At 60.3% G+C, this 56,087-nt stretch carries 50 protein-coding genes and 2 pseudogenes (2 of these 52 cut by a window edge); 24 read left to right on the top strand and 28 right to left on the bottom strand.

Annotation, left to right across the window (positions count from 1 at the left end; all coding sequences use genetic code 11):
• Both hisH and hisB read right to left on the bottom strand, forming a co-directional pair.
• Positions 1-238, bottom strand: partial view of an imidazole glycerol phosphate synthase subunit HisH gene (gene hisH / locus ACP7AP_RS01130; RefSeq protein WP_426031368.1) — the 5' portion only. Its footprint begins 401 nt before the window's first position; 238 of the gene's 639 nt are visible here — the first part of the coding sequence; its start codon is at positions 236-238; its stop codon lies beyond the left edge, outside the window.
• Between the two features lie 90 nt (positions 239-328).
• Entirely contained in the window at positions 329-916 is a 588-nt protein-coding gene (gene hisB, locus ACP7AP_RS01125; protein ID WP_426031366.1) for an imidazoleglycerol-phosphate dehydratase HisB, read from the bottom strand.
• A 127-nt stretch (positions 917-1,043) separates the two neighbouring features.
• Here hisB and ACP7AP_RS01120 point away from each other — a divergent pair, with 127 nt between their 5' ends.
• The gene (locus ACP7AP_RS01120) at positions 1,044-2,417 is read left to right on the top strand and encodes a phosphomannomutase (RefSeq protein ID WP_426031364.1); all 1,374 of its coding nucleotides are present in this window, start codon (positions 1,044-1,046) and stop codon (positions 2,415-2,417) included.
• 121 nt (positions 2,418-2,538) lie between these two features.
• Here the strand turns inward: ACP7AP_RS01120 and ACP7AP_RS01115 are convergent, their stop codons facing one another.
• Positions 2,539-4,062, bottom strand: coding sequence for a UxaA family hydrolase (locus tag ACP7AP_RS01115; RefSeq protein WP_426031362.1), 1,524 nt, complete (start codon positions 4,060-4,062; stop codon positions 2,539-2,541).
• Between the two features lie 52 nt (positions 4,063-4,114).
• Here ACP7AP_RS01115 and ACP7AP_RS01110 point away from each other — a divergent pair, with 52 nt between their 5' ends.
• Positions 4,115-4,846 (top strand): GntR family transcriptional regulator, encoded by a 732-nt coding sequence (locus ACP7AP_RS01110; protein WP_426031360.1) that lies wholly within the window; start codon positions 4,115-4,117, stop codon positions 4,844-4,846.
• A 151-nt stretch (positions 4,847-4,997) separates the two neighbouring features.
• Here ACP7AP_RS01110 and ACP7AP_RS01105 read toward each other — a convergent pair whose 3' ends face one another.
• Positions 4,998-6,017: an aldo/keto reductase gene (locus ACP7AP_RS01105; RefSeq protein ID WP_426031358.1), complete on the bottom strand. Its 1,020-nt coding sequence runs from the start codon at positions 6,015-6,017 to the stop codon at positions 4,998-5,000.
• A gap of 93 nt (positions 6,018-6,110) precedes the next feature.
• On the opposite strand from ACP7AP_RS01105, the gene ACP7AP_RS01100 reads away from it, so the two are divergent.
• Genes ACP7AP_RS01100 through ACP7AP_RS01085 form a run of 4 tightly spaced genes read left to right on the top strand, consistent with a single transcriptional unit; the run spans position 6,111 to position 10,055 of the window.
• A complete protein-coding gene (locus ACP7AP_RS01100) occupies positions 6,111-6,920 on the top strand; it encodes a BtpA/SgcQ family protein (protein WP_426031356.1) in 810 nt (269 codons plus the stop codon).
• Positions 6,920-8,005 (top strand): M42 family metallopeptidase, encoded by a 1,086-nt coding sequence (locus ACP7AP_RS01095; protein ID WP_426031354.1) that lies wholly within the window; start codon positions 6,920-6,922, stop codon positions 8,003-8,005. The genes ACP7AP_RS01100 and ACP7AP_RS01095 overlap by 1 nt, the downstream gene beginning before the upstream one ends.
• Positions 8,002-9,495, top strand: a complete 1,494-nt coding sequence (locus ACP7AP_RS01090) for an FGGY-family carbohydrate kinase (RefSeq protein ID WP_426031352.1) — start codon at positions 8,002-8,004, stop codon at positions 9,493-9,495. The genes ACP7AP_RS01095 and ACP7AP_RS01090 overlap by 4 nt, the downstream gene beginning before the upstream one ends.
• 8 nt (positions 9,496-9,503) lie before the next feature.
• Complete coding sequence (locus ACP7AP_RS01085; protein ID WP_426031350.1) at positions 9,504-10,055, top strand: 6-phospho-3-hexuloisomerase; 552 nt, start codon at positions 9,504-9,506, stop codon at positions 10,053-10,055.
• Between the two features lie 223 nt (positions 10,056-10,278).
• Here the strand turns inward: ACP7AP_RS01085 and rbsK are convergent, their stop codons facing one another.
• From rbsK to ACP7AP_RS01070, 3 genes are read right to left on the bottom strand one after another with little or no spacing between them, the layout of a single operon-like run.
• A complete protein-coding gene (rbsK, locus tag ACP7AP_RS01080; RefSeq protein WP_426031348.1) occupies positions 10,279-11,214 on the bottom strand; it encodes a ribokinase in 936 nt (311 codons plus the stop codon).
• 1 nt (position 11,215) lies between these two features.
• On the bottom strand, positions 11,216-11,671 hold the full coding sequence (locus ACP7AP_RS01075) for an RbsD/FucU family protein (RefSeq protein WP_426031346.1): 456 nt from the start codon (positions 11,669-11,671) through the stop codon (positions 11,216-11,218).
• 60 nt (positions 11,672-11,731) lie between these two features.
• A complete protein-coding gene (locus tag ACP7AP_RS01070) occupies positions 11,732-12,784 on the bottom strand; it encodes an ABC transporter ATP-binding protein (protein WP_426031344.1) in 1,053 nt (350 codons plus the stop codon).
• A 268-nt stretch (positions 12,785-13,052) separates the two neighbouring features.
• Between ACP7AP_RS01070 and ACP7AP_RS01065 the strand changes: the two genes are divergently transcribed.
• The 4 genes from ACP7AP_RS01065 (at position 13,053) to ACP7AP_RS01050 (ending at position 17,415) form a co-directional block, all read left to right on the top strand.
• Positions 13,053-14,690, top strand: coding sequence for an extracellular solute-binding protein (locus ACP7AP_RS01065; protein ID WP_426031342.1), 1,638 nt, complete (start codon positions 13,053-13,055; stop codon positions 14,688-14,690).
• A 212-nt stretch (positions 14,691-14,902) separates the two neighbouring features.
• Positions 14,903-16,009, top strand: coding sequence for a carbohydrate ABC transporter permease (locus tag ACP7AP_RS01060; protein WP_426031340.1), 1,107 nt, complete (start codon positions 14,903-14,905; stop codon positions 16,007-16,009).
• Positions 16,006-16,938: a carbohydrate ABC transporter permease gene (locus ACP7AP_RS01055; RefSeq protein ID WP_426031338.1), complete on the top strand. Its 933-nt coding sequence runs from the start codon at positions 16,006-16,008 to the stop codon at positions 16,936-16,938. The genes ACP7AP_RS01060 and ACP7AP_RS01055 overlap by 4 nt, the downstream gene beginning before the upstream one ends.
• Positions 16,939-16,953: 15 nt before the next feature.
• Positions 16,954-17,415, top strand: coding sequence for an RbsD/FucU family protein (locus ACP7AP_RS01050; RefSeq protein WP_426031336.1), 462 nt, complete (start codon positions 16,954-16,956; stop codon positions 17,413-17,415).
• A 62-nt stretch (positions 17,416-17,477) separates the two neighbouring features.
• Here ACP7AP_RS01050 and ACP7AP_RS01045 read toward each other — a convergent pair whose 3' ends face one another.
• From ACP7AP_RS01045 to ACP7AP_RS01020, 6 genes are all read right to left on the bottom strand, one after another.
• Complete coding sequence (locus ACP7AP_RS01045; protein WP_426031334.1) at positions 17,478-18,293, bottom strand: ATP-binding cassette domain-containing protein; 816 nt, start codon at positions 18,291-18,293, stop codon at positions 17,478-17,480.
• On the bottom strand, positions 18,286-19,155 hold the full coding sequence (locus tag ACP7AP_RS01040) for an ABC transporter ATP-binding protein (protein ID WP_426031332.1): 870 nt from the start codon (positions 19,153-19,155) through the stop codon (positions 18,286-18,288). The genes ACP7AP_RS01045 and ACP7AP_RS01040 overlap by 8 nt, the downstream gene beginning before the upstream one ends.
• Positions 19,152-19,964, bottom strand: coding sequence for an ABC transporter permease (locus ACP7AP_RS01035; protein WP_426031330.1), 813 nt, complete (start codon positions 19,962-19,964; stop codon positions 19,152-19,154). Before ACP7AP_RS01035 ends, ACP7AP_RS01040 begins: the two co-directional genes overlap by 4 nt.
• Before the next feature lie 31 nt (positions 19,965-19,995).
• Positions 19,996-21,006 carry an ABC transporter permease gene (locus ACP7AP_RS01030; protein ID WP_426031328.1) on the bottom strand — a complete coding sequence of 337 codons (1,011 nt, stop codon included), beginning with the start codon at positions 21,004-21,006 and terminating at the stop codon, positions 19,996-19,998.
• Between the two features lie 137 nt (positions 21,007-21,143).
• On the bottom strand, positions 21,144-22,664 hold the full coding sequence (locus ACP7AP_RS01025) for an ABC transporter substrate-binding protein (RefSeq protein ID WP_426031326.1): 1,521 nt from the start codon (positions 22,662-22,664) through the stop codon (positions 21,144-21,146).
• Between the two features lie 33 nt (positions 22,665-22,697).
• Complete coding sequence (locus ACP7AP_RS01020) at positions 22,698-24,263, bottom strand: phytoene desaturase family protein (protein WP_426031324.1); 1,566 nt, start codon at positions 24,261-24,263, stop codon at positions 22,698-22,700.
• A gap of 99 nt (positions 24,264-24,362) precedes the next feature.
• Here ACP7AP_RS01020 and ACP7AP_RS01015 point away from each other — a divergent pair, with 99 nt between their 5' ends.
• From ACP7AP_RS01015 to ACP7AP_RS00965, 11 genes are all read left to right on the top strand, one after another.
• Entirely contained in the window at positions 24,363-25,151 is a 789-nt protein-coding gene (locus ACP7AP_RS01015; protein ID WP_426031322.1) for a cyclase family protein, read from the top strand.
• Positions 25,152-25,154: 3 nt separating this feature from the next.
• Complete coding sequence (locus tag ACP7AP_RS01010; RefSeq protein WP_426031320.1) at positions 25,155-26,726, top strand: phytoene desaturase family protein; 1,572 nt, start codon at positions 25,155-25,157, stop codon at positions 26,724-26,726.
• Positions 26,723-27,193 (top strand): MarR family winged helix-turn-helix transcriptional regulator, encoded by a 471-nt coding sequence (locus tag ACP7AP_RS01005; RefSeq protein ID WP_426031318.1) that lies wholly within the window; start codon positions 26,723-26,725, stop codon positions 27,191-27,193. Before ACP7AP_RS01010 ends, ACP7AP_RS01005 begins: the two co-directional genes overlap by 4 nt.
• Positions 27,194-29,338, top strand: coding sequence for a thiamine pyrophosphate-dependent enzyme (locus ACP7AP_RS01000; protein ID WP_426031316.1), 2,145 nt, complete (start codon positions 27,194-27,196; stop codon positions 29,336-29,338).
• The gene (locus tag ACP7AP_RS00995) at positions 29,335-30,861 is read left to right on the top strand and encodes an indolepyruvate oxidoreductase subunit beta family protein (RefSeq protein WP_426031314.1); all 1,527 of its coding nucleotides are present in this window, start codon (positions 29,335-29,337) and stop codon (positions 30,859-30,861) included. The genes ACP7AP_RS01000 and ACP7AP_RS00995 overlap by 4 nt, the downstream gene beginning before the upstream one ends.
• A gap of 512 nt (positions 30,862-31,373) precedes the next feature.
• Positions 31,374-32,342, top strand: a complete 969-nt coding sequence (gene ytfQ / locus ACP7AP_RS00990) for a galactofuranose ABC transporter, galactofuranose-binding protein YtfQ (RefSeq protein ID WP_426031312.1) — start codon at positions 31,374-31,376, stop codon at positions 32,340-32,342.
• 107 nt (positions 32,343-32,449) lie between these two features.
• A complete protein-coding gene (locus ACP7AP_RS00985; RefSeq protein WP_426031310.1) occupies positions 32,450-33,985 on the top strand; it encodes a sugar ABC transporter ATP-binding protein in 1,536 nt (511 codons plus the stop codon).
• Entirely contained in the window at positions 33,982-34,980 is a 999-nt protein-coding gene (locus ACP7AP_RS00980; RefSeq protein WP_426031308.1) for an ABC transporter permease, read from the top strand. Before ACP7AP_RS00985 ends, ACP7AP_RS00980 begins: the two co-directional genes overlap by 4 nt.
• Complete coding sequence (gene yjfF / locus ACP7AP_RS00975) at positions 34,977-35,954, top strand: galactofuranose ABC transporter, permease protein YjfF (protein WP_426031306.1); 978 nt, start codon at positions 34,977-34,979, stop codon at positions 35,952-35,954. Before ACP7AP_RS00980 ends, yjfF begins: the two co-directional genes overlap by 4 nt.
• Position 35,955: 1 nt before the next feature.
• Positions 35,956-36,690 (top strand): FadR/GntR family transcriptional regulator, encoded by a 735-nt coding sequence (locus tag ACP7AP_RS00970; RefSeq protein WP_426031304.1) that lies wholly within the window; start codon positions 35,956-35,958, stop codon positions 36,688-36,690.
• A gap of 3 nt (positions 36,691-36,693) precedes the next feature.
• A complete protein-coding gene (locus tag ACP7AP_RS00965; protein ID WP_426031302.1) occupies positions 36,694-37,674 on the top strand; it encodes an aldose epimerase family protein in 981 nt (326 codons plus the stop codon).
• Here the strand turns inward: ACP7AP_RS00965 and ACP7AP_RS00960 are convergent.
• The 5 genes from ACP7AP_RS00960 to ACP7AP_RS00940 form a co-directional block, all read right to left on the bottom strand.
• The gene (locus tag ACP7AP_RS00960; RefSeq protein WP_426031300.1) at positions 37,671-39,242 is read right to left on the bottom strand and encodes a CRTAC1 family protein; all 1,572 of its coding nucleotides are present in this window, start codon (positions 39,240-39,242) and stop codon (positions 37,671-37,673) included. The two genes, ACP7AP_RS00965 and ACP7AP_RS00960, sit on opposite strands and share 4 nt — an antisense overlap.
• A gap of 3 nt (positions 39,243-39,245) precedes the next feature.
• A complete protein-coding gene (locus ACP7AP_RS00955; RefSeq protein ID WP_426031298.1) occupies positions 39,246-40,544 on the bottom strand; it encodes a vanadium-dependent haloperoxidase in 1,299 nt (432 codons plus the stop codon).
• 73 nt (positions 40,545-40,617) lie between these two features.
• Complete coding sequence (locus ACP7AP_RS00950; protein ID WP_054008715.1) at positions 40,618-41,376, bottom strand: ATP-binding cassette domain-containing protein; 759 nt, start codon at positions 41,374-41,376, stop codon at positions 40,618-40,620.
• Positions 41,377-41,387: 11 nt separating this feature from the next.
• Positions 41,388-42,743 (bottom strand): sugar ABC transporter permease, encoded by a 1,356-nt coding sequence (locus ACP7AP_RS00945; RefSeq protein WP_426031295.1) that lies wholly within the window; start codon positions 42,741-42,743, stop codon positions 41,388-41,390.
• Positions 42,744-42,935: 192 nt separating this feature from the next.
• On the bottom strand, positions 42,936-43,961 hold the full coding sequence (locus ACP7AP_RS00940) for a substrate-binding domain-containing protein (RefSeq protein WP_426031293.1): 1,026 nt from the start codon (positions 43,959-43,961) through the stop codon (positions 42,936-42,938).
• 213 nt (positions 43,962-44,174) lie between these two features.
• On the opposite strand from ACP7AP_RS00940, the gene ACP7AP_RS00935 reads away from it, so the two are divergent.
• Positions 44,175-45,452 (top strand): ROK family protein, encoded by a 1,278-nt coding sequence (locus tag ACP7AP_RS00935; RefSeq protein ID WP_426031291.1) that lies wholly within the window; start codon positions 44,175-44,177, stop codon positions 45,450-45,452.
• A 132-nt stretch (positions 45,453-45,584) separates the two neighbouring features.
• Here ACP7AP_RS00935 and ACP7AP_RS00930 read toward each other — a convergent pair whose 3' ends face one another.
• Both ACP7AP_RS00930 and ACP7AP_RS00925 read right to left on the bottom strand, forming a co-directional pair.
• Positions 45,585-46,484 carry an NAD(P)-dependent oxidoreductase gene (locus ACP7AP_RS00930; protein WP_426031289.1) on the bottom strand — a complete coding sequence of 300 codons (900 nt, stop codon included), beginning with the start codon at positions 46,482-46,484 and terminating at the stop codon, positions 45,585-45,587.
• 124 nt (positions 46,485-46,608) lie between these two features.
• The gene (locus ACP7AP_RS00925) at positions 46,609-46,767 is read right to left on the bottom strand and encodes a hypothetical protein (protein WP_426031287.1); all 159 of its coding nucleotides are present in this window, start codon (positions 46,765-46,767) and stop codon (positions 46,609-46,611) included.
• A gap of 300 nt (positions 46,768-47,067) precedes the next feature.
• On the opposite strand from ACP7AP_RS00925, the gene ACP7AP_RS00920 reads away from it, so the two are divergent.
• A complete protein-coding gene (locus ACP7AP_RS00920; RefSeq protein ID WP_426031285.1) occupies positions 47,068-47,532 on the top strand; it encodes an RrF2 family transcriptional regulator in 465 nt (154 codons plus the stop codon).
• Positions 47,533-47,618: 86 nt separating this feature from the next.
• Here ACP7AP_RS00920 and ACP7AP_RS00915 read toward each other — a convergent pair whose 3' ends face one another.
• The 5 genes from ACP7AP_RS00915 to ACP7AP_RS00895 form a co-directional block, all read right to left on the bottom strand.
• Positions 47,619-49,682, bottom strand: coding sequence for an FAD-dependent oxidoreductase (locus ACP7AP_RS00915; protein WP_426031283.1), 2,064 nt, complete (start codon positions 49,680-49,682; stop codon positions 47,619-47,621).
• Between the two features lie 90 nt (positions 49,683-49,772).
• Positions 49,773-50,717, bottom strand: coding sequence for a LysR substrate-binding domain-containing protein (locus tag ACP7AP_RS00910; RefSeq protein ID WP_426031281.1), 945 nt, complete (start codon positions 50,715-50,717; stop codon positions 49,773-49,775).
• Positions 50,718-50,780: 63 nt separating this feature from the next.
• Positions 50,781-51,452 (bottom strand): DUF1028 domain-containing protein, encoded by a 672-nt coding sequence (locus tag ACP7AP_RS00905; RefSeq protein WP_426031279.1) that lies wholly within the window; start codon positions 51,450-51,452, stop codon positions 50,781-50,783.
• 72 nt (positions 51,453-51,524) lie between these two features.
• On the bottom strand, positions 51,525-51,941 hold the full coding sequence (locus ACP7AP_RS00900; RefSeq protein ID WP_426031277.1) for a RidA family protein: 417 nt from the start codon (positions 51,939-51,941) through the stop codon (positions 51,525-51,527).
• Between the two features lie 61 nt (positions 51,942-52,002).
• Positions 52,003-53,136 carry an aromatic ring-hydroxylating oxygenase subunit alpha gene (locus ACP7AP_RS00895; RefSeq protein WP_426031275.1) on the bottom strand — a complete coding sequence of 378 codons (1,134 nt, stop codon included), beginning with the start codon at positions 53,134-53,136 and terminating at the stop codon, positions 52,003-52,005.
• Between the two features lie 227 nt (positions 53,137-53,363).
• Between ACP7AP_RS00895 and ACP7AP_RS00890 the strand changes: the two genes are divergently transcribed.
• On the top strand, positions 53,364-54,581 hold the full coding sequence (locus ACP7AP_RS00890; protein ID WP_426031273.1) for a flavin-containing monooxygenase: 1,218 nt from the start codon (positions 53,364-53,366) through the stop codon (positions 54,579-54,581).
• 57 nt (positions 54,582-54,638) lie between these two features.
• Here the strand turns inward: ACP7AP_RS00890 and ACP7AP_RS00885 are convergent, their stop codons facing one another.
• The 3 genes and pseudogenes from ACP7AP_RS00885 to ACP7AP_RS00875 all read right to left on the bottom strand — a co-directional run.
• The gene (locus tag ACP7AP_RS00885) at positions 54,639-54,845 is read right to left on the bottom strand and encodes a hypothetical protein (RefSeq protein WP_426031271.1); all 207 of its coding nucleotides are present in this window, start codon (positions 54,843-54,845) and stop codon (positions 54,639-54,641) included.
• An 85-nt stretch (positions 54,846-54,930) separates the two neighbouring features.
• Positions 54,931-55,959, bottom strand: a pseudogene (locus ACP7AP_RS00880) (ACP S-malonyltransferase).
• Positions 55,956-56,087, bottom strand: a pseudogene (locus ACP7AP_RS00875) (thiamine pyrophosphate-dependent enzyme) (it continues 2,051 nt past the right edge of the window). Before ACP7AP_RS00875 ends, ACP7AP_RS00880 begins: the two co-directional pseudogenes overlap by 4 nt.

Raw genomic sequence — 56,087 nt, 5'->3', positions numbered from 1 at the left:
CGCGGGCAGTGACGGCTTCTTCAATGGCCTCAAACAGCCCGCCGTAAGTACCCAAAGCACGGCGGCAGGACGGGAAAGCGCCGTCGCCGGGCAGCACGATGCGGTCTGCGCGAGCGACATCCTCGGGGCGGGAGGAGACCAGAACTTCGCCTGCGTCTGCCTCGACGGCCATGCGCTGGAAGGCTTTTTCAGCCGAATGCAGGTTGCCGGAATCGTAGTCTACGAGGACGGTGAGCATATTTTTACCTATCGCGCGGCTGGGGCGTGGGATGCCTCCGGCGGGGATATTTGACCAGAGAGGATGACCTAAGGGGCGGAAAAGATTGGGTTAGAGCGCGCCTTTGGTGGAGGGCAGCACGCCCGCCATGCGGGGGTCGGGCTCTACCGCTTCGCGCAGGGCGCGGGCGACAGATTTGAAGGCGGCCTCGGCGATGTGGTGGCTGTTGATGCCGTGGATCAGATCGACATGCAGGGTGATGCCGCCATGCGTGGCCAGCGCCTGGAAGAATTCGCGCACCAGTTCGGTGTCGAACGTACCGATTTTGGCGGCGGTGAAGGCGACATTCCAGACCAAGTAGGGGCGCGCGGAGAGGTCTAGCGCAGTGGCTATTTGGGTATCATCCATCGCCAGCCGGAAATGGCCGTAGCGGCGGATGCCTTTTTTGTCGCCCAAGGCGCGGGTCAGGGCTTGGCCAAGCGCGATGCCGGTATCCTCAACCGTGTGGTGATCGTCGATGTGCAGATCGCCCTGCGCCTGTACGGTGAGGTCGATCAGCGAATGGCGGGCGAGTTGATCGAGCATGTGGTCGAAGAAGCCAACGCCTGTGCTGATGTCGCTGCGACCGCTGCCGTCAAGGTTGATGGCGACGGCGATCTTGGTCTCGTTGGTGTTGCGGGTGATCTCGGCTGTGCGCATCGGCGGCTCCGGTGTCAGGGTTGCGGCCTTATAGGGCGGGGGGGGCGGTTTGGAAAGGCTTTGGCTGCTGGACCTTTGCCGCAGGCTGCCTATTGTGGCGCGAGATTTTCTGGGGATGGCGTGAGAGATGACAAGTTATACCTGCTTCAAGGCCTATGATATTCGCGGCAAACTGGGGGTTGAGCTGAACGCCGATATTGCACGGCGCATCGGGCGGGCGTTTGCCGAAGGCTTGACGGCCAAGCGGGTGGTGTTGGGGCAGGATTGCCGGGCATCCTCGGCGGAACTGGCGCAGGCGGTGGCCGAGGGGCTGGTTGCGGCGGGTGTCGAGGTGATGGACCTTGGGCTGTGCGGCACCGAGGAGATGTATTTTGCCACCACGGCGCTGGATGCCGATGGCGGCATCGAGGTGACGGCCTCGCATAATCCGATGGATTACAATGGTATGAAGATGGTGCGGCGGGGGTCGGCTCCGTTGGATGCAGGCACGGGGCTGGCGCGGATCAAGGCTTTGGCGGAGAGCGGGGCGTTTGCTGCGGATCAGGCGGGCGGCTCGGTGGTGGATGCGTCGGCGGTGCGGGCGGGGTTTGTCGCGCGGGTGCTGTCGTTTGTCGATGTGGCTGCGCTGCGACCTTTGAAGATCGTGGTGAATGCGGGCAATGGCGCGGCGGGGCCGACCTTTGACGCGATTGCCGAGGCTTTGGCTGCGGCGGGGGCTCCGCTGGAGTTCGTGCGGATGCATCATCAGCCGGATGGCAGTTTTCCGAATGGCATCCCCAACCCATTGCTGCCAGAGAACCAACCAGTGACGGCGGCGGCGGTGCTGGCGACTGGCGCGGATATGGGCGTGGCTTGGGATGGCGATTTCGACCGTTGTTTCTTGTTCGATGCGAGCGGTGATTTTGTGGCCGGGGAATATCTGGTCGGGCTGTTGGCGGAGGTGTTTCTGGCGAAAGAGCCGGGGGCTGTGATTGTGCATGATCCACGGGTGATCTGGAACACGCAGGATGTGGTGGCAAAGGCGGGCGGGCGGACAGTGGCGGCCCCCACGGGCCATGCGTTTTTGAAGCAGGCGTTGCGCGATACCGGGGCGATTTACGGCGGCGAGATGTCAGCGCATCATTATTTCCGCGATTTCATGGCCTGCGACTCCGGCATGATCCCGTGGCTGTTGGTGGCGGAATTGATGGGGCGGACGCGGCTTTCCTTGGCCGATCTGCTGGCGGCGCGGCGGGCGGCGTTTCCGTCTTCGGGCGAGATCAACTTTCGGGTCAAGCATGCCAAGGTCACGGTGGCGCGGATCGAAGCGTTTTATGCGCCACAGGCGGTCGGGCGGCAGGATATAGACGGGCTGTCGCTCGAGTTTGGCGATTGGCGGTTCAATTTACGCGCGTCGAATACCGAGCCGTTGCTGCGGCTGAATGTGGAATCGCGTGGGCGGGTGGATTTGGTTGAGACGGCTGTGGCGGAGATTTCGGCTTTGATCGGGTCGGCGGGTTGAGAGGTTGGATGCCTCCGGCGGGGATATTTGAGCCAAGATGAAAGCCCCGAAGGGATTTGCTCTTTTTGAAATACTCCCGCCGGAGGCTTCCGGCATTTGCGGCTTAGGCTGGGTTGGATGCTTACATCACCGCACCAATTTGCCAGGGCACAAACTCGGCACCGCCGAAGCCGAGCTCTTCCGAGAAGGTGCGTGCACCGGAAGCGACGGCGATAACTTTCTCAAGTATTTCAGCACCTTTCGCGGCGATGCTCACACCGTTAGTGAGGATGTCGCCGCAGTTGATGTCCATGTCTTCGGCCATCCGGGCATACATTTCGCTGTTGGTGGCCAGCTTAATGCACGGGCTGGGTTTGTAGCCCGAGACTGATCCGCGTCCGGTGGTGAAGATGATCATCGTCGCCCCCGAGGCGATTTGGCCGGTGACGGAGCAGGGGTCGTAGCCGGGGCTGTCCATATAGGTGAAGCCGGGGGTGGTGATCGGTTCGGCGAATTTGTAGACGCCGACCAAGGGGGCGGTGCCGCCCTTCGCGACCGCCCCGAGGGATTTTTCGAGGATCGTCGTCAACCCACCCTTTTTGTTGCCGGGCGATGGGTTGTTGTCCATCTCGCCGCCGTTGCGGGCGGTGTAGTCTTCCCACCACTGGATGCGCTCCAGCAGTTTGTCGCCGACTTCTTTCGACACCGCGCGGCGTGTGAGCAGGTGCTCTGCACCGTATATTTCGGGGGTTTCCGACAGGATCGTGGTGCCACCCATCTGCACCAGCAAATCGGACATATGTCCAAGTGCCGGATTGGCGGTGATGCCGGAATATCCATCCGAGCCGCCGCATTGCAGCCCGATCATCAGCTTGGAGACAGGCGCGGGCGCGCGGGCAGTGTGCGAGGCCACCTCGGCCATCTCGTGCAGAACCTTCAGGCCAGCGGCAATCGTCGCCCGGGTGCCGCCGGTTTGCTGGATCGTCATGTAGCGGAAATTTCCATCCGGGCGCAACCGACCTTGGCCGACCAGATCGGGCACCTGCATGACTTCGCAGCCCAGACCGACCAGCAAAATCCCGCCGAAATTGGCGTTGCGGGCGTAGCCTTTCAGGGTGCGCATCAGGGTGTCGTAACCCTCATTCACACCCGACATGCCGCAGCCAGTGTTGTGCACGATCGCCACAAAGCCATCAATATTGGGCATCGTCGACAGCACCGGGTCTTTCTCGGCAGCCTCGGCGATGAAGCGGGCGACGGAACCCGAGCAGTTCACGCTTGTCAGTATGCCGATGTAGTTGCGGGTGCCGACCTGGCCGTCGGCGCGGTGGTAGCCCAAGAATTCACGCGGCGGCAAAGCGGGCAAGGCATGGCTTTCCGAGCCTATGGCGTAGTCGTCGGTGTGCGGTCCCATGCCGAGATTGTGGCTGTGGATATGCGCGCCGGGGGGGATATTGACCAAGGCCTGACCGATGATCTGGCCGTAGCGGATCACCTGTTCGCCCGCAGCAATCGGCCGGGTTGCGATCTTGTGGCCACGGGGAATCGGTTGGGTGGTGGCAATCTCCAGACCGCCCGGTTGCGCCCCTGCAGGCAGATCGACCAAGGCGATCACCAGATTATCGGCTGGATTCAACCGTATCACACTTTGATTGCTTTGTAACATTTTGCTGTCGCCTTTGCTTGATCCCGAGGCGCGGCTCGGCTAACATGTTAGCATGTTACAGTCCGGTGATGCCTTCCCACAAGACCCGATCGCGGATAATCCCCGCCTACAACCGCTTGAGGCGTTCGCGGGGTCGCTGGGCGCGAAGGTGTACCAGACGCTGCGGCAGGCGATCTTGTCGCTGGCCTACCGGCCCGGTGAAATCCTGCGCAAGCCCGAGATTTGTGCCGAATTGGGCGTCTCGCGCAGCCCGGTGTCGGATGCGGTGGCGCGGCTGGCGGGCGAGGGGCTGGTGGATGTGGTGCCGCAAGCCGGCACCTATGTGGCGCGATTCTCGATGGCCGAAATTAGCGAAGGCGCGTTTCTGCGCGAGGCGATTGAGTTGCAGGCGATTGAGATGGTCGCGGGCAGCATCAGCGACGATCAGTTGGTGACGCTGCGGCGCAATATCACCGTGCAGGCGGCACTGCTGGCGGATGGCGATTTTCCGGGATTTTACCAGCTGGACGGCGAGATGCACGAGTTGATCCGCAGTTTTACCGGTTATCGCAAGCTGTCGGCGGTGGCGGAAACCGCTTGGGTGCATGTCGAGCGGGCGCGGCGGTTGGTGCTGCCGGTCGATGGCCGGGTGCAGGCGACTTTGGACGAGCATCGCGCGATTCTGGCAAGTCTGGAGGCGCGTGATCCGGTGGCAGCTCGGGCGGCGATGCGGCTGCATTTGCGCAAATTGGTGACCTATCTGGAGCCGCTGGAACGCAGCCACCCGGAGTTGTTTAATCCATAAATCACCTCGTACCGCCCCAAACGCCATGTTTCCACACAACATGTTGTGGAAAACAACATGAAATTGATCGAAAACCACAAACCTCTTCCAGCTGGGAAGAAGTTTGGCGGCAACAAGCACCACGCCTTGGCGCGAATTCTATGTGGCTTTCTCAGGTTGGTGCATCTGGGTGCAGCAGGCCTTGGGCTTTCAGATCGGCCCAAAGTTCGGGCGGTATCTCGGTCTGCGCGGCGGTCACGTTGCTGTCCATCTCGGTCACGCCCTGACCGCCGGGAATCATGGAGACCACCGCCGGATGGCGCAAAGGGAACTGGAACGCGGCATCGACGAGGCGGACGCCATGGGCTGCACAGGCGGTTTGCAGGGCGGTGACGCGGGCGACGATGTGGTCTGGGGCGGGGTCGTAGTTGTAGAATGCGCCGGGTTTCGGCCCGGTGGCGAGGATGCCGGAATTGTAGGGGCCGCCAATGACGATACCTGTGCCGCGTTTTTCGGCAAGCGGCAGGAAGCTGGTCAGCGGCGCTTGCTCCAGCAGGGTGTAGCGGCCTGCCAGCAGGAACAGGTCGAAATCGCCACGCTCCAGCAGCCATTGGCAGGGCTGCCATTCGTTCACTCCGGCACCGAAGGCCTTGATCACGCCTTGGTCGCGCAATTCGTTCAAAGCGCGGTAGCCACCGGACATGAACTCGGACAGTTTGGCATCTAAGCCGGACTGCGAGCGGTGGTTGGCGACGTCGAGATCATGGGCGTAGAGGATGTCGATGCGGTCCAGCCCCGTGCGTTCGAGGGAAGATTCCAGCGCGCGCATCACGCCGTCATAGCTGTAATCGTAGACCTCGCGCCGGGCGGGCACCTCGAACCATTTACCGACGCCGTCGCGCTGATCAGGCGGGCAGGGGCGCAGATGGCGACCGATTTTGGTCGAGAGGATGTATGCGTCGCGGGGCTTGCCGCGCAGGAAATGGTTCAGCCGGGTCTCGGAAAGGCCCAGCCCATAAAGCGGTGCGGTGTCGAAATAGCGCACGCCTGCGTCCCAGGCGCGGCTCAGCACCGCTTGCGCATCGGCTTCGGAAATCGCGCGGTAGAGGTTGCCGATCGGGGCGGCGCCAAAGCCCAGTTCGGTGAAATCCAAGCCGCCATTTCCCAAGCGATCCCAGTGTCTGATCCGCATCTTCGTCTCCTCAACTTTCACTGACATGCTAGTATGTTCTGCCTTCCCGGCCAATGGCTTTCGCGCTAGCCTTTGCAAAACGGGAGGGTTTTTATGACACGCTTTGCGCAGGTGTTTAGGGCGAAGAAGCCGGTGATTGCGATGGTGCATTTGGGGGCGATGCCGGGGACGCCGCTGCATGATCCGCAGGCTGGGGTCGAGGGGATCATCGACGGGGCTTTGGCGGATTTGGCGGCACTACAGGCGGCGGGTTTTGATGCGGTGATGTTCGGCAATGAGAACGACCGGCCCTATGAGTTGCGCGTGGACCCCGCCAGCACGGTGACGATGGGCTATGTGATTGGCCGGCTGCGCAGCCAGATCACCGTGCCGTTTGGGGTGAATGTGTTGTGGGACCCGATGGCGACGATGGCCTTGGCGGCGGCGACAGGGGCGGCTTTCGTGCGCGAGATTTTCACCGGCACCTATGCCAGCGACATGGGGGTTTGGGCCCCGGATGCAGGCGCAGCCTTGCGCTATGGTCAGCGGATCGGCGCGGGTGGCGTGGCGAAATTGTATAACGTTTCTGCTGAGTTCGCGGGCTCGCTTGATCCTCGGTCTTTGCCGGATCGGGCACGCTCGGCGGTGTTTTCCTCGATCCCCGATGCGGTGCTGGTGTCGGGGGCGATCACCGGGGAAGCCGCGAAGATGGTGGATCTGGAGGCGGTGAAGCGGGTGCTGCCGAACACCCCCGTGCTGGCGAATACCGGGGTGAAACATGACACGGTTGTAGAAGTTTTGCGGGTGGCGGATGGCTGTATCGTCGGCTCGGCTTTGAAGCAGGGCGGCGATACTTGGGCGGCGGTTGACCCCGCGCGGGCGCGCGATTTCATGGACCGCGTGCGCGCAGTGCGGGGGGCGTGATGCGCGCGCTTTTGACCGAATTGATGCTGATACCGGGCCTGTCGGGCTATGAGGAACGGGTGGCGGGCTGCATCGCGCGGCATCTCGACGGCTTGGGCCTTGCGCATCGCAGCGACCGTCTGGGCAATCTGATTGCGACCTTGCCGGGTGATCCGGCGGCCCCTTCGGTGATGGTGTTCACCCATATGGATCAGCTGGGCTTTGTCATCCGCAAGGTCGAAGACTCGGGCCTGATCCGGCTGGAGCGGCTGGGCGGGGTGCCCGAGCGGGCATTGGCGGCGCAGGCGGTGCTGATCTGCACCGAACAGGGTGATCTGCCGGGGCTGATCGCCAACAAAAGCCACCACGCCACCACGCCGGAGGAGAAATACCGTGTGGTGCCCTATGCCGAGCTTTACGTCGATGCGGGGTTTGCCAACCGTGCCGAGGCCGAGGCGGCTGGGGTGAAAATTGGCTGCCCGGTGGTCTATCTCCCGCGCGTGATAGATCTCGCCGGGGATCGGTTGGCGGGTACTTCGGTGGATGATCGGGCGGGTTGTGCGGCGCTGATTAAGCTGGCGCAGCGGCTGATGGGGCGGCAGACTGGCCCAACCGTGCATCTGGTCTGGTCGGTGCAAGAGGAATACAACCTGCGCGGCGTGCTGCCTGCGGCCATGTCCTGCGCGCCGGATATTGCCTTGCAGATTGACCTGCTGCTGGCCTGCGACACGCCGGATATGACCCATCGTGGCGATGTGACATTAGGCGGCGGGCCGGGGATTTCGCTGTATTCCTTTCACGGACGCGGCACGTTGAACGGGGTTATTCCGAATCCTGCACTGGTGAAGCTGTTTGAGGCTGCTGCCGAGGCGCGCGGGCTGCCGCTGCAACGTTCCGCCCATACCGGGGCACTGACCGATCTGTCTTATATCCAGTTCATGGGAACAGAAGGGGTTGCGTGCTTGGACGTGGGCTTCCCGATGCGCTACAGTCACTCCGCTCTGGAAGTAATTGATATAGCTGATCTTTCGGGGATGGTCGATTTGTTGGAACAAGCTTTGTCGCAGATTGGTCTGGGCTTTGACCTCAGCCGGAAACCACGATGAGTTACACTCTGGGCGTCGATATTGGCACGTTCGAGACCAAGGGCGTGCTGGTGGATGCCTCGGGTGCCATCATCGCCCAAGCCACACGGTCACATAAGATGCTGGTGCCACAACCGGGCTGGGCAGAGCATTGCGCCGAGACAGACTGGTGGGGTGATTTTGTATATGTTACCAAGGCCTTGCTGTGCGATTCTCAAGTAAACTCTGAGGAGATTGCAGCCGTTGCCTGCTCGGCCATTGGCCCCTGTATGCTGCCCGTGAATGCTGCGGGCAAACCGCTGATGAACGGCGTGCTGTATGGCGTGGACACGCGGGCGGCGGCGCAGATCACCGAGCTGACCGAACGGATTGGTGCTGATCTGATCATGGCGCGCTGCGGCAATGCGCTGACTTCGCAATCGGTGGGGCCGAAGATTTTGTGGTTGAAACAGCAGCGCCCCGAGATTTACGCACTGACAGCCAAGGTCTTGTCAGCCACGCCTTACCTGACGTGGAAGCTGACCGGGGACTATGTGATCGACCATTATACGGCGGCGAATTTCTCGCCGCTCTATGATGTGAATAAGCTGGCTTGGACGGACGACCTGGCCGCCGATATCCTGCCGCTGGACCGTCTGCCTCGGCTGGCTTGGAGCACGGAAATCGCGGGCCATGTGACGGCGCAAGCGGCGCAGGAGACTGGGCTGGCGGTGGGCACTCCGGTGACGGTTGGCACGATTGATGCGGCGGCAGAGGCGGTTTCGGTGGGGGTGAAAGATCCCGGCGAGATGATGATGATGTATGGCTCGACAATCTTCATGATCCAACTTACGGCGCTTCCGGTGCGTGATGCGCGAATGTGGTATGCGCCTTGGCTTTATCCCGGTCAACATGCCTCGATGGCGGGGCTGGCGACTTCGGGGACACTCACGCATTGGTTCCGCGATCAATTTGCGCGCGAATTGGGCGAAGGCGCGTTTGGGGTTTTGGCGCGGGAGGCGGCTGACAGCCCGAAGGGGGCGAAGGGGCTGCTGTGCCTGCCGTATTTCTCGGGGGAACGCACGCCGATCCATGATCCGCAGGCGGTGGGGGCGTTCTTTGGGCTGAACCTGACGCATAGCCGGGGCGATCTGTTCCGTGCGGTTCTGGAGGGGATCGCCTCGGGCACGGCGCATGTGATGGAGGTCTGCCGCGCATTGGGGACCGAGCCTGTGCGGGTGCTGGCGGTGGGCGGTGGCACGAAGAACGCGGTGTGGATGCAGGCGACCTCGGATATCGGCGCAGTGCCGCAGATTGTGGCGGAAAACACCATCGGCGCGAGCTATGGCGACGCATTTCTGGCGGCGGTGGCGGTCGGGCGGGTGCTGCCGGACGAGATCAGCGTTTGGAATCCGGTGGCGCGGGTGGTGCAGCCGGTGGCCGAGGCGGTCTATGCGCGGCAATATCCGCTGTGGAAGCGGCTCTACAGCCAGAGTCGCGATGTTGCGCATGAATTGGGGGGCGGTGCGTGAAGGATCGGATGCAGCGGGCGCTCGCGGAACTGGGTGCGGTGGCTGACCTTATGGATGCGGCGGCGGTGGAGGCGGCTTGCGCGCGGATTTTGGGCGCGCGCCGGGTGATGCTGTATGGCTGCGGGCGTGAGGGGTTGATGATGCGCGCACTTGCGATGCGGCTGTATCATCTTGGGATTTCGGTTTCGATGCAGGGCGATCTGACTGCCCCGCCGCTGGGGGTGGGGGATTTGTTTTTTGCCGCCTGTGGGCCGGGGGAGTTATCGACCGTCACGGCTTTGGCGGCGGTGGCACGCGGCGCGGGCGCGAAGGTGATGATGGTGACGGCGGAGGCTGCGGGGGTGTCGCTGGCGCTGGCGGATCAGGTTTTGCATATTCCGGCGCAGACGATGGCCAGTGATCTGGGGGCGCGGGACGTGGACGCAGACTCGGTGCTGCCGATGGGGTCGCTGTTTGAGGGCGCGATGTTTCTGGTGTTTGAAATCATGGTGCTGCGGCTGCTGGATTTGAAGGGCGAGGCATCTGATGCGATGCGGGCACGGCATACCAATATGGAGTGATGTCCACGCGTGGACAGAAGGTGTATGTTAGGAAAATCAATGGCTTGGAGTGGGGTTCTTCACCCTTTGTTAACCTGTGCTTCGGGGCGCGGATTTCAAATCGGATCGGTCTTGGCAGGTGATGAACCCTCCGGGGGGAGTATTTTGGAAAGAGCAAATATGGGTTTTTTGCATTGCTCTTTTTGAAATACTCCCGCCGGAGGCTCCGGCCTCAATGAGGCACTCAGACGTTTTTCGCCAGCAGCGCGTCGATCTCGGCGCGTGAAGGCATCGAGGGGGCTGTGCCGGGGCGGGTGACCGAAATCCCTGCTGTAGCGCAGCCGAAACGCACCGCTTCCACCACGTCGCGGCCTTCCGACAGCGCCACGGCAAAACCACCGTTGAAGGCATCGCCTGCGCCGGTGGTTTCCACGACTTTGCCTGCGGACATCACCGGGACGTGGACCGAGCGTGTCTTGTCTCGGTAAAGCGCGCCCTTGTCACCCAAGGTCATCACCACGGCACCGACGCCGCGGCCCAGCAAAGCGTCGGCCGCGATTTCCGCTTCGGAAATCGTCGTGACGGGCAGACCGGTTAGGGCTTCGGTTTCTGTTTCATTTGGCGTCACATAATCGCAGAGCGCGAGGATATCGTCGCCCAAGGTGGCGGCGGGGGCGGGGTTCAGGATCGTCGTCACGCCTGCGGCGCGGGCGATTTCCAGCGCGCGTTTGGCGGCGGGGATCGGTTGTTCCAGTTGCGTCACGAAGATCGCGGCAGAGCGGATCAGTTCGGCTTTTTCTTCAACATCCTGCACCGAGACGCGGCCTGCGGCACCGGGTGAGACGATGATGGCGTTGTTGCCGGTGGCGTCTTCGATGAAGATATAGGCCGCACCTGTGTAGCTTTCGGCGTCGATTTTGACCTCGGGGATCACCCCAGCTTTGGCCCAAGTGGAGCGGGCGATTTCGGCGAAGGCATCATTGCCCAGACGGGTGATGAAATGGGTTTTGCCGCCTGCCATGGCGGCGGCGACAGCTTGGTTCGACCCCTTACCGCCCGGCCCCAAGACGAAGGAATTGCCCAGGATCGTCTCGCCCATTTTGGGCTGACGGGTGGCGCGGTAAGCGGTGTCGGCGACGAAGATGCCAAGGATCACAATGGGTTTTGCGGCGGTGCTCATGTTACTTATCCTCCGGCGGGATCACGCCTTTACGGAACATGAAGCAGCCGTAAAAGCGGCGCTCTCCGGTTTGGATCACGGCATAGGCTTCACGCGCCATGTCGTAGAAGGCGAAACGCTCGATCGAGATCATCGGACGGTTGGCCCCTTCGGCGGCGTTGATTTCGGCCTGCACCTCGGCCTGCACGGGCGGGATTTCACCGGGCGCACCTACGACTTCCATGCGGCCTGCGAAATCGGCCACGAAAGTGTCGAGCGGGTAGACTGAGAGGATCGCTTGCGCGGCTTCGGCGCAGGTCAGGTTTTCCATCCGCAAGAGTTTGCCCGTGACCGTGGCGCGGGCGACCGAATCCGACGGGAAGTTGGTATCGGCCAAAATTAGCACATCGCCGTGGCCCATTGCTCGCAAGCAATGCAGCACTTCCGCGTTCAAGCGCGGGTCAATTCCTTTGAGCATAGTGCCCTCCCATTTGTCGCTAATGTGCTGGATTTCCGCGAAGGGTCAAGCCAGACGATTTTAGGTCAGCCTTTGCCCGCTGGCTTTGTCGAAGATATGCGATTGGGTGGCGTCGGGGGCGAGGGTGATGCTTTCGCCGGGGCGGAAGCTGACCCGGTCGCGGAAAACGGCGGTGACTTCGCGGCCTGAAATGCGCACGACGACATGGGTTTCCGAACCAGTGGGTTCGATCACGGCGATGGTGCCTTTCAAGCCTTCGGCGCTGGCGGTGAGGGTTTCCGGGCGCACGCCGTAGACAACCTGTTGGCCCTCGGTTGCGGTCGATCCGGGCGGCAACGCAAGGCGCGCGCCGTCGACATCGACCATGCCGCCTTTCACCACACCGTCGATCAGGTTCATCGACGGTGATCCGATGAAAGAGGCGACGAAGATATTGGCCGGGCGGTCGTAAAGCTCTAACGGTGCGCCGACCTGCTCAATCCGGCCACCCTGCATGACGACGATTTTATCGGCCATGGTCATCGCCTCGATCTGGTCGTGGGTGACATAGACCGTGGTGGTTTTCAGGCGCTGGTGCAGTTCTTTGATCTCGGTGCGCATCTGCACCCGCAGTTTGGCGTCGAGGTTCGACAAAGGTTCATCAAACAGGAACACTTTTGGGTCGCGCACGATGGCGCGGCCCATGGCGACGCGTTGGCGCTGACCACCCGAAAGGGCACGCGGGAAGCGGTCAAGATAGGGGGTAAGACCAAGGATTGCGGCGGCGCGTTCGACTTTGCTGCGAATCGCCCCGGCCTCCATGCCGCGCATTTTCAGCGCAAATCCCATGTTGGCGGCGACGGTTTTATGCGGGTAGAGGGCGTAGTTCTGAAACACCATGGCGATGTCACGCTCGGACGGCGGCAGGTTATTGACGCGCGCGGTGCCGATGCTGATATCGCCTGCCGAAATCTCCTCCAGCCCCGCCAGCATCCGCAAAAGCGTGGATTTGCCGCAGCCCGAGGGGCCGACCAGCACCACGAACTCGCCGTCTTTGATATCCAAGTTCAGGCCGCTGATCACCTGCACCCCGCCATAAGCCTTGCGCAGATCGCGGATTGTGACTTCAGCCATGTGGTTCCCCCCCGTTGTTGCTGCAAGAATAGTCATGCCGGGGGGCGCTGTCTATCTGCTGATCATACTAACATGTTAGAATCTTGACAGCGGCATTGCCACAGGCCAATCTAACCCTAAGGAAGGTATTTGCGGTGGGAGGGGAGGCCTGCGTGCAGGGTGTGCCGGACGGGCCACCGGGGTTCCATAGGAGTTGGGGTTCCAAAGTTTTGACAGATAACAGCTCGGCGGTCTTTGACCGCGCAAGGGCAAAAAGGGAGGAGACGTCTTGAAAGTAGAACTTTATCAGGCCGCAGTTCAGGCCACACTCAGCCGCCGTCGCATGTTGCAGGGGGCGACGGCGCTGACCGCACTCGCGGTGATGCCGAAGGTGATGGGTTACGGCCCCGCCATGGCACAAGACTCGGTGCGGGCGCAGATTTTACAAATTCCTGGTGTGGGCAAAGGCTCGCCCACCGATGCGGATTGGCAGAAGGTTGGCGAGATGTGCCTCGACAGCACCAAGACCAACGTGGCCGAGGGCGAGTTCGCCGGGGTTGAGCTGTCGTTCTTCGGCATCAACAACAACGGTTTGCACAACATCCTGTTCCGCGGTCTGTTGAAGGGGTGGGAGGCTTATACTGGCGCCAAAATCAACTGGATCGACCTTGCTCAAGCCGATTATAACCCGCGCTTGCAGCAAAGCATCGCCACCGCGACCGTCGATTTCGACATTCTCGCGATGGGCGCGCCGCTGGAGGGTGATACCGCCTCCAAAGGCTTGCTGGATGAGATGCCGGATTGGGTGAAGACCCAGATCGACATGGACGATTATGTGAACTACCTCAAAGCCCCGGTTGGCACATGGGATGGCAAGACCTACCGCATCTCGATTGATGGCGATTGCCATACGTTTGCGTATCGCACCGATTACTTCGGTGAGGGCGCTATTTCGGGCATGGCAGAGCCGCCGAAGACTTGGCAAGAGGTCAACGCCTATTCCAAGGTGATCGTTGGCAAGATCGATCCGCTGACCGGGCAGCCTGCGATTGGCTATCTGGATCCGCTGAAAGGCTGGGGCGGCTTTGGCTTCTACTTCCTGGAAAACCGCGCGGCGGCTTATGTGAAGCATCCGTCCGATCCGGCTTGGCTGTTTGACCCCGAGACGATGAAACCGCGCGTCAACAATCCGGGTTGGGTGCAGGCCATTCAAGACGTGATGGATCTGATCGCCACGCCGGGGGCCTATCCGGCAGACCAGATCAACGCCGATCCCGGCACCACGGCGTTCTCGCAGTTCTTGGCGGGCACAGGCTCCAGCCTGATGTGGTGGGGCGACGTGGGCTCTAACGCGCGCACGTCTGATACATCGGTGGTCGGTGATGTGGTGGGCTTTGGCATCAACCGCGGCTCGGACAAGGTCTATAACGCCAAAACCTCGGCCTGGGAGGAGACATATAACGAATCCCCGAACATGGCCTTCCTTGGCTGGGGCGTCTATGTGACCAACCGCGTCTCAGCCGATGAGAAAAAGCGTAAAGCGGCTTGGTCGGCGGCGGCGCATCTGGGTGGCAAGGATATTTCCTTGTGGATGGCGGCTTATCCTTCGGGCTTCCAGCCGTATCGGAACAGCCAGTTCAACTATGACGAATGGGTGGCCGCAGGCTATGACAAGGCGTTCATCGAGGATTACCTTGGGTCCAACCTTGACAGCTACAACCACCCCAACGCCGCGATTGAACCGCGTATCCCCGGCATCTTCCAATACTATTCGGTCGCCGAGGATGAATTGGCCAAGGGCTATTCCGGCCAATACAAGACCGCTCAGGAAACCGCCGATGCGATTGCGGCGGCTTGGGAGAAGATCACCGACCAGATCGGGCGTGACAGCCAGATCAAGCTGTATAAGGCATCGCTTGGGATGTGATGTTGAGTTGACCGGAAAAGCCTCCGGCGGGAGTATTTTGAAAAGAGCAAGGTCATCCTCTCTGCTCAAATATCCCCGCCGGAGGCTCTTAACCTGTCAGTTAGAATTACGGTGCAGAATGAAACGGCTGGGCGTGATCTCAATCGCGGCTTGTCAAAATTGAAGCAGGCTGCCTTTACGGGCAGCTTGTTTTTCCCAAGCGGGGCGAGATTTTGAGCAGTTCAGGCGATCTTTTACACGTTGTCAGCAATGACAATATCTCGGATCAGCGCCGCGCGCTGGGCACAGCGATCATCTGGGGCTCTGCTTTGCTGATGGCGCTGGTGGCTTTGGCGCAACTGATGCAGGTGCAGGGTCTGCATGACTTTGGCCTGACCAGTTGGCGGCCAACGCTCTATGCCTATATCCTCTGGGCGATTTGTCTCAGCTGGGGGCAGGTTTTGCTGCATGGCGAGCATGGCAAGCGCACCTTGTTCGTGCTGCCTGCGGCGCTGTTTGTGATTTCATTAACCGTTTTCCCGCTGCTGTTTGGTTTGGTGATCGCGTTTTCGGATTGGAACCTGTCCAGCCCGAACGGGCGACATTTCAACGGATTGACCAATGTGCGGCAGATGTGGGCGGACCCGTTCTACTGGAATGCGCTTCTGAACATGGTCTGGTATGTGCTTGCGATCCTTGTGGAATATACCATTGCCTTCGGGCTGGCTTTGGCCTTGAACGCCGAAATCAAAGCGCGGAAGTTCTTCCGGGTGGCGTTTCTGCTGCCTCTGATGCTGTCACCCGTCGCGGTCAGCTGGATGATCGGCAAGTCGATGCTGGAGGCGCGCTTTGGCCCGGTGGCGCGGCTGGCGAAGGCGTTGGGATGGGAGACGCCTTCATTCTTCGGCACGCCGGGAGTGGCGAAAGCCACGATCATGCTGATGGACGCCTGGACCTTCATTCCGTTTATGATGATCATGATTTTGGCGGGTTTGCAGGCGATCCCGAAGGAATTGAACGAGGCCGCCAAGGTTGATGGCGCGAACGGCTGGCGGGCGTTTTGGGAAGTAACCTTCCCGATGATGCTGCCAGTGTCGATCACCGCGATTTTGATCCGCATTATCTTCAAGCTGAAACTGGCGGATATCGTGATCGCTGTGACATCAGGTGGGCCGGGCGGGGCGACTGACACGGTGACTTCGTTCATTTTCCGCGAGTATCGGGATAGATCGAATGTCGGTTATGGCACGCTTTTGGCAATGTTCTATTTGGTGCTGATCATCATTGTGATGACGATCTTGATGAAACTTGCGGATCGGTTTGCGAGGCCCAGAACATGAGTGAAGCCAACATGAGCGGACAGATTTTCAGGGATTCCGCCGCTGATCGCAGCTTTCGCCCGAAATGGTTTACGGGGCGACTTTTCGTCTATGGCCTGCTGATCCTGTGGGCCTTTATCTGTTTGTTTCCAATCTATTGGACGCTGACCACCAGCTTCAAAATGGCCCCTGACGTGATGAAGGGCAATCTGATCCCGTGGCTGGATTTCACGCCCAAATGGCTGGGCTGGAAGTCTTTGGGCCTGTCGCCCGATACGATTGGCGCCGACAGCACGGTGCGCGACGAATTTATGAAGCGCTTCACCAATTCGGCGATCACTTCGGTGACTTCCTCGGTTCTGGCGGTGATGCTGGGCTCGCTGGCGGCTTATGGGCTGAGCCGGTTCAACTATAAATTCCTCTGGATGGGCAACAGCGACATTTCGTTTTTCTTCCTGTCGCAACTGATCCTGCCGCCGGTGGTTTTGGCTTTGCCGATGCTGGTGCTGTATAAGGAGCTGGCGCTGCTCGATACCCGTATTGGCTTGATTTTGCTGTATACTTTATCGGTATTGCCGATCGTAATCTGGATCATGCGCGATCAGTTTTCCTCGATTCCGACTGAATTAGAGGAGGCGGCTTTGGTCGATGGCTTGTCGATCTGGGGTGCGTTCATCACCATCATTCTGCCGATTGCGCTGCCGGGGATGGTGGCGGCGTTCATTCTGTCGCTGGTGCTGACGTGGAATGAGTATTTCTTCGCGGCCCTGCTGACCTCGACCCATGCCAACACTTTGCCGGTGATGGTGGCCTCGCAAACCGGCTCGCAAGGCATTTCATGGTGGTCGATGGCGGCACTGTCCTGGGCGGCGATCCTACCGCTGATCGTGATCGGTGTGGTGCTGGAACGCTATATCATCAAAGGCATGGCGGCCGGTGCGATCAAGTAGGGGGCGATCAAATAGATGCTGAAGGGGATTGACCGGCACCTGTCGGCGGAAATGGTGCATGTGCTGATGCTGATGGGGCACGGCGACGCGCTGGTGATTTGCGATGTGAACCACCCGGCGGCGACGATTGCCGCGAAAACCACGCATGGCCGTGTGGTCGATATGGTCGGCTGTGATATTCCCACCGGGATCGCCGCGATATTAACCTTGATGCCGCTGGACACATTTGTGAATGCGCCAGTTGCGCGGATGCAGGTGGTGGGCGATCCCGATGGGGATATGCCAGTGTTCGGTCTGGTGCAGGGCGTGATTGACAGGGCCGAAGACCGGGCCGTGCCAATGCAGGCTTTGGAGCGCTTCGCGTTTTACGAAGCCGCCGGGCGCGCGTTTGCCATCATTCGCACTTCTGATCCGGGGCCCTATGGCTGCTTTATCCTGAAAAAAGGCGTGGTGGATTTGCCGCGGTTTGAGAGTTGAGACCTGAGCTGGGCGCCCCCGAGGCGCCTCCGGCGAGAGTATTTTTGCCAAGATGAAATGGATTAGACCCAGACTTGATTGGGATCGGGCAGCGGAATAGCCTCCAGCAATTCGCGGGTATAGGCGGCTTGCGGATTGGCAAAGAGGTCTGCGGTGGCGGCGTTTTCCACGATCTGACCTTGGTGCAGCACGATGATGCGGGTACAGAGGCGGCGGATCACGCTCAGGTCGTGGCTGATGAAAGCCAGCGTCAGACCAAGATCTTTCACCAAGGATTCCAGCAGGTTGAGGATTTGTGCTTGGGAGGATACATCAAGGCCCGAGACGATCTCGTCGGCGAGAATGAACTCGGGTTTCAAAGCAATAGCGCGGGCGATGCCGATGCGTTGGCGCTGACCACCCGAGAGTTCATGCGGGTAGCGGGAAGCGAAACTGCGCGGCAGGCCGACGTGGTCAAGCGCTTCCAGCGCGCGGAGTTTCGGGTTGCTCAGGCCGTGCAAAGACAGCGGGGCGGCGATGATTTGGCCGATACGATGGCGCGGATTGAGGCTGCTCATCGGGTCTTGGAAAATCATCTGAAAACGGCGGCGCAGCGGGCGTAAGTCACGTTCGGTGAGGTGGGTGATGTCTTGGCCGTCGAATTTTATTGTGCCGCCCGAGGGCTCCAGCAGGCGCAGCAAGGCGCGGCCCAAGGTGGATTTGCCGGAACCTGAACCGCCAACGATGCCAAGTATTTCGCCTTTTGGGATGCTGAAAGTCAGTCCCTTGAGAATTTCCAACCGGGGGGCCGCCCCAATCAGCGGCTTTTGCGTCATATCGGCCAAAGACAGCCGCAAGTTATCAATTTGGTAAAGCTTTGCGTCGTAGGATTCAGACATGCGCGCTCCGATCGCTCGCTTCGACTTCGGCGCGGGTGGCTGCGATCACGGCATCGGACACCGGAGTCAGACTGCCGTTGGGGTCGGTGTATTTCGGTGTAGCTGCCAGCAGGGCGCGGGAATAGGAGTGTTTGGGGGCATGGAAAAAGTCAGGGATCGTGCTGTCTTCCAGCACATAGCCCGCATAAAGCACCGACAGGGTTTGGCAGACTTTGGAGACCACACCCAGATCGTGGGTGACAAACAGCAAAGCCGTGCCGTGGCGGGCCTGCATCGCCGCGATCAGCTTCAGGATTTGCTTTTGCACGGTGACATCCAGCGCCGTGGTCGGCTCATCCGCGATGATCAATTTTGGTTCGGCTGCAAAGGCCGATGCGATCAGGATGCGCTGGCGCATACCCCCGGAAAGTTCGTGCGGATAGCTGCGCATCACCCGCTCGGGGTCGGGGATTTGCACCTCGGCCAAAAGGTCACGGGCGCGCTTTTCGGCATCAGCGCGGCTCCAATGCAGGATATCGACCAGACGGTTGGTGATCTGGGGGCCAATCCGGCGCGAGGGGTTCAGCGCCGTCAGCGGGTCTTGCGGGATCAGCGCGCATGTAGCCCCGATCAAACTGCGGCGCTGTGCAGCTGGCAGCGTGAGCAGATCGGTGCCGTCGAGGATGATCTGGCCACCCGTGATCTCAACCGATTGCGGCAAGGTGCCCAGAATAGCTTTGCCGATCATAGACTTGCCTGCACCGGATTCGCCGACCAGACCGCGCACCTCGCCAGCGGCGACCTCCAGCGACACCCGGCGCAGGATTTGATCAGGCCGACCTTTCAGATGGGCCGACAGATTGCGGATCGACAGATAGCTCATCGCAGCACCGGATCGAAGCGGTCTTTCAAGCCTTCGCCCAGTTGCGAGAAGCTTAAAACGGTGAGGAACAGCGTGATCAATGGGAACACCAGCACCCACCAGGCTTGGTGGATTGAGGCGCGACCCTCGGCGATCATACCGCCCCAAGTCGGATCATCTGTGGAGATGGAGAGGTTAACGAAAGACAGGATGGCTTCGACGATGATGGAAATCCCCATTTCTAGGGTGAGAAGCACGACGATGGTGGGCAGGACGTTGGGCAGAATTTCGGTCAGCATGGTCGACAGCCGGGTGCGGCCTGCGACTTGCGCCGAGGCGACGTAATCCATCGCCCCTTGGTTCATCGCCTCGGCCCGGATCACGCGGGCAAAACGGGTCCAGTCGATCACCACGATGGCGATGATGATTGACGACAAGCTGGGGCCAAGCACGGCGATCAGCAGGATCGAGAACAGCACGGGGGGGAAGGCCATCCAGATATCAATCGCGCGGCTGATCAGGATATCGACCCAACCGCGCAGAAATCCGGCGAGCAGGCCCATGGTGGCGCCGATGATGCAGGTGATGCTGCCCGCGATCAGGGCCACGGTCAGCGCCAATCGCGCGCCATAAAGGATGCGGCTGAGCACATCGCGGCCCAGGGAATCGGTGCCGAGCAGATAGCCGGGCTCGTGCCCCTGCACCCAGAACGGCGGCAACTGACCTAGGAACAAGTCTTGCGCGAGCGGGTCTTTTGGCGCGATCAGTGGCGCAAACACGGCGGCAAGCGTCAGCAGGATCAGCCAAGTGGCCGATAAGACCAGCCGCATGGGTAATTTGCGCCTGATCGCGCTGCGTCCGTCAAGCATGGCGCAACCTTGGGTTCAAAGCGGCATAAGTCAGGTCCACCAACAGGTTAACGCCGGTGAAGATCACCGCGAACAGGATGACGATGCCTTGGATCAGTGGCAGGTCGCGGTTGATCACCGCATCAATCGCCATATTGCCCAAGCCCTCGTAGGAAAACAGCCGTTCGATGATCACGGTGCCGCCGATCAGGAAGGTAAACTGCACGCCCACCAAAGTCAGGGTCGGCAGAATGGCATTCGGCAAAGCCTCGCGCAGGATGACATGGGTTTCCGAATAACCCTTGGTGCGCGCAAGCGTGACGTAATCCAGATGCATGGTTTCCTTAAGGGATTGTTTAAGAAGTTGGCCGATGATGGCCGCGAGGGGAACAGCAAGGGCAAGGGCCGGCATGAACATATGGGCGGCGATATCCAGCCAAAGATCAAAGCGCAGGCGCAGCAGGGATTCGGTCAGGTAGAAATTCGTGGTGAACGGCAGCGGGAGTGAGGGTGTGATGCGGCCCGAGATGTGGAAGATCGGGATCAACACGCCGAAGGCAAGGATCAGGATCAGCCCCCAGAGGAAATCCGGGATCGACAGCGCCATACCGTTGGTCACATCAATCGCGGCTTCGGTCTTGCTGCCGCGCAAACGGGTGCCCGTCAGCGCCATGAAGCCGCCGATGACAATGGCGATGATCAACGCCATCACTGACAGTTCTAGCGTGGCGGGCAGGCGGCTGAGCACCAGTTGCAAAACCGGTTGTTTGGTGGTGATCGAGGTGCCGAAATTGCCCTGCACTACGCCGGAAACCCAGATCAAAAACTGCTGCGGGATGGATTTATCAAGCCCGTACAGCGCTGTCAGCCGGGCGACATCAGCCTCGGTTGCGCCGGGCGGCAGCATCATGGCGATCGGGTTGCCCGGCACCACGCGGATGACGAAAAACACGATCACCGCCACGCCTGCCAGCGTGATCAAGGTGGTGCATAATCGCAGAAGCACCGATTGAAGGAATTGCATAGGCGGGGGGCTTCCTTGGTGGGCGATGCTGGGATCAAACGGTTTCGACTGCTTTTTTGCGGGGCAGAACGATCGCCTAGGGGGACTGGGGGACGCGAAGTCCCCCAGCCGTTGGCAACAAAGTTAAGCGAAATCAGCTACGCGCGCTTCATCAGATAGGGCAACAACGCACCCGAGGCATGCGGCGTCACCACTACGCCCATCGCCGACAGAATCGGCTGCACATATTGCAACAGCGGGATCACCAAGGCGTTTTCGGCGATGAAAGCATCGACCTTTTTCCAGCCGTCGATGCGCTTGGCCTCGTCCTTTTCACCCCACAAAGGCCCGATCATGTCGATCAGATCCTTGCCATCCCACACCGAATGGGGCGAGGGGCCGAACATCGCAAAACCCGTCGACGTGGTCGGATCGCCCACCGAATTGCCCCAGTTGTAGAAAGCGGCGGGGGCGAGTTGGTCGGCGGCGCGGAGTTCGTAATGTTTGGCGATTTCGTAGATCTCAATTTCGGCTTCGATGCCAACCTTGCGCCACAACCCGACGATGGCTTGGATCATCTCGTAGTCTTTGGGCTTAAAACCCTTGGTGGTCTGGATTTTGAATTTCACTGGATTATCAATGGAATAACCCGAGTTGGCCAACAATTTCACCGCCAGATCAGGATCATAGGGCACCCTGATGCTGGCGTCATAGGCGTCATATTGCGGGGTTTCCAGTGTATCAATCGCCACGCCATAGCCTTTGAGCAGACGGTCGATGATGGTCTGTTTGTCGATGGCATGGGCTGCGGCCTTGCGCACATTGGGGTCAAGCATCACGTCGATATCATTCAGAAAAATCATCCCAATGTCGGAAATCGGCATCGCGGTTCCGGTCAGCATGGCTTTCAGGCGGTCGTATTCCTCGTAGGGGACTTCCAGCGTGACATGGGAATTGCCGGATTCGACCTCGGCCACGCGGGCAGCGGCGTCGGTGACGAATTTGATGGTGACGGTTTCAAATTCGGGCTTGCCGCCCCAATAACTGGCGTTGGCTTTCAGGCGAACGAAGGCGTCGCGCTCAAATTTCTCCACCATATAGGGGCCGGAACCGATGGGGGCGGCTTCAAAACCCTTGGCGCCGACCTTTTCGTAATAGGCTTTCGGCAGCACGTATCCGGTCAGAAAATACATCCATTTGAAGATGGTGGGGTCGAATTGCGCGACATCGGCCAAGACTTTGTTGCCCTCAACGCGGTGGTTTTTCAGCGTGCCCCAGACGAATTGGATCGGGCTGCCGGTGGCGGGATCGGCGACGCGCGCCAAGCTCCATGCCACATCCTCGGCGGTCAGGGCCGAGCCGTCATGCCAGGTCACACCCTCGCGCACTGTCATCCAGACTTGGGTTTTGTCGTCATTCCAGCCCCATTCGGTCAGAATACCGGGGGCGGGTTTCAGATCGGGCTGTTGCAGAATGTATTGGTCGAACACCGATTGATAGATGCCCTGAATCGTCGGATTGACTGCCGAAGGGCCGGTGGTCGGGTCCCAGGCCGGCAGGTTGACGTTGTAGGCGATCACCAGTTCTTCGATGGCCTGTGCGCGAAGCGGCAGGCTGAAGGCGGCAAGTGAGACACTGGCAGCGGAGAGTTGTAAAAGCGCACGACGGTTGAGTTTCATAGCAATTCCCTGTGGTTATGGTTGAAGCCGAAGTTATTTTCCGGTCAGTTTTTGGGCAAGAAGATAGCCCGATCCTGCCCCCAGCCCTGCACCGGGCCAAACGGCGGCCCCGGTCAGGTACAGGTTTTGGATCGGGGTGGAGCCGTCCGCATAGCCGCGCACGGGACGGAACAAGAAGTTCTGCGCAAGGTGATGGCTGCCGCAAATCTGATCACCACCGACCAGATTGGGGTTGTCGGATTCGAGTTCGGTCGGCGGCACGATGCGCTGGCCAAGGATTTTGGCGCGGGTGCCGGGGGCGTAGCGTTCCAGAATATCCAGCGCGCGTTGGGCAAAGGGTTCGGCGGCTTGCGTCCAGTCGGTAGCGCCGATTTCGCCCTTTGCGTCACCTTTGATGTCGCCCGGTGCCATGCGAATTTGCAACCAAAGCGTGTGTTTTCCCTCAGGTGCGCGGCTGGGATCAACGCTGGTGGGTTGGCCCACAACCACTATCGGCTCATCGGGCAACAGGCCCGCTTTGGCCTGCTGATAGGTCCGCGCCATCTGATCAAGGCTGGGGGCAAGATGCACATAAGCGTAGTCTTTCAACTCGTTACCCGCTGTCCAGTCCGGTAGGTCGGACAAAGCCAAATGCAGCATCATCGTGCCGGGAGCATGTGAAAAGGTGGTCAATTTGGCATCAAAATCGCTGGCTGTGCCGGTTAGTTTCGGCATTGCGCGGGGTGCAACATTGGCGATCACAGCGCGGCTGGCAGTGATTTCACGGCCATCTTCCAGCACAATGCCGCTGGCTTTGCCATTGGTATGCAGCACGCGCGTGACGGTTTGCTCGGTTTCAATCTGCCCGCCGCGCGCGGTGATCGCCGCAACCAGCGCGCGGATGATGGTATCCGAGCCACCCTTGCCCAAAACCATGCCAAAGGCCTGCCCCGCCATGCCCTCCAGATAGGGAAACAGCGCGCCGCCCGCGACGTCGGGGGCGAAATCGAGATGCATGCCCCACGCGCCGAGCATCGCTTGCACCTTTGGCGACTCGAAAGTTTGCGTCAGCCATTGACGGGGCGATTGCAGCAGGAAACGCGTCATATCCAGCGTGCCGCCAAGGCCCTTGCTGCGGAGTGTTTTGAACACGAAATATGCAAGCGCATGTAATCTCATCCGCGTGCCAAGAAGGCCAAACAGATGCGGGGCCTCGGCGGCGAAACCTTCCGTCAGCCGCACCCAAGTGGCAGCATCCGCTTGCGATAGCTTTGCAATGCGGGCGCGGGTGGCGGTGGCATCGGTAGAGACGCCGCACCATGTGCCATCGGGGAACACAGAGGCGAAGGGATTGGAAACAGGCGCAAATTCGAGCCCGTGTTGCGCCAATTCCGCGCCATAAGTCTTCATAAATGGCGATCCGGCAAACAGCGACAGGTTCATCGCTGCCCAGTCATGCTGAAATCCCGGCAGGGTATAGGCACCAGATTTCACCGCGCCGCCTGCCACCGCAGCCTGTTCAAACACGCCGACTTTCCAGCCGGAAGCCGCCAGATGCAGGGCAGAGGCAAGGCTGTTGTGGCCCGCACCGATGAAGACCGCGTCGTAGCTTTGGTGCATATTTCGCTCCGGTTGACTTAAGGATATTTGCAAATGCATTTAATTCTGTCTAGTCTTATTCCGTAAGGCGGGGCAGCCGCCGCAATCAGGGAGATAGCGATGAGTTCAGCTGATGTGTTGGCCGGTCTGGCCGGAATGCTCGCCTCGGGCGGAGTGGAAGTGGTCGATTGCACCGGGGTTTTGGGGCCGAAAACCCCACTGCTGAAACTGCCGCCGGATTTCGCCAAGGACACGCCCGCGATCGAGATTCACCGGATTTCGGAATATGACGCCGACGGCCCGTTCTGGGCGTGGAACTGGCTGAAAGTTGGTGAACATTCCGGTACGCATTTCGACGCGCCGCACCATTGGATCACCGGGAAGGACTACGCCGATGGTTACACCGACACGCTGCCGGTGCAGCGGCTGGTCGCCCCCGTTAACGTTTTGGACTTCGCGGCGGACTGTGATGCTGACCCGGATTTCCTGCTGACGATTGAGCATGTGAAGGCTTGGGAGGCCAAGCATGGCGCGATTGGCGCGGGCGAATGGGTGGTTTTGCGGTCGGATTGGGACAAGCGCAGCCATGATGAAAACCTTTTTCTGAACGCCAATGAAACTGGGCCACACACGCCGGGGCCCACCGCCGAAGTCATTGAGTATCTGATTTCTAAGGGAATTGTCGGTTGGGGCAGCCAGTGTATTGGCACCGATGCGGGGCAGGCGGGGGGGATGACGCCGCCGTTTCCGGCGCATAACCTGCTGCACAAGAACAACTGCTACGGCTTGGCGTCCTTGGCCAATCTGGACCGTCTGCCTGCCAAGGGTGCTATCCTGATTGCGGCACCTTTGAAGATTGAGAACGGCACCGGCTCGCCGATCCGGGCTTTGGCGCTGGTGGCGCGTTAACCAATGGCCGCCGATCTTGGGAAATTCGACCACATCATCATCGGCTCGGGCATCAACGGGCTGGTGGCGGCCAGTATGCTGGCGCTGAAAGGCGCGCGCGTGCTGGTGTTGGAGCGGGAAACCCGGATCGGCGGCTGTCTTTTCACCGAGGAAGTGACCCTGCCGGGATTCCAGCATGACGTGATGGCGGCGACCTTTGTGCTGTTCATGACCTCGCCTGCCGGTGCTACTTTGGGGCCGCATCTGGCGCAGCATGGCTTTGAGTATTGCCACAGCCCGCATCCGACGGCGGTGTTGCGGCCAGATGGCACTTCATTGGTTTTGACTATGGATGCGGCGAAGAACGTGAGTACCTTCAATGCCTTGGCGGCAGGTGATGGTGATCAGCACGCCGCGGATGTCGGCGGCATTACAGCCGATGCGCCATTTTTGTTTGCGCTTTTGGGCGGCAATCTGTGGTCTTGGGCGACGGCGAAACTGCTGTTCGGGCAGGTGCGAAAGCGCAGTTTGCGCGGTCTTGCGGCTTGGATGGGCAGTGCGCTGACGCCTGCGCGGGGGTGGTTGCAGAGCCATTACCAAAGCCCGCTGGTGCAGGCGTTGTGGGCGCCTTGGGTGCTGCATTGCGGGCTCACGCCAGAGTCGACCTACTCGGCGCAGATGGGCAAAGTGATCGCTTTCGCGCTGCAGGCAGCCGGTGCGCCGATTGTCAAAGGTGGCGCGGGGCAAGCCGCGGTGGCGTTTCGGCGGTTGATTGAGGCGCAGGGCGGGGTGATCCGTACCGGCGCGGAGGTTGAGAAAATCACCACGCGCGCGGGTAGGGTGACGGGGGTGCGGCTGGCGGCGGGCGAGGCGATTGCTTGCGGTTCGGTGCTGGCCTCGGTCGCGCCGGGTCAGCTTTACGGGCGATTGCTGGATGTGAACCTGCCCGAAGATCAGGCGGCGGTGCGGCAGTTCCGGCATGGCCGTGGCAACTTCCAGTTGCATTATGCACTGGATCGGCACCCGGAATGGTTAACGGATGGCTTGGATGATGTGGCGCTGATCCATCTGGCGGATGGCGTGGATTCGGTGTCGAAATCCGCCAATGAGGCCGAGCGCGGGATGCTGCCTGCCACGCCTACGATCTGCGTTGGTCAACCGCATCGACTGGACCCAAGCCGCTGCCCCGAGGGCAAAGCGATCTTGTGGTTGCAGATTCCCGATGCGCCGCGCGCGATCAAGGGCGATGCGGGCGGTGAGATTGCAGCGCAGGATTGGGACGGTGCGCGGGAGGCGTTTGCGGATAGGATTGAAGTTATTTTGTCGCGCCATATCAAATGTTTCGACAAGATTAAACTGGCGCGGAAAGCCTATTCCCCGGCTGATCTGGAACGGATGAATTGCAATCTTGTCGGCGGTGATCCCTATGGCGGGGCGTGCAGCATAGATCAGTTTTTCATCTGGCGACCTTTCGCACATTCGACCAATGGCACGGGCAAGGTGCGCGGGTTGAGCCATATTGGGGCCTCGACCCATCCGGGGCCGGGCTTGGGTGGTGGCTCGGGTTTCAACGCGGCAAAGAGGTTGGGCGCATGAATGATGAAACCCCCGCAGTGCCGCGTTTGGGCGAGATTGGCTTAACCAATTTTGCACCCTACCTGATGAACCGCATCATGGGGCGCTACAACGCCAGCTTGCGTGAGGAAATGGCCGATCTGGGGCTTTCCACGCCGAAAATGCGCGCTTTGGCCGTACTTTCGGTGATCGAAGGCCCGCTGATCCGCGAGCTTGCGATCTATACTGTGGTTGATCCCTCCACCCTCAGCCGCAGTTTGGACCAGCTGCAGGCCGATGGGCTGATCCGACGTGAGGTCGACAGTGCCGACAGCCGCGCGGTGCGGGTATTCATAACCGAGGCCGGGCGCAACACGTTTGAGACGCTTTGGCCACATATGGCGAAAGCGCAGGCGCGGATGTTTCGCGGCATTGCCGAGGCTGAACGCCAGACTTTCACCGCTACCCTGCAGAAAATGCTGACAAATATCAGAAAGCACGAGATTTAGATGGCAGAGCGTTCTTTCAAGGCCGAAGTCGAAGACCTGCGTTTGGGTGCGGGGCAAACCTTCACCGGCGAGGGGATTTTGGCGCTGACCAAGGCGCTGTTGGAAAACGGCGTCGCCTATGTCGGCGGCTATCAGGGCGCGCCGATCTCGCATCTGATGGATGTTTTGGCCGATGCGCAGGAGCTGTTGGGCGAATTGGGCGTGCGGTTTGAGGCCAACGCCAATGAGGCGGCGGCGGCGGCGATGCTGGCGGCCTCGGTGCATTATCCGATGCGCGGGGCGGTGACGTTCAAGGGCTCGGTCGGGGTGAATGTGGCCTCGGACGCGCTGGCGAATTTGGCCTCATCGGGCGTGACGGGCGGCGCTTTGGTGATTGTCGGCGAGGATTACGGCGAGGGCTCCAGCATTATGCAGGAGCGCACGCACGCTTTTGCGATGAAATCGCAGTTCTGGCTGCTTGATCCGCGCCCGAACCTGCCCTCGATTGTGCAGGCGGTGTCGGACGGGTTTGAGCTGTCCGAGGTCAGCAATACCCCCGTCATGCTGATGGTGCGGATACGGTCGTGCCACGTCACTGGCAGCTTTCAAACCCGCGACAATCAGCGACCGACACTGACGGTGAAAGAGGCTTTATCAAATCCGCGCAGCGATTTCGCGCGGGTGGTTTTGCCGCCGATGTCGTTCGCGCATGAGCAGGATAAGGTGAAAAACCGCTGGCCCGCAGCTGAAAAATTCATCCGCGAGCGCGGGCTGAATGAAGTGTTCGGTCCAAAATCTGACTTCGGCATTGTGGTGCAGGGGGGCATGTATAACGGGCTGATCCGGGCGTTGCAGCGGCTGGGCTTGGCGGATATTTACGGCGATAGCGCGGTGCCAATCTATGTGCTGAACGTGACTTACCCGTTGATTTCGGATGAGTTTCTTGAATTCTGTGCAGGCAAGGATCATGTCTTGGTGATCGAGGAAGGCCAGCCGGAGTTTATCGAAACCCAGCTGGGCAGCTTCCTCTATCGCGCGGAATCGGCGGTGAGGCTGCACGGCAAGGGGCTGTTTCCTTTGGCCGGAGAATACACCGGAGCGGTGATGCTTGAGGCGGTGACGGGGTTTCTGAAAACCGCAGCGCCCGAGATGCTGGCGGCGGTGGTGCGCAGCCCGAATGTTGATCGACCTGCGATCCCCGATCTGTCGAAAACCGTGCCGATCCGTCCGCCGGGCTTTTGCACTGGCTGCCCGGAACGGCCCATTTTCTCAGCGATGAAGCTGGTGGAAAAGGAACTTGGCAAGCATCAGATTGCCGCCGATATTGGCTGCCATTTGTTCGCCAGCCTGCCACCGTTCGAGATTGGCGGGGCGACGATGGGTTACGGTCTTGGCCCTGCGGCCAATGCGGCATTTGATGGTGGCGGCGCGCGTCGTCCGATTGCGATCATCGGTGATGGCGGGTTTTGGCACAATGGTTTGAGCTCGTCGTTTACCAATATGGCGTTCAATAAATCCGACGGCGTGGCGATTGTGGTCGATAATTTCTACTCGGCGGCGACGGGCGGGCAGGATGTGATGTCCAGCCGCGCTGACAATGCGACGAAGGCCACGAAGAACCCGATTTCCAAGGCTTTGGCCGGCATCGGCATTGATTGGGTGCGCCAGATTGACCACACTTATGACGTCAAAAAGATGCGCGATACCATCCGTGAGGCGCTGACCACCGATGCGCCGGGGCCGAAGGTGATCGTGGCCTCAAGCGAATGTATGTTGAACAAACAGCGGCGCGAAAAGCCGTTGCGGGCGGCGGCGATCAAGCAAGGTCGCCGGGTGGATATACCACGTTTTGGCATTGATGAAGCGGTGTGCACCGGTGATCACGCCTGTATCCGGCTGTCGGGTTGCCCGTCTTTGTCGTTGAAAAAGCTGGATGATCCGCTGCGCGATGATCCGGTGGCGTCGATTGACCAATCCTGCGTCGGCTGTGGCAACTGCGGCGAGGTTGCCGATGCGGCGGTGCTCTGCCCCAGCTTTTACCGTGCCGATGTGGTGCATAATCCGTCTGGGTTTGAACTGCGTTTGGCTGGATTTCGCGCGCGGGTAATAGGCGCGCTGCAACGGCGGCGCGATGCCAAACGCTTGGTGTTCGGGGGTGCGGCATGAGTTTGCATCAGGCGATCCCTTTGGGCGGCAAGGGTATGGACGGCGTGATCAAACTGGCACTTCTGGCGGTCGGCGGGCAGGGCGGCGGTGTGCTGACTGGGTGGATTGAGGCCGTGGCGCGGGCGAATGGCTATGTCTGTCAGGCCACTTCGGTCGCGGGAGTGGCGCAGCGGACGGGGGCGACGGTTTACTATGTCGAGATGGCTCCCGCTGGGCCGCGCGCCCCGGTGTTCTCGCTGATGCCTGCGGCAGGTGACGTCGATATCATGGTGACGGCGGAAATGATGGAGGCCGGGCGCTCGATCATGCGCGGCTTTGTGACGCCGGATCGCACCACCCTGATCACCTCGACGCATCGGGCCTTGGCGGTTTCGGAAAAGATGGTGCCGGGGGATGGCGTTGCCTCATCCGAAGAGGTGATTGCGGCGGCGGAAATAGCGGCGCGTCGGTTTATCGCGGCGGATTTTGATGCTTTGGCGATCGCACAAGGCTCGGTGATTTCGGCGAGTTTGTTTGGCGCGCTGGCGGCGGCAGAGGTGCTGCCGTTCCCGCGTGACGCGTTTGAGGCGGCGATTATGGCCGGCGGTAAGGGGGCGGAGGCGTCTTTGCGGGCGTTCGCGGCGGGGTATGCTGCGGCGCAGGGGCCGGTGAGTTTGCCCAAAGTCGAGGTGGCTGTTGCGGCTGCTCCGCTCGGGTCGGCCAAGTTGCTGGCGGCTTGGGCTGCGCTGGAGGATCGGGCACGGCGGATGCCGGAAACGGTGGCCGAGATGGCGGTGCTTGGCTTACGTAAAGTCGTGGAGTTTCAGGATCTGGCCTATGGCGCGGGCTACTTGACCCGAGTGGAGGCTGTGCTGGCACAGGACAGCAGCCGGTTTGAACTGTCAAAGCAGGCAGCGAAATATGTAGCCAACGCAATGGCTTATGATGATGTGATCCGGGTTGCCGATCTGAAAACCCGTGCGGGGCGGGCAGAGCGGATTGCGCTTGAGATGGGGGCGAAGGCTGGCAATGTGGTGCAGCTGACCGAGTTTCTGCATCCTCGGGCCGAGGAGATTGTCGGGTTGTTTCCTATGAGACTGGGGGCGAAACTTGAGGCCAACCCGGTCTGGATGGCGCGTCTGGATCGCTGGTTCAACAAGGGCCGCCGGATGCGGACGGATAGTTTGCGGGCTTATCTGATGCTGTATATTCTGGGCGGCATGAAGCTGCGGCGGTTGGGGTCGCTGCGGCACGCGCAGGAAGTGGCGCATCTTGAACAGTGGCTGGCGGTCGCGCTAGGGTATTTGCCTGTAAATTATGATCTCGCGGTTGAGGTGATCCGCTGTCGGCGGCTGGTGAAGGGCTATTCGGACACCCATGCGCGCGGGCTTTCCAAGTTTGACCGGGTGCTGGATGGCATCGCTTTGGTAGCGGCGCGTCCCGATGCTGCGGATTGGGCGCGGCGGTTGCGGGAGGCGGCGTTGATGGATGAGGAGGGCCGCGCTTTGGACGGGGCTCTGGCGACAGTGCGGAGCTTTGTTTAACGCGGTCCCAACTCGGGACCTTTTATTATCTTTTATTTCAGTGGCTTGATGGCGCGCCGTTAAGGGATTTTTAACGTTTGGGCAACTGAAAGCTATGGAGCGCGCCGCGCGGGAGTATTTCCGAAAGAGCAACTGATAACGGGAGCCCCTTGGATTTGCTCTTTCCGAAATACTCCCGCCGGAGGCTTCTAATTTTAAGGCGGCCAAGCACGGTCTCAGAATGAAATCATTTTTCATACTGATGGAATCTCGTTGCTTTCGGTGATTCTCTTGCTCGAGACCGGCATGGCATTTGCGGTTATCGCTGCGCTGCAGCTGAAAAATGCTGCGGATGCGCCCGTGCCTCGATCACTCAAGGTTCTGTGATTTCGCAACAACTTAGCTTCGCAATTCGCCCAAAATATCGGCAAAATCACCCCCAAACTTCGTATTTTACATATAGTAATACTTTTGCTAGCCTTGTCGCAGGCCGGTGAGGGAAGACACCTGCCACAAAATCCTAGGGAGGGATCATGTCCATACTCAAAAAACTCGCGCTGGCCGCGGGTGTCAGCGCGCTATTGTCTTCGGCGGCCTATGCCGACCTGTCGGGCAAAGTGATCGGCTTTTCGCAGATCGGCTCGGAATCGGGCTGGCGTGCTGCAGAGACGTCGGTGACGAAATCCGAAGCTGAAAAGCTGGGGATTGATCTGAAATTTGCCGATGCGCAGCAGAAACAAGAGAACCAGATCAAGGCGATCCGGGGCTTTATAGCGCAGGGCGTTGCGGCGATTCTGGTGGCTCCGGTGGTGTCAACCGGCTGGGAAGAAGTGCTGACCGAGGCGAAAGAAGCCAACATTCCCGTCATCCTGCTTGACCGTGGCATTGATGCGCCGCAGGATCTGTATCTGACCTCAGTGGCGTCGGATCAGGTTAAGGAAGGTCATGTGGCGGGCGATTGGCTGGTGAAAACCGTCGCCGACAAAGACTGTAAAGTCGTGGAACTTCAAGGCACTGTCGGCTCGTCGCCTGCGATCAACCGCAAAAAAGGCTTCGAGGATGCGCTGGCGGGTCATGCCAATCTGTCGATCATCCGCAGCCAAACCGGCGATTTCACCCGCGCCAAGGGCAAGGAAGTGATGGAAGGTTTCCTGAAGGCCGAAGACGGCGGCAAGGGGATTTGCGCGGTTTATGCCCACAACGACGACATGGCGGTTGGGGCGATTCAGGCGATCAAAGACGCCGGCCTGAAGCCGGGCAGCGATATTCTGGTGGTGTCGATTGACGGCGTGCCGGATATCTTCCAAGCGTTCGTGGCGGGCGAGGCCAATGCGACCGTTGAGTTGACGCCGAACATGGCGGGCCCGGCGTTTGCAGCGCTGGATGCTTATCTCAGCGCAGGCACGGTGCCGGAAAAATTCATCATCACCGAGTCTAAACTCTACACGCCCGCCGATGATGCGCAGGGCGAGTATGACCGCCGCAAGGGTCTGGGTTATTAATTTGGTCTGAGTTGAGCGTCGGCCAGAGCGATCTGGCCGACTTCGCTTTATCTGGGCTTTATCTGGGCTTTCGCGCAGAGTGGAGCAGGGTTTTGGGGAGCAGGTCTATGGTCGATGGCATAGAGCCAGTCGTGCAAGCGCGCGGCATAGTGAAGATTTTCGGCCAACATCGGGCATTGGACGGCGTTGATTTTGCAGTGCGCCCCGGTGAGGTTCACGCTTTGCTGGGGGAGAATGGTGCCGGAAAATCCACGCTTATTAAGATATTGACCGGGGCCTATCAGCCGGACGGTGGTGAGGTTTTGCTGGAAGGCGCGCCTGTGCGGTTCTCGGACCCGTTGGATGCGCAGCGCCATGGCATCGGCACGGTTTACCAAGAGGTGAACCTGCTGCCGAACCGCTCGGTGGCTGAAAATCTTTTTCTTGGCCATCAGCCGACGCGGTTTGGCATCGTGCAGCGCAAGGTGATTGAGGCGCGGGCGCGGGATTTGCTGGCGGGTTATGGGCTGGAAATCGACGTGAAGGCGGAACTCGGCAGCTATTCCGTTGCCGTGCAGCAGATCGTGGCCATCGCGCGGGCGGTGGAACTTTCCGGCAAGGTTCTGGTGCTGGACGAACCGACCGCCAGCCTTGATCGCAATGAAGTGGCGAAAATGTTTGAGGTGGTTGCCCGACTGAAAGCCCGTGGCCTTGGCATTATCTTCATCACGCATTTTCTCGATCAGGTGTTTGAGATCGCCGACCGGGTGACGATCCTGCGCAATGGCCGTCTGATCGGCACCAAAGTGCTGTCTGAAGTGACCGCAACCGATGTGGTGCGGATGATGCTGGGCAAGGATCTGGCCTTTGATCACGGCGGCGTCGGTGTCGCGGAAGCCGTGCAAGGCCCGGTGCGGGTGGAGTTTAAGTCCTTGGGACGGCAAGGAAAAGTGGCTCCGTTCACTCTGGCACTGCATGAGGGCGAGGTTGTGGGGGTGGCGGGGCTGTTGGGCTCTGGCCGCACCGAAATGGCACGGCTGATGTTTGGCGTCGATGCGGCGGATGGCGGTGAGATTTCGGTGGGCGGTCGTGTGGTCAGCATCCGCAACCCGGCGCAAGCGGTGGCGGCTGGGTTCGGGTTTTGCCCGGAGGACCGTAAGCTGGATGGGATTTTTGGCGATTTGTCGGTGCGCGAGAATATCATCATCGCATTGCAGGCCAAATTGGGCTGGTTCCGCGCGCTGAACCGCGATGAGCAGATCGAGATTGCCGGTAACTATGCCGAAGCGTTGGATATTCGCGCGGCAAGCCACGATATGCCGGTGAAGCTGTTGTCGGGGGGCAATCAGCAGAAGGTTATCTTGGCGCGCTGGCTGGCGATTGATCCGAGTTTCCTGATTTTGGACGAGCCGACGCGCGGGATCGACGTGGGGGCCCATGCGGAAATTGTGCGCACGATCAATCGGTTGCGCGAGGAGGGGCTAGCGCTGCTGGTGATTTCCTCGGAGTTGGACGAGGTGGTGGCCTATTCCAACCGCATCGTGGTGATGCGGGATCGTGAGATGGTGGCGGAGTTGAGCGGCGCGGATATAGCACCCTCGGTGATCGTGGCGGCGATTGCGGATAATCCGAACGCTAAGACTGCGGCGGAGGGGCGGGCATGAGGCGGATGGACTGGCGGGGGGCGCTGCTGCGGCCGCAATTTGTGGCTTTGGCGGCGGTATTGTTGATCAACTGGCTGCTGTTTCCGGGATTTTTCGACATCACCTTGCAGGATGGCCGGCTGTTTGGCAGCGTGATTGACGTGCTGAACCGGGGTGCTCCGGTGGCGATTTTGGCGATTGGCATGACGGCGGTGATCGCGACCAAGGGCGTTGATCTGTCTGTGGGCGCGGTGATGGCGATTGCCGGGGCGGTGGCGGCGGTGCTGGTAACGGGGGGATACTCGGCTGTGGCGGCGGTCGGCGCGGCGCTGTTGGTGGGGCTGCTCTGCGGGCTGTGGAACGGGATTTTGGTGACCTATCTGGAGATTCAGCCAATCATCGCGACGCTGGTTTTGATGGTGGCGGGGCGGGGTTTGGCGCAACTGGTGACGGAAGGCTCTATCGTGACGTTCTCCGATCCGGTGCTGATTTTCATTGGCACGGGGTCGCTGTTTGGGATGCCGATGCCGATTGTGATTGCCGCCGTATTGGCGATTGGGGCGACGTTGATCGTGCGCAAAACCGCGTTGGGGCTGTTGATCGAAGCGGTGGGGGTGAACCGCTCGGCTGCCAGATTTGCGGGCATTTCCAGTGGCTTGCTGCTGGTGGTGGTCTATACGTTCGCCGGGTTTTGTGCGGCGACTTCGGGGTTGATCGTGGCGGGGGATATTCGCGGTGCCGATGCCAATAATGCCGGGTTGTGGTTGGAGCTTGATGCGATCCTCGCCGTGGTGATTGGTGGCACCTCGTTGCTGGGCGGGCGTTTTTCGATCCCGATGTCGGTGGTTGGTGCCTTGATCATTCAGGCGATGAACACCGGGATTTTGATCTCGGGCTTCTCGCCAGAGTTCAATCTGGTGGTGAAATCCGGCGTGATCATTCTGATTTTGGTGTTGCAAGCGCCGATCACCAGCCAATGGCTGCGCAAGCGCATGTCGGAAGGGAAAACCCAATGAACCGCGCTTTACGGCCTTTGGTGGCGACGACGGCGATCTTTGCGCTGGCCTATCTGGCTGCTGTTATCCAGTTTCCAGCGATGCTGTCGACGCGGGTGCTGGGCAATTTTCTGACGGATAATGCCTTTCTGGGGATTGCTGCGGTGGGGATGAGCTTTGTGATCATCTCGGGCGGCATTGATCTGTCGGTGGGGGCGGTGATCGGCTTTACCACGGTGTTGAACGCGGTTTTGATCATGTGGCTTGGCCTGCATCCGCTGCTGGCTTTTGCGATTTCGCTGACGGTGGCGGCGGCGTTTGGCGCGGTGATGGGGGCGGCGATTCACTATCTGAAGGTGCCGTCGTTCATCGTCACGCTGGCGGGGATGTTTCTGGCGCGCGGTGGCGCATCCGTGCTTTCCCCCGATAGCATTGGCATCAAGCATGCGCTTTATACAACGATCTCAAAAAGTTACATCCTGCTGCCGGGTGGCGGGCGGCTAACGGTGATCGGGATGATCATGCTGCTGGTGTTCGTGTTCGGCATCATCTTGGCGCATCGCACGCGGTTTGGCAGCTATGTCTACGCGCTCGGAGGCTCGGAGGTTTCGGCAGGATTGATGGGCGTTCCGGTGGCGCGCACCACGATTTTAATCTACACCTTGTCGGCCACTTTGGCGGGCCTCGCGGGCATTGTGTTCTCACTTTACACTTCGGCGGGCTATTCGCTGTCAGCTTTGGGGGTCGAGTTGGACGCCATCGCGGCAGTGGTGATTGGCGGCACCCTGCTGACCGGGGGCTACGGCTTCATCGCAGGCACCTTTATCGGCGTGATGCTGCAGGGGCTGGTGCAGACCTACATCGTGTTTGATGGCTCACTCTCAAGTTGGTGGACCAAAATCGTCATCGGCGGCTTGCTTTTCCTGTTCATTTTGTTGCAAAGGCTGGTGTTCTCGGCGGCATCTCCGCGCAGGAAAGTGTTTTGGAAAACCTAGCATGAGCGAACCCGGCAGCCTTGTCCGCGCGCTGTCCGGGCGGCAGGTGGCGCGCAATTTCCATTCCTATGTGATCAGTGAGGTCGGCATCGGCATTGCTTCGGGGCGGCTTGCGGTGGGCTCGATCCTGCCGAATGATGCCGAGATGATGGACACCTATAACGTGTCGCGCACGGTTTTGCGCGAGGCTTTGAAGACGCTGGAGGCCAAGGGGCTGGTCGAGGCGCGGGCGAAAGTCGGCACGCGGGTGCTGCCGCGCAGTCGGTGGAATCTTTATGATCGTCAAGTGCTTGGCTGGATTCAAGAGGCGGGGCCGGGCTTGGTTTTTCTGCAATCCTATGTCGAGTTGCGCGAGATGCTTGAGATGCAGACGGCACAACTGGCGGCGCAGAGGCGGTCTGCGGAACAGGTGCGGATGCTTTTGTATTGGCTGAACCAGCGCAGCATGACGGCGGCTTTGGCCGAGCCGTTCGCGCTGGCGGAGTTTGAATTTCACCGGATTCTGTGTGAGGCGAGCCAGAATCCGTTTCTGCGCGCGGCCTCGGCTTTGGTTGAATTCGGCGTGGTGCAGGCGATTGCACCGCAGCTGCGGGCGGGGGTGGCGGATTTCGCGGCTGCCAAGGCGTCGATGTATCAGGCTTTGGCCGATGCGGTGGGGCATGGCGAGGCCGATGCGGCGGGGCGCGCTATGGCGGATATTCTGGCGGTGGACCGGGTTTGGATTTTGGGGGCATAAGGCATGGATACGCAGGTTTTCAAGATCAGCGATGGGGCGGATTGTTCAGCGGTTTTAAGCGCTTATGGGGCAAGGCTGATGCAGTTGTGGGCTCCGGGTCGGGCTGGGGTTTTGGCTGATATCGTGCTGGGGCATGATGATGTGCAGGGCTATCTCGATCATCCGGGGACGTATTTTGGTGCGACCTGCGGGCGCTACGCCAACCGGATTGCGGGCGGGCGGTTTGAATGGCTGGGCGGTGTGGTGCAGCTCGACTGCAACGAGGGCATTAACCATTTGCACGGCGGTGCGCTGGGGTTTGACAAGCGGCTGTGGCAGGTGCTGCGGGCAGATGCGCGGGGTGTGACGTTTGGGCTGCACTCGCCCGATGGCGAGATGGGGTTTCCGGGCGCTTTGGACGTTGAGGTGCGGTACGATTTTACCGCGCCGGGGCGGTTGCAGATTGTGATGACGGCGACAGCTGCTGCGGACACCGTGGTTAATCTGGTCAACCACGCCTATTTCAACATGGCGGGGCAGGGCAGCGGGGCTGCGGATGCGCAGCTTTTGCAGATTGATGCGGATCGGTATCTGCCGGTTGATGCCGCGCTGTTGCCACTGGGAGCACCTGCGGATGTGGCGGGAACGCCGTTTGATTTCAGGGTGTTGCGGGCGATTGGCGTGGATGTGCCTGTGGGTGGCATTGATCACAACCTTTGTCTCAACGGTGGGGTGGGGCCTGCGGTGGTGGCGGTTGATCCAGCCTCGGGACGGGGTTTGCGGTTGTTTACCAATCAGCCGGGGGTGCAGTTATACACCGGATCGTATCTGCCGGAAGGGCTGCCGGGGAAAGCCGGTGCTGCTTATGGCGCGCGGGCCGGTTTCACGCTGGAGACGCAAGTTTGGCCGGACAGTCCGAACCATCCCGACTACCCCTCGGCCGTGGTGAAGGCCGGAGGGGTCTATCATCATGAGATGACGTTCGCGTTTTTCGTGGCCGATTAGGGTTTTTGCAGGCGGTAAGACGCATCGGCCTTAACCATTTCCCATGCGCCTTCCGTGCCATCCGGCCAGATCACCCGCACCTCGGCCTGTGCCAGATCGCCCAGACCGAAATGGCTCGGGCCAAGATTTCCGCCCGCCTGACCGCCGCCGATGGTGATCTCGCGGCGTTGGATGTGGTCGGGCATCTTCACCTCGACCCATGCGCCGATGGCGTCGGTGTTTGGGGCGGTTTGGGCGAGGCTTAGATCAAGCCAATGGTTGAGGGATTTGGTGGTGTTACGCCAGATTTGCGCAGGCTCGCGGCGGTTGACGACGACCAGATCCATCAGGCCATCGGCGTTCAGATCGGCGAGGGCAGCCCCGCGTGACAGACCGGTATCGGCGACACCGGCGCGGTCGCCGGATTCTTCAAACGTGCCGTCTGTGCGTTGCAGCAGCAGGTTGTTGGGGTCTTTTAGCGCGAAATCCGGCATCGCATCAACGTTGCCTTTGGCGATGAACAGGTCCGCCAGACCGTCATTGTTCACGTCTTCAAACTGCGCGTGCCAGCCGGTGGAGGGGTTCAGATCATCACCCGTGTAAGGGCGTTGTGCTATGGCGTGTTTGGGATAGGCCACGTCTTTGAAGCCAGCTTTCGGCGCACCTTCGGTTGGAACTTCTGCCAATGTTTGCAGCTTGTTATCAGCCATCGAGGTGATGAAATACTCCGGGTAGCCATCAAAATTCAGATCGTAACTGGCCAGCCCCATGCCCCAGATGCGCAGGCGTTTCCAGCCTTCTTTGTCGGTATAAAGCGCGGGGTCCTGGCCGGGGTCGATGTGCCAGAGTTGTTCTTGCCCGCCTTTGTAATATTCGCGGTCGTTGGCGATGCGCAGGCTTGGCGTGCCGGATCGGTTCCAGTCGGAGAACAGCATCGACAAAGCGCAGAAGCTGGGTTTGAGCGGGACCGGCGGGGCGAATTTTGCCCCATCGGGGCGGTGCAGCCAGTTGTCGGTGCAGCTTCCCCAGGGGAACATGTCTTGGCTGACGTCGATGTAGTTGCCGACAGCCAAGGTTGGCCAGCCTTGGCCTTTTTCCCAAGTGGCGGCGAAGGCGGCGGACCAGGCGTTGCCGCCGTCAAAGCCCCAGTCTTCATTGGCGCGCTGGAATTTGCAGTTGCCGAGGCCCCGCATCACCTCGTTTTCGCCTTGGCGCAACAGGACGATATCGGGGATGGTGTCGCTGTCGATGTCGATCGGGTAGGCCCCGAGGACTCCCGTGCGTTCTAAGCCACTTGGGGTCTCGATGAAGCTGAAATCGCCGCCCTTTTCGCTTTGGTTGACGAACAATTTCGCCGGGTTGCTGCCACCTGCGATGATCAGATCGGGGCGGGCGTCGGCGTTGCAATCGAAGGTCGAGACGCCGCCGCCGACCATATATTCCCAGTCGCCGGCGTAGATCTGATTGACGCCAGAGATCGCGGTTTGTTCGCTGAAGCTGGGCACCAACGGCGCGGGGGGCGGCGGTGCAGTGGTTTCGGCGTAAGCGGCGAGGGGGAGCATAGCGAAGGCGAAGCTTGCAATTTTCATGGATCAGGCCAATGTTTTCAAAGCGTTGATGAAACTGCCGACCTCGGCACCTTGGCGCAGGCCGTTCTCGTTTGCGGCGCGGAAGTGGATGCCGCCGTAAAGGCGCGACATCGCGGCTTCGGCGGCGGCGGTTTTGAAATCGGCGAAATGCCGTGGTTTGATGCCGTCATCGGCATGGGTGGCGTCATCGAAAGCAAAGCCCTCGCCAAACACCGCTGTCAGCACGACAGCCGCCGCCGCCGATTGGGTGGAATGGCCCGAGGGATATTCGGCGAAGGGTGGAGTGATCAGCAAAGGCTCCCAGGTTTTATCAATCACCCGCTTGATATAGGTGACCGGGCGCAGGCGGTTGTAGTGAATTTTGTCGCCCCAACAGGCGATGAAAGCGTCGTTCACCGCCATGCCGACACGGGCCAAAGCGTCGGCTGCGTGGAGTGCATCGGGACTGTCGCGGTGCAGGATTTGCAGGGTGATCGAAATCCAATGGCCGGGCGGGGTGGGCGACAGCATCGGGTCATCCGACCAGAAACGGGCGATGGCTTTTTGATCGTCAGTCAGGGTTTTCGAGGTGTCATAGACCTCCATCGCCTGCTTGTAGAATACCGAAGTGGGGTCTTCGGAATAGGCGGGCGGATCGCCTGCGGTGCAGGGGGCACCTACGGGCATCGCGAAGGGGCGGTTTTTGCCCCAGTTGGGCAGCAGGGGGGCTTGTTGCTGGACGATCAGGCTGGTCGGTGTCCAGAATTCCGGGCCTTTTTGCAGGGTCCACTCCATCGGGAAGCCCATGTTTTTCACATCATGGCCGCCGTCTGATTTACTATATTCCTCAATATGTTGTGCGACGGTAAGGCCATAGGCGGCGGAACGGGCGGCCACATCTCCGGCGACGCCTTCGGTCAGTTTCGCGCCCAGCTTGTCGCGCATCGCGGCCATGGCGCGTTGGCCGGTGGGGCCGGTGTTGCCGAAGAAGGTCTGGGCGGCCTCGGACATCACGGCATGCAGGATCAGGGCTTCGTCGCAGTGGCCTTCCGGGCGCGGAGGCAGGGCGGTGAGACCGTTGATCTGGCCTGCAAGACTGGCGGCCCCTGTGGCCGAGGCGAGGGATTCATAAGCCGCCACGCCCAGATAGCCAAAGGCGCGGGCGGCGACCGGGGGGGTGTAGGTGGCGGTGTGGCGCACCAGCTCCAGCACCAGTTTGTACCATGTCAGCAGGGTATCGCTGGCGGAGGTGGCCGCGTGCAAAGGCAAAGCCGGAAGGGCGAAAGCGGCCCCGGTCAGGGCGAGGAAATGACGGCGCTGCATGGGGTCTCCTGATCGCGGATGGTGAGGGGGCGTGATCGAAAAAGGGCGCGAGGTTGCCCTCGCGCCCGATGTTTTACACAGCTTGCGGCGGTTTTTTACCCATGATAATCATGCCAAGGATGTCTTCGTCGGTGACTTCGTTGACGTTCACCGTGCCGACGCGATGGCCGTTTTTCATCACCACGGCGCGGTCGCACAGATCCATCACGGCATGAATGTCGTGCTCGATCAAGAAGATACCAAGACCCTGCTTTTTCAGCTCTTGGATCAGCTCGGCGACCATCTGGGTTTCTTGCGGACCCAAAGCGGCGGTCGGCTCGTCCATGATCAGGATTTTGGCGTTGAAATACACTGCGCGGGCGATGGCGACGGATTGGCGCTGACCACCCGAAAGCGCGGAGACTGGCACGTTGAACTTGCGGAAGTTCGGGTTCAGCCGGGCCATGATCTTGCGGGTTTCGGCCTCCATCGCTGAATCGTCCAAGAAGCCGCCTGCGCCAACGATTTCGCGGCCTAAGAATAGGTTCGAGGCAGCGTTGAGGTTGTCGGCGAGGGCGAGGGTCTGGTAAATCGTCTCGATATTATACTCACGCGCGTCGCGGGGGTTGTTGATGTCCACCTTCGCGCCATTGATGTAAATCTCGCCCGCGTCGGCTTTGTACGCGCCGGAAAGGCATTTGATCAGCGTGGATTTGCCCGCGCCATTGTGGCCCAGAAGGCCAACGACTTCACCGGGATGCAGATCAATCGAGACATGATCAACCGCCTTGATGCCGCCGAACGCGATAGAAATGTCACGCATCTCGACCAGAGGAGTGCCTGTGTTTGCCATGGTGTCAGCCCTCACTTGGTTTTCTTGCGGTAAAGATTGTCAAGATAGACGGCCAGAACCAGCGCCACGCCAACGGCGATCATCCGGTACGATCCATCGCCATAGCCGATCAGCACCATGCCGGTTTGCAGGGATTGCATCACCAAAGCGCCGATGATCGCGCCGTAGATGGTGCCGACACCGCCCGCAAGCGAGGTGCCGCCGACGACCGCCGAGGCGATGACGTACAATTCATCCAGCGTTCCCAAGGCGTTGGTCGCGGCATTCAGGCGGGCAGAGGCGACGACAGCGGCAAGACCCGAAAGCAGGCCCATCAGCGCGAATATTTTCAGCGTCATCCATTTGGTGTTGATGCCGGACAAAGCTGCGGCCTCGGGGTTGCCGCCGATCGCGAAAACGTAGCGGCCAAAGCGGGTGCGGGTCATCAGGATGGTCATCAGGATGCCGACGACGATCAGGATCAGCACCGGGATCGCAAAGCCGGTCGAGATTTGCAGACCGCCTTCGGGGACGATCACCTCGGGGTTGGCTTTGACATAGGCATCGACGATGCCCTTCGGCCAAGTATAGGCGTTAACCACCAGAACAGCGCCAATCAGCACGCCGCAGCCGAGCAGCGCCAAAACCGCTTCGGCCCACATTGGGCGCTGCGGAAAGCCGTGTTTGCTGCGGGATTTGCGGCCAGATTGCATGATCCACAGCACGCCGATGCAGCCAAGCAGGCCCACGATCCAACTGCCCGTTGCCCCCACCGACCCGGTCGGGCCGCCGCCCAGCAAAGCGAAGGTGGTGTCCATCGGAGCGATGGTTTTGCCGTCTGCGGTCAGAAAGGCAGCACCGCGCCAGACCAGCATACCGCCCAAGGTGACGATGAACGACGGGATGGCGCGATAGGCGATCAGCCAGCCGTGAAACGCACCGATCATTGCGCCCAGAATGATGCCGATGATCGCTGTGATGATCCAGATCACCGGGCTGCCAAGGCCCACGATGGGTGGCAGAATGTTGACCTGCACGATGCCCATCACCATGCCGGTGACGCCAACAATCGATCCGACCGACAGATCAATGTTGCGGGTGATGATCACCAGCACCATCCCCGTCGCCATGATCCCGGTCATCGAGGTTTGCACCGACAGGTTCCACAGGTTGCGCGGGGTGATGAACAGGCCCGCGCCCATGTTCAGGCCGTTGCCGCTGAACAGGCCCGCGATGATCGGATAAAAGTGAAACGCCGACCAGATCAGCAGCAGCGCGCCGACCATGCCAAGCATCCTTGTGTCAAGTTCGGTGTCGCGGATAAAACGCGCGATCGGGCCAAGTTTGGCATCGCTGCCCTGAGGGGCGTGGGTGGGGGTGTCTGTCATATCCTCGTCCGGCTTGAGAGGGGGGGGCGACGCGGGCTGCCAAATATGGCTTTGACCCTGTGCGAATTGGCCTTTGATCAGGCTGCGGCTTTGCGTCTTGGGAAAAGCCCGACGTCAGCACAATGTCTGACGCCGGACCGTTGGTTACTGCGTTGGCAGACCCGCTTTGCGCAGGTCTGCCTGCTGTGCCGATTATTGGCAGGCAGCAACGCCTTCCATCGCACCTTCGCAGGCCTCGGCTTTGCTGATGTGGCCACCGTCGATTGCCAAGTTCAGCGTGTCTTTGGTGATCGCGGTGGGCGTCAGCAGAATTGCGTTCATTTCAACGCCTTTTTCGCCGTCGCTGAACTTGGTAGCGCCAGCAATCGCGTCAATCGCGGTGCCTGCTGCCAGTTGTGCCGCAATCTCGCCTGCTGCTTTGCCAAGTTGACGCGAGTCTTTCCAAACCGAAACGGTCTGGGTGCCACGTGCCACGCGATTGATCGCTGCCAAATCGCCATCTTGGCCGCCGAGCGGAACCACAAGGCCCTGAGCCGCCAGCGCAGCCGAAGCGCCGCCCGCCATACCGTCGTTTTCAGCCAGAACGGCATCGACAGTGTTGTTGTTGGCGGTCAGGATCTGCTCCATGTTCTTCTGAGCATTTTCCGGCTTCCAACCATCGGTATAGACTTCACCGACGATCTTGATGGTGCCGGCTTTCACAGCCTCACCAATGACTTGCTCCATGCCGGAACGCAGGAAGTCCGCGTTCGGATCACCGGGGTCGCCCTTGATGATGGCGTAGTTGCCCTCGGGTTTCGCCTTCATCACTTCTTCGGCGATGATCTTGCCAACGCCGACGTTGTCGAAGGTCAGATAGAAGGCGCGCGCGTCTTCGATCAGACGGTCGTAGCCGACAACCGGAATACCCTCGGCCACGGCTTTCTCGATGGCTGGGCCAATCGCATCTTTGTCCCACGCGTTGATAATCAGAACATTGGCGCCCTGAGCGATCAGCGCGTCAACGTCCGACAGCTGTTTTTCCGACGACGATTGCGCGTCAGCCGAGATATATTCATCGCCAGCGGCTTCGATCGCGGCCTTCATTGCGGCTTCGTCGATCTTCCAACGCTCTTCCTGGAACTGCGCCCAAGACACGCCAATTTTTTTGCCTTCTGCCAAAGCAGCCGACGAGAAACCTGCCGCGGCGATGACCGCAAGCATAATGACCTTACGCATTTTTATCCTCCCTATGGATTCGGCCAGCGTATGACCTGTTCCGCAGATTCGCTAGAACTGTCGGAAAATTGCCGTGAATAAATTCAGTTGTCAAAATAAAACTGATGGGCAACAACAGAACTGCTGGAATATCTTGCAAATCTTCGCTGCATTGCAGCAATAATAGATCACATAAGAACAATTTCGCGTTGTTTTTGTTCGGAGATAAAATAAATGGTGGGTTTTGGCGGCGAAGCAGAGCCGGATATGGCGAGCAGGGGCTGTGGCCCGCTGATACCGCCATTGTCCGAATCAATGCGGCCTTTGCGCCAGCAGGTGTTTGAACGGGTGCGGGCATCGGGGCTGATCGCGCGGGTGCAGGTGGCGAAGGATCTCGGCGTCTCGCCCGCGTCGGTGACCACAATCACGTCGGAATTGATCGAGGCCGGGCTGATTGAGGAGGTCAGCGCGCCGCGTGATCCTGAACTGGGGCGCGGGCGGCCTGCGGTGGCTTTGGGGGTGCGGGCCGGGGCGCATCTGGTGGCGGGGATGAAGATGTCCGACCGCGAACATTCGGCGGTGGTGGTGGATTTCGCGGGCAATTTGCTGGCGAACGAGGTGGTGCCGCGCGGACCGGGCCCGATGCCGTTGCCGGACATGCTGAACGCGATGGAGGCTTTGCTGGATCGGGTCTGCCAGAAGGCCGGGGTCGCGCGCGCGGGTCTTGCCGGGGTTGGCATCGGCCTGCCGGGCTTTGTCGATCAGGCCGAAGGGGTGGTGTTGTGGTCCTCGACCCTGACCGAACGCGCGGTGCCTTTGGCCGAGGCGGCGCAAGCCCGGCTGGGCCTGCCCGTCAGCATCGACAATGACGCCAATCTGGTGGCTTTGGCCGAATTGTGGTTCGGCGCTGGCCGCAGCCTTGCCGATTTCGCGGTGGTGACGTTTGAGCACGGCGTCGGCATGGGCTTTGTGATGAACCACCGGATTTACCGCGGATCGCAGCGCTTGGGGATGGAATTGGGCCATACCAAGGTGCAACTCGACGGCGCCTTGTGCCGCTGCGGCCAGCGCGGCTGTCTGGAGGCTTATGTCGCCGACTATGCTTTGGCGCGCGAGGCCACCACGGCGCTGAATTGGGGCCACCGTGAAGGTCAGTCAATCTCAGTGCTGCTGGAAAGCCTTTATGAACACGCACAGTCAGGCGACGCCACCGCCCGCAGCATTTTCCGCCGCGCGGGGCGCTATCTGGCGGTGGGGCTGGCAAATGTGGTCAACCTGTTCGACCCCGCACTGATCATTCTATCCGGCGAGCGGCTGAAATTCGACTACCTTTATGCGGCGGAAACCTTGGCCGAGATGGACAATCTGGTGATCAACACCGGTCGCCCCCGCCCGCCGATTGAAATCCACGCTTGGGGTGATCTTTTATGGGCGCATGGCGCGGCAGCCTTGGCCTTGTCTGCGGTGACCGAGCGGATTTTGACCGCCCCGCGCGAGCTGGCTGCGCAGTAGTTTACGCGCGTCAGCCTCAGTCATCCACAACATGTTGTGGAAAAGGCCGCAAAATCTGTTGAAATACACAAGTCATTCCCAGCGGGGAAGGAAATCCCACGCCAACGCATCCCAAACCTCTGGCGTCAGACCTTAAGACCCACCATTCAGTTTGGCAGTGAAATCCGCCAGATGCGGCACATAATCTTCCGCCCCATCGCCGCCATTTGCCATCGCGTAAGCGAAGGCGTTCTTCGCAGCCGACGACATGCTGGTGACCACTTTCGCATCATTCGCCATCGACTCGAGATACCGCAGGTCTTTGTAGGCATTGCTGATGGTAAAGCGATGCGCCTCGCGGTTGCCCTCTAATGCGCAGGCCATGAAGGTTTGGTAAAACCCGCAATCCATCCGACCGCCGCGAATAACGCTGTCAAACTTGGCAATCGGGATGCCAACCTTTTCCGACAGCGCAATCGCCTCGGCATAGATCGCGGCATAGCCGAGCGAGATGAAATTGTTCAGCAGCTTCATCCGATGCCCGTCGCCGACCCCGCCGATATGCACGATCTTACCCGCCCAAGTGGCGATGATCGGCTGAACGCGGGCGAAGACTTCGGGCGTGGCACCCACCATACAATCAAGCGTCCCCGCCCAAGCCTCTTTCGGTGTACGCGACAGCGGGGCGTCGGCAAAATCAACCCCAACGGCGGCCAATTCCCGCGCCAAACGCTCGGTCACCACCGGGTCAGAGGTTGAACAATCCACAATCACCGCCCCAGCGGTAAGTCCCGGTTTCAGCGCCGAAACCACCTCTGTGACCTGCGGCGATCCCGACAGGCACAGGAAAATCACATCAGACCCACGGGCCAGATCGGTCAGCGACCCGGCCTCAACAGCCCCGCGCGCAACCAAATCCTCGACCGGGGCACGGTTGCGATGCGCATAAACCATCAGCGGATAGCCCTTGGCCACGATATTCGCAGCCATCCCCTGACCCATCAGGCCCAAACCGATAAATCCCACCCGCGCCTGTGCCATGCTCGCCCCCATTTTTGAGGCAGAGTGACATCGCGGCGGCGGAGTTTCAAGCGGGGCGTCGTTTCAGGCAGGGCGGCAAGCGGGCCCTGAACGCAAAAGGCAGGCCGCGCTGGCCTGCCTTTCGTGATGGATCACGTTATTCGGTCTGCTCTGTCGACATCAGCGGGTTGCGGCTAGAAAGGCTGCCTTCGGGGGCGAAAATGATCACCATCACGCCGATATAGGCCAAACCAAACACAATCAGAGCAAGATACGTGGCGCGCCGCGACGGGCGCTGAGACATGGTCTGAGTCATTTGAACATCCTGTGCAGCTTTGGATGGATCGTCTCACCACATTATCAAGCTTTTGTGAGTCGCGAAAGCATTATTAGTCTATCAAATATATCGTGATTGATTCGGGGGATGAATATGGGCGGTTTTCGCAGTGATTTCTGGGGTTTCAGGGCTGCTGATCCATCGGCGATTGTTGGCCTGCGGCGGGCTCAGGCGGCAATCCCCCGCAAAACCGTCGTACAACTGCCTTGCTGTCAAGTTTTTTTACAATCCCGCCTCACGCGGATTGATTCCTTTTTCCACGCCAGTTAGGTCTTGGAGATGATTACACAAAAGATGAAATATGCGTTGAAAGCGCTGTTGGTGTTGGCGGATGCGGCAGCGATGCCCGCGCCCGAGGCCTTGACGATCGAAGCGATCGCCAAGCGCTCTGGCACGCCGAAGCGGTTTCTGGAGCATATTCTGCTGGAAGTGCGCAACGCAGGCATCATTGCGTCAACCCGTGGGCGCTCTGGCGGCTATCAGCTGATCAAACCGCCCGCCGAGATTTCGATTTCCGAACTGCTGCGTCTGATTGACGGGCCGATTGCACCCTTGCCGTGCCTGTCCCGTCGCGCATATCAGCGTTGCGAGGATTGCGTCGATGAAGAAAGCTGCCGCATCCGCAAAGTGTTTGCCGATATTTTCTGGTCTTACCTGCTGCTGATTGAATCGCTGACCTTGGCGGATATGCTGCGGTCGGGTGCGGTGGCGGCGCAGGTTCTGGCAGAGCCGCTGGCATCCTGAAGCCTGTTGTAGACGACCGGAACACCGAGACCTCGCCGCCCAGAACTTGATCCGGGGCGGCGGTGGATATGAAGACGCGCGACCGCCTAATCCTGCAACGCCGTGACTTCGCGGCGGAACGGCAGGGCGTCACCGAGATCGGGCATATCCAAATCGCGGGCATAGCGGTGACCGGCATAGGTCGCCCAAGCAATCGGGCCGGGGGCGCAGGCATCGCCGATCACCTTAACCGACAGGATGCCAGCGTCTTTCCAATCGGCTTCGCGCGCTTGCAGATCGCGGTAAAGCTGGTCTTGGGCGATACGGCTGGCGACCATCACCACTGATTCCGCATCAATATGGCCTTCGATGCCGGTGTAGACGCAGGCGGTGGTAACGCCTTGATCACTCAGCGCAATCACCCCGGTGTTCAGCACGATCTTGACGCCTGCCGCCACCAATCGCCGATGGATCGAAGCTTGTTCGAGGGTGTTCAGCGTCCAATCCGAGACATAGGCCGAGGGCGTGATCAGTGTCACCGAACAGCCGTTCTGTGCCAAAAGTTCCGCCAAAACGCCGCCCATATAATAGTGATCATCGTCAAACAGTATGACGCGCCCCTTTGGTAAACGCCCAGCCATCAGATCATCCGGGGTATAAACTGCCATCCCCGCATTGGGGATCGGCTCCACATGCATCCGGGCCACACCATCGGCCCGCCAAAGCGCCCCAGTGGCGATCGCTACGTGCTGAAAGCCAAAGCCGAGGATGTCTTCAGCCGTCAGCCGACTGTCAAAATAAGTCAGCACATTCGAGCGCTGGCTGATCTGATACGCGCGATAATCGGCCACGCGGCCCCAAGCCGAAAGCCCCGGCAACAGTCGTTCTTTCGCCACACGACCGCCAAGGACCGTGCTGGCTTCGGCCAAAGCGACATCATAGCCACGCAACGAAAGCGCCCTCGCAGCCTCTAACCCCGCAGGCCCGCTGCCGACAATCAGCACGTTTTCACTGCTGCCTTTGGCGTTCATCCGCTCTGGATGCCAGTCCTTGCGCCATTCCTCCATGAAGGTCGGGTTCTGCGTGCAACGCGAAATGCTTTGCGTCATGTCGCCCGTGACGCAGATGTTACAGCCGATACATTCACGGATATCCTCAATCCGGCCTTCCTCAATCTTTTTCGGCAGGAACGGATCGGCAATCGAAGGGCGCGCGCAGCCGATGAAATCGAGCGTGCCTTGACGGATCATTTTCGCCATCACATCTGGGCTAGTGAAGCGACCGACGCCGACGACGGGGCGATTGGTCAACTCGCGGATGCCTTTGACGAGGGTTTCTTGTGCTGCTTCTTCCTTGAAGCGGCTTGGCCCCGAGCAATCCTCCCATGTGCCTTGGGCCAGATCCCAAAGGTCGGGCAGATCGCCGTTCATCGCGATGAAATCGCGCAGTTCAGCATTGGAAAAGCCAAGCTTTCCAATGTGTTCATCAAGGCTGACCCGCATGGTCAAAGCCATGGTATCGCCCACCGCATCGCGCATATCTGACAACACTTCGCGGGCGAAGCGCGATCGGTTTTCCAAGCTGCCGCCATATTCATCGCTGCGCTGATTGGTGGCGCGGGATAGGAAATGTTGAAAAATCCCAAAGCCATGCGCGCCGTAGAGGCAGATCAGATCGAAGCCCGCGATCTGGCTGCGTTTCGCCGCGTTCACGAACCAACGCCGCAGGTTTTTGATGTCGGTTTTATCCAGACCCCGCGCCTGCACCGGATCGTTGGTAAACGTGCGGATCGGGCCGGGCGACACCGCCATCGGCACCTCTTTGCTGTAGAAATTCGGACCGTTGATGCCGGAATAGGCGAGTTGAATTCCCGCAAGGCCGCCATGGGTTTTCATCGCTGCTGCCATCTTGGCTATGGCCGGAATGTCCTGATCTTCCCACAGCCGCAGTTCAATAAATGGTGTGATTTCAGAGCTATGGTGCATTTCGGTCTGTTCGGTGAAGATCACACCCCAGCCACCTTCGGCCTTAATCCCGCGCATCGCGGCGGCGGCAGAGGGGTCGCGGTAGCCCGCGCCATTGCAATGCGGCACCTGATAGAAGCGGTTTTTGGCGACCAGCGGGCCGATGGCGTGCGGCTGAAACAGAATGTCATAGCGGGGGTCGCGCATATTCCGGCCTCTCAGATGGGGTGGCGGCACTTTGGCTGGATCGGTCCTAGTATAAAGTATGCGATGGCGAAGCCTGACTTAGGCTGCGCCTTAGGTGCTACGCGGCACTTTCAAATGCAGGCCGGGGGTGAAATCCAGCGTGATCTCGGCACGGGCATGGTCGATAAAGGCCTGCACGGTTAACGAAATCCCGGCGCCTTCAGCCAAGGCAAGGCCAAGTTTCATCGGCCGCACCTGGCCTGTCAGCGGGATATAGCGCAGGCGGCGGCCATCGGGGGCGGCATCGGTCAGGGGCCGGATGTTGGCGATGGAATAGCCAAAGCCATTGGCCACCATCGACTGCATGACGCCCATATCGCGGGTGCGCTCGACGATATGGGGGCGCAGATTGTTGGCGGTGAAATGCGACAGGAAATAGTCGGACGACAGCGGCAGATCGAGCAGGATCATCGGATATTCTGCCAGATCGCGCGGGGTGACATGCTCGCGCTGCGCAAGCGGGTGGTGGGGCGGTATCACTGCGTAGGGGGGCAGGGTGACCAGAGGGATGAAACTGAGATCAGAGGGAATATCAAGATCATAGGTGAGAGCGATATCGAGATTTGCGCTGCGCAGGGCGGCGAAGATTTCGACTTGGTTGAGTTCGACTTGAGTGAAATCCACCTCGGGGAATTGTTGCACAAAGCTGTAGCGCAGTTGCGGCAGCACCATCTGCGCGAAGGTGACGAGGCAGCCGACGCTGAGGGGGCCGCGCACCTTTCCGGTGATTTGGTTCGCCAGTTCGTTCAGTTTGCCGGCTTCGGTCAGCACTTGGCGGGCTTGGGCGACGAATTGCTTGCCGCCTTGGGTCAGGGACAGGCCATGCGCATGTTTGCGTACGAACAGGGCCAAGCCAAATTCGGCCTCTAGCTGCGAGATCGCCGCCGAGATCGAGGGGCTGGAGACATTAACTTTTTCCGCCGCAAGCGCGATTGAACCGCTGTCGCCGACGGCAACAAGATATTCCAACTGGCGAAGCGTGAAGCGAAGCGGCATCTGGGGCTGTTCCCGGCTTTGGATTAGGGTCAGCCTAAGCATACTGTGCTTCCTGCGGCAAATCTATTCGTCGCCGGGGACACCGTAAGACGCCGCTTGGGTGGGATCTTTCGCGCGTTGGACGTAAGCTGCCATTTGCGGGCGGTAGATTTTCCAAGCGACTTCAAGGGCTTGGATCGGGGTATTTGACCAGTCGATGCGCAGATCGACCAAGGGCCAGTCAAGTTTGTCGGCGATTTTCATCCCCGCCGAATGCACCGGGCCAGCCTCGCCCCCCGCCGCCAGACCTGCGGTCAAAGCAGCGATCAGGCGGTTACCGAGATGGCCTTTGGCGATCTCAAACGCAGCGATCATGGCGGTGGGGATGGTCGGATTGGCGAGTAGGTTGCCGCCTGCGGCGCAGTCCACGCCCTGCGCTTCGCCCCAGATGCCGAGGACTTGGCGGCCGGAGTGGATTGCGGTTTTCCCCTGTGCGTCGATGGCCAGAAGCTGTCTATAGTCAATATGTTGACGGTCTTTGGTGAGAGATGCCAAAGCTTGATCTGCGGGCTGAGCTTTTGCCAAAGCATCCAGCAACAACGGCCCCAAAGCCGGGTCGGTGATGTTCTGGCTGGCAACTGCGCCGACGCCTGCCCGCACATGCGCGCAACGGGCGGCGACGGCGGGGGAGGAGGAGGAAATCACAATGCCGAATTGGCCAGTTTTGGCGCAGCGGGCGATGAGGGAGAAGGTCATTTGTCGTCCTTTTGGCCAAGCGCCGGGAGGCTTCCGCCCCCCGGACCCCCTTTGACATTGGAAGCCTTGCGATCAGTCCGGGATCACAGCCGTGGCGTCAATCTCGACCAGCCAATCCGGGCGGGCCAAAGCCACCACGGTCAGACCGGTGCAGACCGGGTGCACGCCTTTGATATATTCGCCCATCACGCGGTAGACGGGTTCGCGGTGGCGCACATCGGTAAGGAAGACCACCAGCTTGACCAGATGCTCCATCCGGCCACCGGCTTCTTCGATCATCTGTTTGATATTGCTCATCACTTTATGGGTCTGCTCGGCGGGGTCATGGCTGCCGAGGTTCTCGGCGGTGTCCAGATCTTGCGGGCAGGCACCGCGGAAATACAGCGTGGTGCCGCCGTGGGTGGCGACAAGGTGGCAGAGGTCGTTGTCGAGGTTCTGCTCGGGGTAGGTGACTTTGGTGTTGAATTTGCGGTAGCGGGTGATGGTCATTTTAAGCTTCCTGCTGTGTTATCGCTGTGCTTTTTCTGTGCATACGGGCGTGGTTTGCCCGTCAGGCCGGGATGCGGCTGGCGAGGTATTGCGCGAACTCGTAGTTTGGCCGCTCCAGATGTGACAGCGGGCCGGGGGTTCCCATGCCGGAGAGCAGGCCGCGATAGACTTTCTCGGTGCAGCCTTTGTCTTCGGCGTTCACGTCATCAAGCAGGGCTTTGACCTTGGCGAGATGGCCGGCCGCATCCGGATCGGCCAGCCAATCGGCGCTCATCCCCATTCCGAACAGCACGTTGACGCGGCCGGGGCCGTCGGGGGTCAGCGACAGATACCAGAAATAACCCGGCGTCAGGGTGATCAGCAGCGAGGGGTAGATCGCCAGTAGCCAGGTCTTGCGGCGGTCGTCGCCATGCAGGGTGGTGTTGGCGGGATGCGCTGGGGCGAGGGGGACGGAATCGTTTTTCAGAATCCAGTGATAGTTGAACGCCTCGGTGCCTCCCGGGCAGATCATCTCATCCAGCTTTGACGCGCCGCCGATGGTGCCCGCGTGGCACATCGGCAGGTGGTAGGATTCCATAAAATTCTCGGCCAGAACTTTCCAGTTCGTCGCCCAGTTGAAGCTTTCCTGATAGGTCTCGGTATAGGTCGACATATCGAGATTGGGGATCAGATCGCGCACGCCTTGCAGGGCAATTTCGGGATCGGGCGCGTCGGGGTTAAGGCTGACCATGATCCAGCCTTGCCAGATCTGGCAGCGAATTTGTGGCAGCGACAACTGATCCTTGCAGAAGCCCTCGTTCAGCGTCATCGCCGCAGCGCCCCGCAGGCTGCCGTCGAGGTTATAGGTCCACGCGTGATAGGGGCAGACGATGGCGCGGGTGGTGCCGCGACCTTGCAGCAGGGTGGACATGCGGTGACGGCAGACGTTCGACATCGCGCGGATCACGCCGTCACGATCGCGCAGCACGATCACCGGCTCGCCCGCGATCTGCATGGTCAGATAGTCGCCGGGATTGGCGAGGGTTTCGGCGCGGCCAGCGCAGAGCCAGTCTTGCGCGAAGATGTGTTTCTGCTCGGCGGCGAGGAAGCTGTCAGTGGTGTAGAGCGATTTCGGCATAGCGTGCGCCTGATTGAACGGCACCGAGACATTGGCGTGCAACTCGGCGGCGGGGGTCAGGCTGTGATGCTGGTTCATGGCGTGCTCGCGGCTGAGGGCTTGGTGAATGAACTTTGCCCGAAAGCGGCGGCGCGGGCTATCAGTGTTTTGCTCAGCTTTGCTTAGGCGGGGGTTAAGCCAATCTGCGAGGTGGCTTTGGGTTTAGCCTAATCAATGCTGCGTGAAATCCTTATTTGCGCAGGGCGGGGTCTGTCTTACACGATGGGAACAGCCCGTAAGGCCAACCACAGCAAAAGGACGCCGCGATGCCCGTTGAACATATTGACACGCTGATCATTGGCGGCGGGCAGGCGGGGCTGGCGATGAGCGCGCAGTTGCGGGAGCGCGGGGTGCCGCATCTGGTGCTGGAGCGGCACCGGATTGCCGAGCGCTGGCGGACGGAACGCTGGGATTCGCTGGTGGCGAATGGGCCGGCTTGGCATGACCGCTTTCCGATCCTGAGCTTTGACGAGATCGACCCGGATGCTTTCGCGCCGAAAGAGCGGATTGCGGCCTATTTTGAGGCAGTGGCTGAGAAGATCGCAGCGCCGATCCGTTGTGGGGTTGAGGTGACTTCGCTGGAGCAAGGCGTGGAGGGTTTTGTGGCCGAGACTACGGCGGGTCGGGTTGCGGCGCGCAATGTGGTGGTGGCGACGGGGCCGTTTCAGAAGCCGCTGATCCCAACTTTGGTGCCGGAAAGCGCTGGCATCGTGCAGATGCATTCCAACGCCTATCGCAATCCGGGGCAGTTGCCGCAGGGGGCGGTGCTGGTGGTGGGTGCGGGGTCTTCCGGCGCGCAGATTGCCGACGAATTGATGCGGGCGGGGAAGAAGGTTTACCTGTCGGTCGGGCCGCATGATCGCCCGCCGCGGGCCTATCGTGGCCGCGATTTCTGCTGGTGGTTGGGCGTGCTGGGGCAGTGGGATGCCCGCGCGAAAGAGCCGGGGACCGAGCATGTCACGATCGCGGTTTCGGGGGCGCGGGGCGGGCACACGGTGGATTTCCGGCGGCTGGCGGCGGGGGGGATGACCTTGCTGGGTCGGGTGGGCGCGTATCGGGATGGGGTGCTGGCGGTCGGGGACGATCTGGGTCGGAACATCCGCGCGGGGGATGCGAATTATCTGGCCACGCTGGAGTTGGCCGATGCTTACGCGGCTGAGCAGGGGCTGGATATGCCGCTGGAGGAGGAGGCGAAGCTGATCGGGGCGGAGCCGGACTGTATGAGCCATCCGATTTTGGCGCTGGATTTGCAGGCGGCGGGGGTTTCGGCGATCATTTGGGCGACCGGGTTTGGCTTGGATTATGGCTGGTTGAAGCTGGATGCTTTCGACGAAAATGGCCGTCCGGCGCATGATCGCGGGGTGGCGGGGGTGCCGGGGGTGTATTTTCTGGGGCTGCCATGGCTGTCGCGGCGGGCGTCTCCGTTCATTTGGGGGGTCTGGCATGATGCGGATTATCTGGCGGGTCATATCGCGGCAAGGTAGTGTCCCCGCGTGGACAGAAAACGTCGCAAGTGAAATCAAGACTTTGCGATGTTCCGTTCAGGATTTGTTAAGGTTTAAGTGTTTGACAGGCCAGGCACAGTAGACGCGTCTGGCGTTGAGGTTGGTGCCATAGGGCGTGGTGGCGCGGCCGCGCTGGATGATGTGGACGACATTGGTGCTGACCACGCGGCGAAACAGGATCGCCAGTAGCAGGGCAAGGATGATCGGCACCAAAACGCCGATGAGGACGGGCAAAAGCGGCATGGCAATCTTCAAAATTGAATGGCTTGGAGTGTGCGATGTATTGGGCTGAAATAAATCAAGGCGGTGAGGGGGAGTTTTGCGCGGCTCAGGTCACCAGCATGCGTTGCTCGGGCAGGCCCATCGAGATCACGAGCGGATTTGTGGTTTGGCAGGATTGGAAATCTTGTTTGTTGGCAATGTGTTGGTGGTTTGTCAGGATAAGGCTTTGCGCCACCGCGCCGCCCAAGGTGGTGCCGGGGCCGGCGATGATGAAAAGATCGGGGGCGAATTCGCGGGCGGCGGTGCGGATGGCGGCGGTGAAATCGTAGGGCTCAACGACTTGGTGGCCGAGGGTGTAAGCGTGGAGTTGGTCGATGTGGGTGGCACCCGGCCACCAGATATGACCGTGCCCGTCGATCAGGGGTTTTTGCGGTTGCTGGAACAGGGTTGCGGGGAGTTGGGCACGGCCTTGCGCGGCGACTGGGGCAGCGCGGTGTGGAAGGCGGCGTGGTTGGCAAGCCGCATTGGGAAGCCGCATTGGGAAGCGGGATTGCTCGGGCGGAACGGAGAATTCGAAGGCTTTCAGGCCGGGTTCGTTACCCGCGAGGACCAGCATACCGCCGAGGTCGATGGAGAGGGTTAATGTGTGGTCGGGGCGGGTGTTTATTTCGGCGGCGAGGCGCAGCAGTTCGGCTTTGCGAGTGGGGTTTGGCAGCCAGTTTTCGCTTAGGAATTGGGGGATGATCTGGCCGCCGATCAGGCTTTGCTGCATCAGCGTGCCCATGGTGTTGACGACCTCAAAACCGTTCTCGGGCGTCAGCGCGCCTGCGCAGGCGAGGGCGGAGTACCAGCCCATCGAATTGCCAGTGATGGCAGCGATTTCAATGTCTTTTAGGCTAAGCGCATCGCCCAGAGTGCAGGCGTAGATCAGGGCGGAGGCGTTGTCGCCTCGGGTGTGTTTCGCGACGGAATAGGTTGGGGCAGCGTCGAGCGCGGTGACGGTTTCCTGGTTCAGCGCCGCGCGGCGGGCATCGAAATGCGCCAGCAGAGTGCGGTCGGGAAAGCGGGTAAGGCTGCCGAGTTCAGTCTTGGTATAGGTGCCACGGCCGGGGCAGATCAGGACTGCTGTTCTCATTTGCAAAGCTCCGCGGTGGCGGCAGTGATAGAGGCGGCGGAAGGCATGGTGGCAGCATAGGCGGGGCCGGTGGCGATGAAACTGTCTTCGGCGGTGAGGCGGGCGAGTTTGGTGGGCGGACCTTCGTG

Origin of the sequence: Cypionkella sp. TWP1-2-1b2 (genome assembly GCF_049896245.1) — a bacterium.
In the GTDB taxonomy this organism is placed as follows: domain Bacteria; phylum Pseudomonadota; class Alphaproteobacteria; order Rhodobacterales; family Rhodobacteraceae; genus Cypionkella.
Note: the sequence above shows the minus strand (reverse complement) of the source record. Positions and strands in the feature narration are given on the sequence as shown.

What these genes read in the sequence shown, in the direction of transcription:
- ACP7AP_RS00925 (WP_426031287.1), bottom strand. Translation starts at nt 46,767, where the DNA reads ATGACTCAGACCATGTCTCAGCGCCCGTCGCGGCGCGCCACGTATCTT.
- ACP7AP_RS00920 (WP_426031285.1), top strand. Translation starts at nt 47,068, where the DNA reads ATGATTACACAAAAGATGAAATATGCGTTGAAAGCGCTGTTGGTGTTG.
- ACP7AP_RS01045 (WP_426031334.1), bottom strand. Translation starts at nt 18,293, where the DNA reads ATGTCTGAATCCTACGACGCAAAGCTTTACCAAATTGATAACTTGCGG.
- ACP7AP_RS01100 (WP_426031356.1), top strand. Translation starts at nt 6,111, where the DNA reads ATGACACGCTTTGCGCAGGTGTTTAGGGCGAAGAAGCCGGTGATTGCG.
- ACP7AP_RS00900 (WP_426031277.1), bottom strand. Translation starts at nt 51,941, where the DNA reads ATGACCATCACCCGCTACCGCAAATTCAACACCAAAGTCACCTACCCC.
- ACP7AP_RS00910 (WP_426031281.1), bottom strand. Translation starts at nt 50,717, where the DNA reads ATGCCGCTTCGCTTCACGCTTCGCCAGTTGGAATATCTTGTTGCCGTC.
- hisB (WP_426031366.1), bottom strand. Translation starts at nt 916, where the DNA reads ATGCGCACAGCCGAGATCACCCGCAACACCAACGAGACCAAGATCGCC.
- ACP7AP_RS01095 (WP_426031354.1), top strand. Translation starts at nt 6,920, where the DNA reads ATGCGCGCGCTTTTGACCGAATTGATGCTGATACCGGGCCTGTCGGGC.
- ACP7AP_RS00950 (WP_054008715.1), bottom strand. Translation starts at nt 41,376, where the DNA reads ATGGCAAACACAGGCACTCCTCTGGTCGAGATGCGTGACATTTCTATC.
- ACP7AP_RS00935 (WP_426031291.1), top strand. Translation starts at nt 44,175, where the DNA reads ATGGTGGGTTTTGGCGGCGAAGCAGAGCCGGATATGGCGAGCAGGGGC.
- ACP7AP_RS01070 (WP_426031344.1), bottom strand. Translation starts at nt 12,784, where the DNA reads ATGGCTGAAGTCACAATCCGCGATCTGCGCAAGGCTTATGGCGGGGTG.
- ACP7AP_RS00995 (WP_426031314.1), top strand. Translation starts at nt 29,335, where the DNA reads ATGAGTTTGCATCAGGCGATCCCTTTGGGCGGCAAGGGTATGGACGGC.
- ACP7AP_RS00930 (WP_426031289.1), bottom strand. Translation starts at nt 46,484, where the DNA reads ATGGGGGCGAGCATGGCACAGGCGCGGGTGGGATTTATCGGTTTGGGC.
- ACP7AP_RS01075 (WP_426031346.1), bottom strand. Translation starts at nt 11,671, where the DNA reads ATGCTCAAAGGAATTGACCCGCGCTTGAACGCGGAAGTGCTGCATTGC.
- ACP7AP_RS00915 (WP_426031283.1), bottom strand. Translation starts at nt 49,682, where the DNA reads ATGCGCGACCCCCGCTATGACATTCTGTTTCAGCCGCACGCCATCGGC.
- ACP7AP_RS00885 (WP_426031271.1), bottom strand. Translation starts at nt 54,845, where the DNA reads ATGCCGCTTTTGCCCGTCCTCATCGGCGTTTTGGTGCCGATCATCCTT.
- ACP7AP_RS00955 (WP_426031298.1), bottom strand. Translation starts at nt 40,544, where the DNA reads ATGCAGCGCCGTCATTTCCTCGCCCTGACCGGGGCCGCTTTCGCCCTT.
- ACP7AP_RS00970 (WP_426031304.1), top strand. Translation starts at nt 35,956, where the DNA reads ATGAGCGAACCCGGCAGCCTTGTCCGCGCGCTGTCCGGGCGGCAGGTG.
- ACP7AP_RS01120 (WP_426031364.1), top strand. Translation starts at nt 1,044, where the DNA reads ATGACAAGTTATACCTGCTTCAAGGCCTATGATATTCGCGGCAAACTG.
- ACP7AP_RS01035 (WP_426031330.1), bottom strand. Translation starts at nt 19,964, where the DNA reads ATGCGGCTGGTCTTATCGGCCACTTGGCTGATCCTGCTGACGCTTGCC.
- ACP7AP_RS01110 (WP_426031360.1), top strand. Translation starts at nt 4,115, where the DNA reads ATGTTACAGTCCGGTGATGCCTTCCCACAAGACCCGATCGCGGATAAT.
- rbsK (WP_426031348.1), bottom strand. Translation starts at nt 11,214, where the DNA reads ATGAGCACCGCCGCAAAACCCATTGTGATCCTTGGCATCTTCGTCGCC.
- ACP7AP_RS01010 (WP_426031320.1), top strand. Translation starts at nt 25,155, where the DNA reads ATGGCCGCCGATCTTGGGAAATTCGACCACATCATCATCGGCTCGGGC.
- ACP7AP_RS00895 (WP_426031275.1), bottom strand. Translation starts at nt 53,136, where the DNA reads ATGAACCAGCATCACAGCCTGACCCCCGCCGCCGAGTTGCACGCCAAT.
- ACP7AP_RS01015 (WP_426031322.1), top strand. Translation starts at nt 24,363, where the DNA reads ATGAGTTCAGCTGATGTGTTGGCCGGTCTGGCCGGAATGCTCGCCTCG.
- ACP7AP_RS01115 (WP_426031362.1), bottom strand. Translation starts at nt 4,062, where the DNA reads ATGTTACAAAGCAATCAAAGTGTGATACGGTTGAATCCAGCCGATAAT.
- ACP7AP_RS00985 (WP_426031310.1), top strand. Translation starts at nt 32,450, where the DNA reads ATGGTCGATGGCATAGAGCCAGTCGTGCAAGCGCGCGGCATAGTGAAG.
- yjfF (WP_426031306.1), top strand. Translation starts at nt 34,977, where the DNA reads ATGAACCGCGCTTTACGGCCTTTGGTGGCGACGACGGCGATCTTTGCG.
- ACP7AP_RS00980 (WP_426031308.1), top strand. Translation starts at nt 33,982, where the DNA reads ATGAGGCGGATGGACTGGCGGGGGGCGCTGCTGCGGCCGCAATTTGTG.
- ACP7AP_RS00905 (WP_426031279.1), bottom strand. Translation starts at nt 51,452, where the DNA reads ATGACCTTCTCCCTCATCGCCCGCTGCGCCAAAACTGGCCAATTCGGC.
- ACP7AP_RS01085 (WP_426031350.1), top strand. Translation starts at nt 9,504, where the DNA reads ATGCAGCGGGCGCTCGCGGAACTGGGTGCGGTGGCTGACCTTATGGAT.
- ACP7AP_RS01105 (WP_426031358.1), bottom strand. Translation starts at nt 6,017, where the DNA reads ATGCGGATCAGACACTGGGATCGCTTGGGAAATGGCGGCTTGGATTTC.
- ACP7AP_RS01005 (WP_426031318.1), top strand. Translation starts at nt 26,723, where the DNA reads ATGAATGATGAAACCCCCGCAGTGCCGCGTTTGGGCGAGATTGGCTTA.
- ACP7AP_RS01030 (WP_426031328.1), bottom strand. Translation starts at nt 21,006, where the DNA reads ATGCAATTCCTTCAATCGGTGCTTCTGCGATTATGCACCACCTTGATC.
- ACP7AP_RS01055 (WP_426031338.1), top strand. Translation starts at nt 16,006, where the DNA reads ATGAGTGAAGCCAACATGAGCGGACAGATTTTCAGGGATTCCGCCGCT.
- ACP7AP_RS00960 (WP_426031300.1), bottom strand. Translation starts at nt 39,242, where the DNA reads ATGAAAATTGCAAGCTTCGCCTTCGCTATGCTCCCCCTCGCCGCTTAC.
- ACP7AP_RS00945 (WP_426031295.1), bottom strand. Translation starts at nt 42,743, where the DNA reads ATGACAGACACCCCCACCCACGCCCCTCAGGGCAGCGATGCCAAACTT.
- ACP7AP_RS01020 (WP_426031324.1), bottom strand. Translation starts at nt 24,263, where the DNA reads ATGCACCAAAGCTACGACGCGGTCTTCATCGGTGCGGGCCACAACAGC.
- ACP7AP_RS01090 (WP_426031352.1), top strand. Translation starts at nt 8,002, where the DNA reads ATGAGTTACACTCTGGGCGTCGATATTGGCACGTTCGAGACCAAGGGC.
- ytfQ (WP_426031312.1), top strand. Translation starts at nt 31,374, where the DNA reads ATGTCCATACTCAAAAAACTCGCGCTGGCCGCGGGTGTCAGCGCGCTA.
- ACP7AP_RS00940 (WP_426031293.1), bottom strand. Translation starts at nt 43,961, where the DNA reads ATGCGTAAGGTCATTATGCTTGCGGTCATCGCCGCGGCAGGTTTCTCG.
- ACP7AP_RS01025 (WP_426031326.1), bottom strand. Translation starts at nt 22,664, where the DNA reads ATGAAACTCAACCGTCGTGCGCTTTTACAACTCTCCGCTGCCAGTGTC.
- ACP7AP_RS00890 (WP_426031273.1), top strand. Translation starts at nt 53,364, where the DNA reads ATGCCCGTTGAACATATTGACACGCTGATCATTGGCGGCGGGCAGGCG.
- ACP7AP_RS01000 (WP_426031316.1), top strand. Translation starts at nt 27,194, where the DNA reads ATGGCAGAGCGTTCTTTCAAGGCCGAAGTCGAAGACCTGCGTTTGGGT.
- ACP7AP_RS01050 (WP_426031336.1), top strand. Translation starts at nt 16,954, where the DNA reads ATGCTGAAGGGGATTGACCGGCACCTGTCGGCGGAAATGGTGCATGTG.
- ACP7AP_RS01040 (WP_426031332.1), bottom strand. Translation starts at nt 19,155, where the DNA reads ATGAGCTATCTGTCGATCCGCAATCTGTCGGCCCATCTGAAAGGTCGG.
- ACP7AP_RS00965 (WP_426031302.1), top strand. Translation starts at nt 36,694, where the DNA reads ATGGATACGCAGGTTTTCAAGATCAGCGATGGGGCGGATTGTTCAGCG.